The organism is Halalkalibacillus halophilus DSM 18494, from assembly GCF_000423105.1.
Taxonomy (GTDB): domain Bacteria; phylum Bacillota; class Bacilli; order Bacillales; family Alkalibacillaceae; genus Halalkalibacillus; species Halalkalibacillus halophilus.
On record NZ_AUHI01000013.1, the window covers coordinates 1 to 57,671 of the forward strand.

Consider the following 57,671-nt stretch of genomic DNA (forward strand, 5'->3'; position numbering starts at 1 on the left):
GATGCATATACACGCAACTCCTTTTGTTTGTTTTAGTCGTATAAAACAAGGATAACAAATCAGGAGCTTGCGTGCTTTTTTTGTCTTTTTTTCTTTTGATGAGGGTTTCCACTAGCCGTTTCTAGCATTCGAGGCATCGCGTGAGGCGGCGACTCCTGCGGGAACAGCGCGAGCCGAAGATCCACTTTGGCAAACGCTTTTCTTGCCAAAGTTAGCTGAGGCCGTGCCCGCGGAAAGCGTCCGCCGGTAAGCGATGCCTCGAATGCCTCCACCCAAACTTGTCAGAATTTTATCCAAACCCCAACATATATATTAGAGCCTGAATAAATACCTTTCTCAATATAAAAAGAGGCCAAGACAAAAGTTTCCTTAGCTATGATACATCCGAACAATTAATAAGATTGTTCGGATGTTCATGCTTGAACTTCTATTTGTCAGAGCCTCTTATAGGTCTAAATCATCTTCGGATTGTTCATCTAAATTAATTTGTCCATCATCTAAAATCATAGCTGTACCATAAGTTGGAACGATTGGATAGTACTCTAATAACAGTTCGCGTAAATCTCCATCATAAGAGTCAATTTCTTCTTCTTCTAATAACTGGTATACATCTGAACGATAATCTACTACTGCTTCCCCTTCAGTAGTCATTATTATGTCAAGTTCCGTACCATTGTAAGGGCTTTCCACTACTGGTTCTTCTGACATATTCATACGTTCTGTATCAATTGTAAAAAAACCATTTCCTAATGACTGACCATAAGGAGGGTAAGTATTATTTGATCGATATAACTGAATTTCATAATTGATGGTTCGTAGTTTTTGAGTAATACGAGTATCAGAAACCTTTACAATCGCCTCATCTTCCGGTTTGACAATAACATAAGAGTAAATACCTCCTTGTTCGAAAGAGTTTCCAGGTGTTTCCCCAATGAGATTATTATCACGAAGCAAGTTAAAATCAATCGGGTATTTAATTAATAACGGGGTCTCTTGATCTCTCGTTTGTATAGGAAGTAGGCCATTTTGGCTTTCTTGATAATCGTGAACCGCATCTTGGATTCGATCTAATTGTTCCTGGTTCGTAGCTTGGTTTTCTGTCAAACGCTCGTTAGGATATAAACAGCCAGAAAGAAAAATTGAACTTACTAGCAGTACGATTAATAGTTTCTTCATCTTGAACGCTCCTTTATAACGTGGGGCCACTTAACACTATATAAAATATGATTAATCCTCCAACTACTAAACAGATATAAGCAATAACAGTAATAATAACGCTAATTAATCCTGTTAATTTACTTCTAGCAAGCACTATTAAGCCAGTTGCTAGAAAAAGTAATATCATTCCCCCGAAGGATATGTACATTCTCAACATTGCTTCAGACATATATAACGTCCTCTCTTAAAAAATAATGAAGTAAAACACTTCATATTAAATTTAATATATACATACTTAAAAGAGGTGTAGAGCATACACCTCTTTAACTGACCAGTTCCTCGTAAAACAACTCAATCTTCATGCTCAGTCCATTATATGAATCGTAACATAAAAAGGCATGTTTGAACTGCCTAAGATATATCTATTTTTTGAATATTTGTTGCAGCGTAGAATAATTTAGTGATTGATTATTATTGATAATCATATCCACTAACTTATCTTCTTTTTGTTTAGACATCGGACGATTTGCCAATCTACTTAGCTGTTGAACTAAAGATCTCACTGTCCTACGATCTGAAAAATCAGCATTTTGAACAGCTTGTGCTATTTGTATTACTTCATCTGGTTGAATATTAGCTTTTGTTTGCAAATGATCGAAAATTAGTTGTTGAAGTTCACGACTCATCATATATCCTCCTTTAGTATGCTTTCGTAATACTATATACGCAACTAAAGGAAGATGTTCTAAATTTATTTAATAAAACCATCATTTTAAATAGTTCCAATTAGTATGAATAGTTACAGAAAATAAATTTTAGTTATTATTTTTTAACAAGGTTTCTGATAAATCATCTAATTCGTTTGTCCGTCCACGTTTCATTAATTGATCAACTACTTCTTTTGGATCTTTTTCATTTACAATTAATTCATACAAGCCTTTTGTTATAGGCATGTCTACTTCGAGCTTTTGGGCAAACTGATATACAGCTTTCGTTGTTCGTACACCTTCTACAACCATACCCATTTGTTCTAAAACATCTTGTAAAACATAGCCTTTTCCAAGCATATTTCCAGCACGCCAATTACGGCTATGTTGGCTTGTACAGGTTACAATTAAATCTCCTACCCCAGTTAAACCTGCAAAAGTAAGCGGATTTGCGTTTAATTTATGACCTAACCTTGCCATTTCAGCTAATCCGCGTGTAATGAGTGCGGCCTTTGCATTGTCACCATACCCAAGTCCATCTGAAATACCTGCACCCAAAGCAATGATATTTTTAAGTGCACCACCAATTTCTACTCCAATTAAATCATCGTTAGTATAAACTCGAAAATTTTCGTTCATGAACAAATCTTGAGCCTTCTCTGCTTGATCCATATTTAAGGAGGAGACAGTAACAGTGGTCGGAAGTCTTTTTCCTACTTCTTCAGCATGACTAGGTCCTGATAATACAACGATATTATCTCCAAAAGTTTCCCCTAATTCATCCGTCATCATTTCCGAAACTCGCTTATTTGTTTCGGGTTCAATACCTTTAGCAGCATGAATAACTGTTTGTGACTCTTTCAAAAATGGTTTAACCTGTTGACATACTGCACGAATCGCTTTTGTAGGTACAACAAATATAACTGCTTCCGCATCCTGTATAGCTTCCTGAAGATCTGAAGTAGCACACAAATTTGACGGTAGGTTCACTTCTGGCAAGTATTGTTCATTCATTTGATTTTCATTGATATTTAAGGCAAGTTGTTCACGATGAGACCACAAATACACATCATTATTGTTATCTGCCAATACAATTGACAAAGCAGTCCCCCAACTTCCAGCACCTAATACAGCAACTTTGGCCATTTTTTTCACCCCTATTATGCTCTTTTTCTAGCATAGATTTTAATTGGTGTTCCTTCAAAGCCAAAAGCTTCTCTAATACGATTTTCTAAAAAACGTTGATATGTGAAGTGCATTAATTCAGGTTCGTTTACAAAGACGACAAACGTAGGTGGCTGAGTAGCTACCTGCGTCGTATAAAGAATTTTTAATTTCTGCCCTTTAATGGATGGAGTTGGATTAATTGCTAAAGAATCTTCCACAACTTCATTCAACACATTTGTTTTCACTCGTTTAGCGTGGTTTTCACTTGCTTCCACTACTTTTGGTAGTAATGTGTGAATTCTTTTCTTTGTAGTAGCCGATAAGAAAACGACCGGAGCATATGTTAGGAACTGAAATTCTTTCCTAATTTCCATCTCAAAATCTTTCATAGAATCCTGTGTTCTCTCTACTGTATCCCATTTATTTACTACAATAATAATTGCTCTCCCAGCATCATGGGCATACCCTGCAATTTTTTTATCTTGTTCAATGATTCCTGTGTCTGCATCTATTACGACTAAAACTACATCTGATCTTTCAATCGCTTTTAATGCTCTAAGCACACTATATTTTTCAGTCGATTCATAGACCTTTCCTCTTTTTCGCATGCCAGCGGTGTCTATAATTCGGTAATCACGTTCATCTTTTGTGAAATCAGAATCAACTGCATCTTTTGTTGTTCCAGCTATATTGCTCACGATGACTCGTTCCTCACCAAGAATTGCATTAACCAAAGATGATTTTCCAACATTAGGTCTACCGATTAAAGAAAGTTTAATACGGTCTTCATCATCTTCTACCTCTTGATCTTTTGGAAAGTGCTTAATTACTTCATCTAAGGCATCTCCAAGACCCAATCCATGTGTACCTGATACTGGAAATGGCTGCCCGAAACCTAAAGCATAAAATTCATAAAGCAACTCGTGCATTTCGTAATTATCAACTTTATTAACAGCTAAAACCACAGGCTTGTTTGATTTATACAAGATTTTAGCAACTTCTTCATCTGCACCTGTAATCCCTTCTCTACCATTTACAAGAAAGATAATAACATCTGCTTCATTGATTGCTACCTCTGCCTGTTCTCGTATTTGAACGACTAATGGTTCATCACTTAAATCGATGCCACCTGTATCAATTACATTGAAATTATAATTTAACCATTCTGCCTCAGCATATAAACGATCACGTGTGACACCTGGGACATCGTCTACAATAGACATTCTTTCTCCAACTAATCGGTTAAATATAGTTGATTTTCCTACATTTGGTCTACCTACAATTGCTACTACTGATTTTCTCATTTACTTCATTCCTTCTAAATCAAATACTTTATTAAGAGAAGAAAATGAGTGGCATAAAAGCCACCCATTTATTTATTTCGGTAACCTTTTAGTTTGTCACCTATAAGATCTCCTAATTGGAAAGCACTCTCTTCGTGTTCTTTTTGATATTTCTCAACTTCTGCGTTTTCTTCTGCCTTTTCTACTTCTTTGATACTTAATGCTATTCTTCTTTGCTTTTCATTTACTTCTAAGACTTTCACTTTAACCTTTTGACCAACATGTAATGCCTCATTAGGGTTTCCTATATGTTCTGTTGAAATTTGTGATATGTGAACTAGACCTTCAACTTGTGGTAATACTTCTACAAATGCACCAAAATTAACGATTCGCTTAACTGTTCCTTCAATTATTTGGCCATATTGCAATTTAGAATCCACATTTTCCCATGGTCCCGGTATCATTTCCTTTAACGACAATCCAATACGCTCTGTGTCACGATCGACAGTTATAATTTTGACTGTTATCTTTTGGCTAAGCTCTACAACTTCTTCTGCAGAAGCTATATGTTGATGTGATAACTGTGATATATGAATCAATCCATCTATACCACCAATATCAACAAATACACCGAAGGAAGCTATTCTTCGAACTACACCTTCAATTTCCTGGCCAGCTTCTAAATTTTGAAGAAGATTTGCTTTTTGAACAGATTGCTCAGACTCCACCACACTTCTATGTGATAAAATCACTCTATTTCTACGTTCATCCACTTCAATCACTTTTACGGAGATCGTTTTTCCTTTATATTCAGATAAGTCTTCCACGTAATGCGTTTCTACATGGGAAGCTGGAATAAACCCTCGTAATCCCACATCAACAATTAATCCAACTCCAACAACATCTGTAACCTTTGCTTCAAACACCGTTTCATTTTCGAAATATGAAACTAACTGATCCCAAGCAACCTTACGATCCTTAGCTACTTTAGAGAGAACAATTGCATCATCTTCTATCTTCGTAATAATCGCAGAAACCTCTTCACCTTCAGATAAAATTTCGCTTGTATGTTCAATGTGTAGGTGAGAAAGTTCTGATATAGGGATGATTCCATCATATTTGCTGCCTACATCCACAATAGCCTGTTTATCATCTAACTTCATTATTTTGCATGTTACTTCTTCTCCAACTTCTAAAACATGGTCATTTAAATTATCGTCTTTTGACATAACAGTTCCTCCTTAAGAACACAGAAAATACATCCTATGTAAAATACCTAATTAAATAATAACATCATTTTTTGTTTTCATCTAATAAAGACTGAATATTTTCCATTATTTCATCTGTCACCATTCGAGCATTTTGCTTATCGCCCTTTAACGATTGAAAATCAATTGGTTTTCCATATATGACATAAAGCGGCTTAAAGAAATTGTAAGATCCTATAATGGCACAAGGTATTACTTGAGCATTAGAACGCATGGCAAAGAAACCAGCTCCAGCTAAACCTTCTTTTAAATTTCCATCTTTACTTCTAGTGCCTTCTGGGAATAGACCTAAGGTACCTCCACTTTCTAAAAGCTCCAACCCCTTACGCAATGCATTTCTATCTCTCATTCCTCGTTTTACAGGAAAAGCTTGAAGGTTTCTAAGGAGAAGTCCAATCCCTTTCTTCTCAAATAGCTCTTCCTTCGCCATAAAACGAATATCTCTTGGGCATGTAATACCAACTACTGGTGGGTCAAAATTAGAAATATGATTAGAGCAAATAATTGTTGGGCCAGATTTTGGTACATTTTTTTTACCAATAATTTTAATTTGAAAAAGAAATTTAAAAACAATCCAAACTACCAGCTTTGCGAATTTGTAAAACATGATACCCCTTCTTTCTAATTATTACTTTCAATTAATTCTAATATTATATTCTTTACTTCTTCAATTGTTTTAGAAGTGGTATCTATTTCTGTTGCATCATCAGCTTTAACTAAAGGTGCCATTTCTCTTTCCGAGTCTAGTTGGTCTCTTTTATTTATTTCTAACTTCAATTGTTCTAAATCAGAAGGAAAGCCTTTATCAAGATTTTCTTGATGTCTTCTTTCTGCCCTTTCTGATACGGAAGCGATCAAATATACTTTTACATCAGCGTCTGGTAAAACGTAAGTGCCAATGTCTCTACCATCCATAACTACATGTTCGTCTTCAGCTAATTTCCTTTGCATGTTAACCAACTGCTCACGAACTTTTGGGTGTTTAGCAACTATAGACACATTATTAGTCACCTCTGCACTTCTGATGGAGAATGTAACATCTTCTTCATCTACAAACACCTTTTGCTCATTTATATCTTGTTTAAAAGAAATTAATATTTGCTTAGATAATTTTGCTAATGAGTTTTCATTTTCTAAGTTTAAATCTTTTCTCATTGCCTCTAGAGTAAGTGCTCTATACATCGCACCTGTATCTATGTATAAGTAATTTAAATCTTTTGCGATCATTTTAGCTACTGTACTCTTGCCAGCAGCTGCTGGGCCATCAATTGCGACTTTCATGTTAGTAATCTCCCTTACATTTCAACATATGATTTTAACTTTTAATTTTTCTTCTTCTCTCAAGTTGTTGTTCAAAACAATATTTAATAACCTTTTCTCTAGCTATATCTGAAATGCCTGTAAATTTCAACGATAATTTGTATGGAACATCATTTGTTCTACCATCTTGATAACGGATGACTTCCCCTTTCATACTTAAATAGGCATAATCATTCACTTGGAAAGGCAGAACAAGTAATATCTCTATTTGATCACCTGGCTCATATATTATTTCTTTAGCCTTTACGGCGATCCCACCACCACTTAAATCGATTGTTCGAGAAATTAAAGGCGGCTTTACTTCATCTATAGGATAAACAGCAACATCTAAATAGGTATTTACTCGTACATATTCTCTACGCTGAACTTTAACTAATTCATCTTTAGTTGGGTATGGAATCATCAATGTTGGGATCTTTCTTTTTTTCTTCCCTAAAATCTCAGAATCAAAGAGGTAGATAGAACCGTGTTTTCCTACAAACGAAATTCTAAGTTGGAAACCATCTAAAAAGTATCCCGTTTTACCTGTTTGTTGGTGGATAGGATAATCTATAAATATCCTCTTATTATTAAAATCAACTACTTTAGCGATATATACATCTTCCACATCACCATTTTGAATTGCCTCAATGGTTAACTTTGTTCCTACTGAAAGCATGTTTTTTTCCCCTTTAAAAACAATATAGCTTTATTATGACAAAAAACATGAAAAAGGAAAAGACTAACTTTCAGCTTTTCCCTTTTCAGCATATGGAGTTCTATAATTATGAATAGACTTCTTCTGATTGTTTTAGTTGCTCTACACGTTCCTCATAACCATCTTCAGCACTAATATACACTCTGTAGGTGGAATCATTCATCGTACCAATCACTTGATAACATAGAACTTCCTCCCCTAAATCTCCTTCAATCACAGCTAGTGTCACTTCTTCTTTCTTGAGATTAGGATGTAGAAACGAATCAAGTTCTTCTTCTGTAATCTCTACTTCGAATTCTCGGTCTTGATCTTTATTTTTATTAATTAGGTAATCTCTCGCTGTAAGTCCAAGGATTTCTCCATTATCTAAAGCAACTTTAATTTGTAAACGGTCGGGAAAAAAGTGAATTTCGTCTTCTGTTCTTACAAACTCAAAGACACCGACTTTTTCAAATTGTTGACTATTAACTACAGTTACATCATCGAATCCTAGATCAGCTATCATCTTTTCAGCTTCTTCTCTTGATTCATGTAAACTTAGTTGTTGCTCATTTAATTCTCGATTTTTCAAATACGAAAGTACATGGCCACCTTGTTCTGTAACTTCAACGTACCCATGGGAGTTCTCTTGGTCAAACGAAACGTTATAAATCGGTATATCAGAGCCTTCCCCAGTATGGGTTATAGTATATTCTTGTTCTTCATCTAATTCAAAATATTCCATGACAATCTGTTGTATATCATTTTCATCCTGCTTAGATCCAGGTAATTGTACATCACCTTTTTCTTCCGGTTCAATGGTTAAGCCGGATTGTTCATTAAACACATCGTAACCTTCTGCGTTCTTTTCAACTGTTGTTAATCCATCGATTATTGCATGATCTCTAGGCTCATCATTTGCTAAAGCTAATTCGACGTCCATCCACCTAAGTCCATCATTCAGTACTTGATGCTGAACCGTACGAAGATCCCTTTTCACCTCAGATGACTGTTCATATAATGAAGATAACGTTTCTATTTCATCATCTGATAGTGGTTCATCATTTAAATCACGAATGGCAACTCGATAAGCGAAATCACCTATATTTTTCAAAAATGACTCTGTGTTATTGAATGGAAGCAGGGTTAGTGGCAATTGACTAACATCAGCATGTGCTTCCGCTGAAACCTTCCAAATATCAGTTAATTCAGGAGACAATTTTTGTGGGGAGTTCATTGCAATCGCATTATTTATTTTACTGTTGATTAAATCCACTCGATACGTCAAATCATGAAATGCACGTTGGTAATTATTTTCTGCCTGAATTAGTATCGCATTCTTCTCCTGATGCTCTTGGTACCCCCAAATAACAGTACCTAAAATCGAGATTATCAACACTACTATAAGTGCCCATCTAAACATATAAATCCTCCTTTCTATTTACAAAATACATGTTTACCAATTCTTTTAATTTGTGGTCTTGACCATATCCAAGATGATGTTGCAGTATCTGGATTAAAATAGTACAGGGCATCCCCAGAAGGATCCCACCCATTAATTGCATCAATTACGGCTTCTTGAGCTGTTTCGTCTGGAGACATATAAATTTGTCCATCTGCAACGGCAGTAAATGCTAATGGCTCAAATACTATTCCAGAAACAGAGTCGGGAAATGTAGAGCTTTCCATTCTGTTTAAAATAACAGCAGCAACGGCGACTTGTCCGACATACGGTTCACCACGAGCTTCTCCATATACAGCTTGAGCCATAAGTTGGATATCATTTTGAGAAAAGCCGCTAGGAACATTGACAGCTGAAGGTGATGGCGAAGATTCATTTGTATCTTCAGCGTTTTGTGGTGCTCCTTCATTCGTTTGCGTATCTTGATCAGCTGCGGTAGTATCCTGTCTACCTTCCCCGCCGTAATGTGTGAAACTATTTCCTTGTCTAATTTGTTCATAAACATAGGATTGATCATACTGAGTTGCTCTTTCAAGTGCTTGTTTGGTTGTTTCACCTGCTAACCCATCGACTTCTAGGTCGAATTCGTATTGAAAGTTCCTAAGTGCCCAATAAGTTTGCCAGCCGAACACTCCATCAATAGCACCGTTATAATAACCAATGTATTGAAGACGAGACTGTAGTTCGATTACATCATCTCCTGTAGAACCCTGTTGGATCACTTGGTTACTAAACCCTTCTGACTCATAATTCCAACTTGGAACTAATGGAAGAACCAATAACAATACAAGCACTACCTTTAATGATTTATAGTTTGATTTCATACACATTCTCCTTAAGTCTGACTTGTTTACCTATTTTGTGTTTATTGGAACTTAATATTCCTAGAAATACATTTAGTGTGTTTATTATCTAACATGGGAGGAGAAATTATGTAAGAAATTAATCTGATAATATAAAACAAAAAGCAATCTAGTCGTAAGCTTTTACTCTTAAGACTAGATTGCTTTCACTTATTTCGCTATTCACTTGAAAAGATTCTTTTCACGTCATAAATTAAAAAGATATATCTGTTTCTCTATTTGCAAGTAATACTGCCAATCTTACACGGGCTTTTTTGCTATCATAGTCGCTTCCCAAAATAACGCCTTGATTAATTAAATCATAAGCACTACCTTCGTAATCATATGTGGGATAAACCGCACCTTCTTCAGATGCAGTGGTTACAACTACCTTCGTGCCTTTTTCCAATGCTTCCTTAATAGCTGGCATCATATTTGGAGGAACTTGACCACGTCCAACACCTTCAATGACAATACCAGCAGCGCCACTTTCAAAACTTGCTTTTATTAAAGCTCCATCAGCGCCAGTATAACTTTTTACTAGATCTACTCTTGGTAAATTGGATGTAAGGGAAAAGTGCTCTCTTTTTATTGGTTTTTGATAAATATGAACTTCATCATTATCAATAATACCAAGATAGCCAAATCCAAATGCATTAAACCCTTGTATATTACTCGCATGTTCTTTTTTTACATACTTCGCAGCAAATATTCGTTCATTAAAGACTACAACCGTACCTGCATCTAACAAATCTTTACTATGTGCTGCATAAATTGCGTGACGCAGATTAACATACACATCACTTCCAATATCAGAAATAGAACGCTGGGAACCAGTTACCACGACAGGTCTCTTATCAGAAATCGTTAAATCTAAAAAATAGGCAGTTTCTTCTAATGTATCTGTTCCGTGCGTAACAACTACCCCATCGACGTCATCTCTTTGAAAGTACGATTCAATTTTTGTTTTTAGGAAAACCCAATCGTCAAAATTCAAATGAACACTAGGTTTTTGGAAGGAGGAATCAATTGTGACATCAATATCATATGGTAACTCACAAACTGCGGCTAGCTCCTCACCAGTCATGGCCCCTGAAGAAAGTTTACCACTACTCAAATTTGGTTTACTTGCAATCGTTCCACCTGTAGTAATTAATACAACTTTACCCATTAACTTCACCAGCTTCTTGTTTATTAGCAATAGAGTCTGCGATTAACTTTCCATGATATCTGCCGTTTTCAATAAAGATCTCATTATTATTGTATCCGGCTGCGATGACTCCTGAAATATATATGTTATTAGTATTTGTTTCCATGGTATCAGGGTTTACATATGGCCTTCCGCTTTCTTCATCAATAGTGACACCTAAATCCATTAAAAATGTTTTATTCGGATGGTATCCGATCATCGCAAACACAAAGTCCGCGTGAATGTCAGCTTTGACACCATTTTGGTCATAAAATACGTTTTCTGTAGTGATTTTTTCGATAGATACATCAAACAACATAGATATTTTTCCATTTTTCACTAAAGAGTCAAAAACAGGTAAGATCCATGGCTTAACACTTTTTGAATATTCACTACCTCTATACAACACCGTAACATTTGCTCCGGCTTTTTCTAATTCGATTGCTGCATCAACCGCAGAGTTTTTCCCTCCGACAATTACTACGTCCTGATTGAAAAAAGGATGAGCTTCTTTAAAATAATGAGAGACATGTGGTAAATTTTCACCTTCTACATCTAGCTCATTTGGCTGACCATAGTAACCCGTTGCAAAAACAACATATTTGGCTGAATATATGTTTTCTTTTCCTTTGTCTGTTTCAGAGTGGACTAAATATTCTCCATTAACTTCTGATACATTGGTTACAGTTTCATAAGATTGAATACGAACCTTTGAACGTTCTGCAACCATACGGTAATATGTTAAGGCTTCATTTCTTTGAGGTTTCTGCCTTTCAGAAATAAAGGGAAAATCACCCACTTCTAACTTCTCACTTGAACTAAAGAAAGTCTGGTGTGTTGGATAATGAAAAATAGAATTTGCTACATTATTCTTTTCTAATATTAAAGGTTCAAACCCTTTTCTTTGCAATTCAATAGCAGTACTAAGCCCACAAGGACCTGCTCCAATAATTATTACTTCTTCTTTAATCAAATCTTTCACCTCTATATCATTTCAGCGATTAACAAATTTTATACAAGAATTAAAGGTATCTCTGCTAACATTAATAAGCATCAACAAAAAAATTCATTAAAAAATCTCCTATCAGCTTCATGATAGGAGATTTTGGTCCGTTTCGCAACTTGTCTGAATTAAATCCAGCCTCTAAATCTTGCAGCTTCAGTCATTTTTCTCACGCCAACCATATACGCAGCTAATCGCATATCTATTTGACGATTTTGTGAGGTTGTATAAACATTATTAAATGCTTTTACGAGAACTTCTCTTAATTTCTCTTGGACTTCTTCTTCTTTCCAATAGTAACCTTGATTGTTCTGTACCCACTCAAAATAAGACACAGTAACACCACCTGATGAAGCTAAAACATCAGGAACAATAAGAATATCACGTTCGGTTAGAATTTTTGTTGCTTCTAATGTAGTCGGTCCATTTGCCGCTTCAACTACAATTGCTGCATTTATTCTATGTGCATTTTCTTTCGTGATTTGATTCTCTATTGCTGCTGGTACTAAAATATCTGTTTCAAGTTCTAACATTTCTTCATTACTCATCGTATCTTCAAATAAATTTGTAACAGCTCCGAAACTGTCACGGCGATCTAGTAAGTATTCGACGTCTAACCCGTCTGGATCATAGATAGCTCCGTCTGCATCAGAGATTGCAATAACTTTCGCTCCCATATCATACATGAATTTAGCTAAAAAGCTCCCTGCATTACCGAACCCTTGAACTATTACTCTAGCTCCTTTAATGTCAATGCCGCGTTTTTTTGCAGCTTCTTCTATACAAATTGTAACACCTTTTGCTGTAGCAGATTCTCTTCCATGTGAACCACCTAAAACAATTGGTTTCCCTGTTATAAACCCAGGACTGTTAAATTCATCAATCCGGCTATATTCATCCATCATCCAAGCCATAATCTGTGAATTGGTAAATACATCAGGTGCTGGTATGTCTTTAGTAGGTCCTACGATTTGTGAAATAGCGCGAACATATCCACGACTTACACCTTCTAGTTCACGAAAGGACATTTCACGTGGATCACATACGATTCCACCTTTTCCACCCCCGTAAGGCAAGTCCATGATGCCTGATTTTAGTGACATCCAAATAGATAAAGCTCGGACTTCTTTTTCCGTAACATTCGGATGAAATCTTACTCCACCTTTTGTTGGTCCAACCGCATCATTGTGTTGAGCGCGGTAACCAGTAAAGACTTTTATTTTTCCATCATCCATTCTTACCGGAATACGCACTGTCATCATTCGAATAGGTTCTTTCATCAATTCATAAGCTTCTTCAGGATAACCTAATTTGTCTAATGCTGTTCGAATAACTGATTGTGTAGATTTTAACACATCAGTTGATTGTTCATTTTGAGAGTCTGCTGGCTTCTCGGCTACCATTCGTTTACCTCCTATATATATGCAACCATTCTAATAAGTATATCTTTCAATGATAAGTATACATCTAATAAAAGATTATGCAACAGAATCTCGTCGTAAAATGGAAATTCCGTTTTCATAACTTCCCCTACTTCTCAGATGTTAATTCTAAAAATTTCTTTATCATTTCTTGATAATTTATACCAACTGCTGAAGCTGCATCAGGGTATAAACTCGTTGGTGTCATTCCTGGTAACGTATTAACTTCTAGAATCACAGGGCCACGTTCTGGATCAAGAATAAAATCGACACGAGAATATGTCTCACAACCTAGCTCTTGGTGTGCAGTGATGGCATATTGTTGTATTTGCTCTGTTAAGTCGTCATCAATCTTAGCAGGAACAATATGCTCACTTCCTCCTACAGCATATTTTGCTTCATAATCATAAAAATCACTTTTCGGTATAATTTCTATAATCGGAAGAGCTTGTTCATTTCCTTGGTTACCAATGACCGCAACAGTTAATTCTCTACCCTTCACGAAAGTCTCAACAATTATCGAAAAATCATGTTCAAAAGCTAAAGATACAGCTTCCTCTAATTGATCATATTCATTGATAATCGTTAAGCCTAAGGTTGAACCCTCCTGATTCGGCTTAACCACAAATGGCAATTTGAATTGTGACTTAATATTTTCAATTACTGCATCTACATTCATTTTACTTGTATAACTTTGACTATAAGCAGTTGGAATCTCATTCATTTGAAATACTTGCTTTGCTCTCGTTTTGTCCATAGCAAGAGAAGAAGCTAGTACTCCAGAGCCAACATATGGTTTGCCCAGGAGATCTAGTAATCCTTGTACTGTTCCATCTTCTCCTTGCTTTCCGTGTAACCCTATGAATACAATATCTGTGTCAGTTAACTGGTCTATTAATCCTTTGATATTTGTAGGATCGAAGTCAATATCTTTCACGGAATGACCTAATTCTTTTAAAGCATCAATGACACCTTTTCCAGTAGAAAGAGACACTTCTCTTTCCTTTGATGTTCCACCATATAATACGGCTATATTCAAACCGATTCACCTCTAATTTTAGTTAAAATAGTTTGTAATTACTTCGACTGCATTGTTTTCTGCAATAACTGCTCCGTACTCTTTTAATACAGATGAGGTCATTGTGCTTGGAGAGGCATATTCAGAGATAATAGATATTAGGTCCTCTCTCTTCTTTTCGTCCTCTATATGTTCATTTACTAATAAGTAATAAAGATCGTCATAGGAATAAATCGAATTATGTGTGACGTGCTTATTAAATAATAAATGACTTAGTTCAACAACTTCTTCAAATGATTGAAAAACAAACATCATTTCTTTACTTTCGTCCATTGTTACTTTCAGTTCTATATATTCTTCTTCTACGTCTGTTTGGTTTTGGGTGACAACTATTATCATCCCTTGTGCTTGAAGCATATGCACTCGAACCATTAACCTTCCATCTAAGTCCATCTCAAGCTCCTCAGAAGCTTCATACAACATATCCTGGAGCAGTTGATTTGCTCGCGGTAAGTTATTCCACAGGTCTTCTTTCGAGTATCCTCTTTCGTTTAAATCATCATAAGTTAAAAATATTTTAAATTGATTTACACTAATTCTTTCTAATCGCACGTAAACACCCCCGATGTATTCTTTTTATTATATGCGTATCTGTTTCATTAAGTTGCATGTATCCCTGCACATTCATGCAGTTATTTTTATTTTAATACAAACAACCTTCGTAAGAAATAAAAATGATATAATTTATATCATTTTACATACAAAAATTAAGGAAGTACAGAGTTATAATAGATTGGAATACCTATTATGATTAAAATAAATATAATCATAATTAAGTGAATGATAAATTGGTGAATAAAAATTGGGTTTTTCTTTAACTCTTTATTCTCCTTACGCGTTAAACGTTCTCCATTATTTTCGCGAGCCGCTCTTTCTTTACGAGGAGGTAAGCTAAAAACATCTGAATCATTTTGATCAGATTTCATAAATGCTTTATTAGCCTGTACTTCTTTCATAAAATCACCTCATAAAGTGTCTGTAGTATATTCCCAATAGAAAATCAATTAAAAAATGAGCAGTAATTGGAACTAACAAGTTATTAGTAAGCTCATACATATAACCTATTACAAAGGAAAGCAAAAGAACGGATATAAGTAAAACGGTTTTCTTCAAATATCTGAAATGAATAAGTGCAAATAAAAGACTTGCTATTATATACCCTGCAAACGTGTGTATTACACCTCGAAATAAAAGCTCCTCTGCAAAGGCTATTACTAAAGTGATTATAAATATGTGCGGAATTGATAATGATTTAAATAACTTTTCATTAATACCTCCATCATCATATGCTTTTTTGGGCAATAATCGAATAAGAATGATATCAATAAATACAATTATAATTGCAGGTATACCGCCAAAAATCAATATTTCCAGCCAATTAAATTGAAATAAATCAAGAAACACATCAAAAGAATCAAAAAGTAACAAAGATAAAAGGATGGCGATTACTATAAACAGGACTTGAGAAGCATATACATTCATAATAAGTTCCTTATTTGATAGCCGCTCTATTTTTTTCTGATGAGAATTGTTTTGCATTATTCTTCTCCTATTAAAAACATCTCTTTAAGTTTATCTTCCCAATTTATACTCTGATTAACCTTCTGTTTTGGCTTTTTAAATTTCCATTTATGAATATTAAAATCACAGTAATCACAACAATAGAAATGTGCGGGTCTAATATCATTTTGAAAGCCGTTATAAAGAGATCTTCTTTTACATCCATCGATATGAACCCATTCTAATAGATTGAATAAGTTTTGTGATTTTACCTTTTTACGATGATTACTTTGAGCAATAATTAGCTCCTTTTGTTCCCCCTTCGAGATAGGAGACTTCTGTTTTAGTAAAGTTGAGTGATACTCTAAGAAACGAAATTTTGTTTCACTGATTTCACTTTGGAGATCTTTGATCCCTAATTCTTCTTGAAGGTTAACAAACTTGTTAATTTCCTGTTCATCAGGCAATTCACTTTCTATTAATCGAAAAGGTAATGCTTCGTCACCTTCAGCAAATAAAACTACACTTAAAGCATGATCACCATTCCTGCCTGCCCGTCCTGATTCTTGAATATAAGCTTCTATAGTAGATGGTAAGTGGTAGTGAATTACTAAGCGAATATTCGCTTTATCTACCCCCATCCCAAACGCGCTAGTGCAGCAAATGATATCTAATTGATCAAACATAAATTGCTGCTGGATGAGCAACCGTTCCCTAGACTCCATCCCCCCATGATAAAAGGCTACATTTTTATTTGGAAATGTCTCTCCAATGTATCTTGATACAGCCTCACAAACCTTCTTACTAGAGAAATATATCATCGTAGGAACCTCATTATTCTCTATTAAATTTAATAGCCTTTCCTTCTTTTCCAAGTCATCCTCTGTATGCTCAATAGCATAGGTTATGTTCTGACGGTCCATGGGATATATAATCTTCTTCATATCAACATTTAAATATTTAATAATGTCATTTTGAATCGATTCAGTAGCAGTAGCACTTAAGGCTAATATTGGCGGATGTCCAATATCATGATGGAAGTTTGTGATCTTCATATAATCCGGTCTAAACTCATGTCCCCATTGAGAAATACAGTGAGCCTCGTCCACAACTAATAAAGAAATTTCACATGCTCTGAATTTTGTTTTTATCTGTTCTTGTTGTAACATCTCAGGTGAACAATAAATGATCTTATAGTTTTGTAGTTGATCGAGAACCGATTTCTTTTGCTGTGGATTCATTAAACTATTGAGTGCTGTCACTTGTTTTAATCCGTTGGCCTTCAATAATTTTACTTGATCAACCATCAACGAAATCAATGGAGACACCACCACAGTAATTCCCTCACTCAATAAGGCGGGCAACTGATAACAAATTGATTTACCACTTCCAGTAGGTAGAGTTGCTAACGTATGTTTATCGTTCATGACCGACTGAATTATTTCATACTGACCTTCTCGAAACGATTTATATCCAAAGTATTTATATAAATCTATTTCTAGCTCCTCTTTCGTTTTCATCATATTGTAATAGGTCCCTTCTTAATCTAGTGAATTGGTGCAAGTCATTGCTAATCTAATTTGAAAATACGATTCATTATTAGTTAACTGATCTTTTATCTCTTTTAATTTTCTAGTGTTTAACTTTGAAATGACGGCTAAAATATCTTGCTCCATTTCTTCTGTAACAAACGGGCGAATACTAAAATCATCAACACTTGAAGCAATTTCTACTACATGGTCTTCAATAGTGCTTATTTTTAAATTGCGCACTGCCATAATCTGATTTATAGAGTAATTTTTTTGTAGATAATTATACGTCTTACGAGCAGAAGAGGTTAAATTGAATTCGCTAGTAACCGGAATCAACAATGCAAGAAGTGAAAATGTTTGATTAGAATCTTTGATTAAATGGATCATTTTATGCAATGTTTGTTTGTACCAAATGTGAATGTCATGGTAAGAAAGATGGTAGTATTCTGATAACTGTGTGAAACTCCAGCCAATGTGTTTATTCCCGGTTAACTGCATGCTAATAAAATTTGCTTCTTCTTGAGTAAGAAGTTCGAACAAACGATGAAGTTCCGAATACAGTTGTTCTATAATGACCTTCTCATTATTTTTGTACATGTTCCAAATTCTTTTAACACTATGTTGCACTTGAATGTCATCCACTATCGGAATAAATCGTGGTGACTGATGTGCATGTTGTGAAGTTGCTTGGGCAAGCAATAATAGTTGAGAAAAGAACCATTCATCATATGTGTGATATTCATATCCATTTAAGTTTGCATATGGTTTCTCACTTATACTGGTTTTAGAAATCACTTGAAAATTTGTTCCTTCTAAATTGATTAAACCCTGATTACTCATTTCAACTATGATCGAATCAAATACGTCTATATGTAATTTGGGATATATTGCGAAATAATTCTTAACTCCAAACAAATGTGCATCTTGAATCGTCTGTGCCGATTTTTTTCCTTTTAATAAATGATAAACTGACCTATAACTTCTTTGTCCTTCCACTTTTATTAGGAGAGTATAAACAAGTTTTATAAAGTCCATTATTAGATCCCCTCTTATAAATTGAAGTATAGTGATTGCAATCCTTGAAGTGGACTTATACACTATGGTTAAAACAAATTTGGAGCGTGTAGTGAATGTCGAATTTTTCTATAGTTGATCAGGATACATGTATTGCATGTGGTATATGTGGAGGTAGCGCTCCGAATATATTTGATTATGACGAAGAGGGAGTTGCCTTCCAAAAACTAGACGGCAATAAAGGTAATATGGCCATTCCTAAAGAATATGACGAGGAATTAATTGAAGCTTCACACCAATGTCCTACAGGTTCAATTAAAGTTGCAGGTGAACCGTATAACAATCATTCTATTGATAGATAAAATTAACGGTAATTATGTGTCATTAAATTAGCAAAGTATCTTTTGGTATTTTCATAGTTTATAGAACGATAAAATAGTTTTAAATTCTGATCCACAACTCGATATGTTTGATTCAAATGGTTTTGTTCGAGTCGATATCCTTGTTTTTCTTTTATATGATTCCAGTACATAACATTAGGGTTAACTTCTTTATTTTCAAAATTAATTTCATCTCTCGTGATTAATTGAATAAGCTCTATAGGATTAAACTCTCCTAATGCGTGCTGAACAATAGGATGATCATTAAAAAGAGAAACAAAAGTAACAACAATTGACCAATTAGCAACTTGACGCCTTTTTTCTATTTGTATAAGTGTTTTTTTCGATATACCAATCATGTTGGCCATTTCCTCTTGAGTATACTGTAAGTCAACTCTTACTAATTTTATTTTACTAGACACAGCCACTGATACTGTCTTTTCGTTCATATGAGTTTCTCCTTCAAATGAATTTCTGACAAGATTACTGTTATTTTAACATGAAACTTTCTTTTCTTACTAGATAAACATTGGTATAATGAGTAACCGTACAGACGTTAAGGAGGAATGAACATGTCAGACCAAAAAATTATCGACGTTTTTGTAGAAATTCCAACGGGTAGTCAAAACAAATATGAGTATGACAAAGAAAAAGGTGTTTTTAAACTAGACCGCGTTTTATTCTCTTCCATGTTTTATCCTGCAGAGTATGGTTATATCGATGAGACTCTTGCATTAGATGGTGATCCATTAGATGCTTTAGTTTTAGTAACTAACCCTACATTTGCTGGTTGTGTTATTGAATCACGAGTTATCGGATTCTTAAACATGATTGATGATGGAGAAGAAGATCAGAAACTTCTAGCAGTTCCAACAGAAGATCCGCGTTTTAAAAATGTAAATTCGCTCGATGATATTCCGTCTCACAAACTAGACGAAATCGTCCACTTTTTCCAAACTTATAAAGACCTTCAAGGCAAAAAGACTGAAATTGGCGAGTGGGAAGATGCAGCATCAGCTGCTAAACTAATCGAAGAATGCATTTCTAGATACCAGGGATAATAAAAATTCTAATTATAAGTCTCGAATCGGCATGTTCCGATTCGAGACTTTTTCATATTTTGAAACTTCTAAATCCACAAAAAATTAAAACCAACTATATACTTTTAATAGTTGGTTTTAAAGATGGGTTAAAGAATGTTTAAGCGCGCAACTAAAGCTAGTAAAACTTGTAATAAGATTTGTGCATTAATCGCAAGGTCTGTGTCTGTAGTCGTCACTGTGACCCCTCGTGAGTTTTCAATATAAGTGTGTTGTTTATTAATCTGCGTATTCTTAATCTTTTCATATAAATCTTGAGTAAATTCTTCCGCCCGATCACTATCAGCCACAGATATACTAATAATAAGCGCTATTGCTGCTTGTAATCCGATTTGAACATTAACCGCAGCTTGTGTATTAGTGGTTGTCACTTCAATATCACATGAATCCTTAACTACAATAGATTCATAGGATTGTTGAACTGTCTTGATTGATTGAGTAGCTTCTTGGGTGTCATCTGAAGAATCAAAAGGATGGCACGAATGTGGATCTAAGGCATTCCATTTTTTTGGCTTGCTACATTTTTTATTAGTGTTATAAACCACCGGCGCTTTGCGATCTGAGTATTGCGTTATTTTTCTTGGCATTTGTTTTCCCTCCTCTTTCGTTTCATACACTATTACATATGAAAGATTAGTTAAAAGAGGAAAGGCAATTCAATCAATTATATACAGATATAGGCTTTCTATAAATCTATTTGTTTTTATTTCTTAATGAGTGGACTGATTTTTCTAATTCGTCGACCAAACTTTTTAATTGTTTTTTTGTATCTTCATCAAGTGCCGTGCTTTCAAGCTTTACATCATATTTTTTTAAAGTGGTATCGACCAATAAATCTATAAGTTGATTTGAGACAGCCCCAAACTCAGCATCGGCATCAATATTTTGGTTCGTCTGGTCTTGACTCGTTCCCTCTTCATTTAAATGTTCATTCTGTGAATTATCTTGCTGATCCATTATCTTCACCTCCACTAACGTGATTAATAAGATGTTATCGGGTGGATTTTTGTAGAAACTCTGCTTGGCAATTTACTTGTTTTTAAATTAATTAAACTTTACACCCATAATATTTACTTTATGTATGGTTTTAAAAAATGTGGAGGGCTGTAATCTTACATAACTTAAAAAAAAGCTCTGAACTATACCCAAATTTGGGATAGTTCAGAGCATTTCCATGGAGTATTTTATTAATATATCAAATTTAAGATCAGCCATAATTTAAGCCTTTGGTAAATAGATTGAAAAAGTCGTACCTTCTCCTGTTCTACTTTTCACATATATTTGCCCATCATGTGCTTCTACGATATGTTTTGCAATAGATAAGCCAAGGCCTGTACCTTTTTTCGTAGATTCTCTCGTACGTGCTTTATCACTCTTATAAAATCGTTCAAACACAAATGGCAGATCCTCATCTGGAATTCCAGTACCACTATCGTTCACATCAATAACCAACTGTTCTTGGTCACTAGTTGCTTCAATTTTAACCCTTCCGCTGTCATGTGTATGACGTAAAGCATTGTCAATAAGGTTTGTTAGAACCTGCTCTATGCGATCAGGGTCGAATACGTGAAAGTCCAAAGATGGATTAATGAACGTTTCAAAAGAAATATTTTGTTCCGTTGCAATAAATGAAAACTTTCTAGCTATTCGATGGATAAAGGCGTGTATATCTATTTCTTCTTTATTCAATTGAATATGCCCTGCTTCCATTCTAGCTAAATCAAGTAATTCATTAACTAATCTACCCATTCTTAACGATTCATCATAAATAATTTGAGCTAGTTCTTGTTTATCTTCTTTCGTTTCAGCAATATCATCGACAATCGCTTCAGAATACCCTTGCATCATAGAAATCGGAGTTCGAAGTTCATGAGAAACATTTGCTAAGAAATCTTTTCTCAATTTATCTAATTGACGTTCATCAGTCATATCTCTAATAATTGCGACTACTCCTCGCACAACATTTTGATCATAAAGAGGGGTCATCGCAACGACATAAGAACGCCCTTGAACAACTATTTCAGTTTGTCTTTCCTGCTCTAAATCTAATACAGTTTTAAAATATTCTTGAAGTTGAGTTGGTAAAAGCTCCACGGTATCTTCAATTTCAAAAGAATATTGTTCCAAAAAGTGTTCTGCTGGAGGATTGATCAACATGACTTCTTGTTTTTTATTGACCGAAATAACTCCATCAGCCATTGACTTCAAGATGCTTGATAACTGAGATTTTTCATGGTTCAACTCGGTAATGTGATAATTTAATTGCCTTCGCATTCTATTGAAAGAATTAGCAAGTTCACCAACCTCATCATAAGTTAAAACCGGCACTGTCGTATGAAATTCTCCTCGAGATAATTCCGCAGCTGCCTTTCTCATTTTTATAAGCGGAGCGGTGATTCTTGAAGATAAAAAGAATGCAAATACAGTTGTCAGTATAACAGCAATAGAGGCTGCCAATAGAATAATTCTTGTCGTTTGTGCAGTTGTTTCCTCTACTACGCCAAGAGATTGGTAAACGTAAATCGCCCCACCTTGGTCGGGAGTAGGAATTCCAACTATAATAACTTCCTCATTTGATGAAGGAATGGTTGAAGTTTTTCTTATCGGACTGTCCTCTTCAAACACTTCATTAATTTGGTCGTTAGCAACAAACCAACTTGGATCAATTGGTGGCAATTCTGATTGTGTTGCTTCACTTTCCCAGTATTGGTGCTCATCAAAAAATACTGTCACTCTTGTAGACGGATCCGTTAGTTGATTTACTGTTTCCATTTGTATATCATCGTCATGACCTTCCATCACTGCATACACATTCTCAGCTTGATTCATTAAATTTGACTCTGTATCTTCCACAAAGTAATTCTCAAAAAACTCTAGTAATAAAACGGTTAAGATCATTAAAACAAATACAACTAAAACAATAATTGTAAGCCAAAGTTTGAAGACAACACTTTTCCAAAACATTATCCTTCGACTACCTCAAACTTGTAACCAACTCCCCAGACTGTAACGATCATACGAGCGGAATTTTCAGATACCTTATTCAACTTTTCTCTTAAACGTTTAACATGTGTGTCTACCGTTCTTAGATCTCCGAAAAATTCATACTCCCATACTTCTTTTAACAATTCTTCCCGGTCAAATACTTTATCCGGTGTTTTTGCTAGGTAATAAAGTAGTTCATACTCTTTAGGAGTCAAGTTTACTTCCACATCATCTGCTAATACTCGATGAGCATCTTTATCAATCGTTAGATGAGGGAATACCAAGACATTTTGAGAGTCAGGTTTTGTTTCTAAATATTTTGTAGCAGAAGCTCTTCTTAATAATGCCTTGACCCTTAGTACAACTTCTCTAGGGCTAAATGGCTTAACAATATAGTCATCTGCCCCAACCTCAAATCCTTGCACACGGTTAGATTCTTCACCTTTTGCAGTGAGCATAATGACAGGTGTAGCTTTTCGTTCTCGAAGTTGTTCACAAACTTCAATTCCATCTTTATAAGGTAGCATTAAGTCTAAAAGGATCACATCAAAGTCTTGCTCAAGCGCTTTCTCAAGAGCTTCTTCACCGTCTGCAGCTTCTTCAATTTCGTATCCTTCTCTCGATAAATAAAGTTTTAATAATCGACGAATACGTTCTTCATCGTCCACCACAAGTACTTTTGCTTCTTCAGACATGTGTAACAGCTCCTTCGTTTACTATTTATGCGTACGAATGTAGTCCGGCAATAACCAAGTTAATAACAATTAGGTTGAACATGATTAAAGAAAAACCGATAACAGCCAACCATGCAGATTTTTTCCCGTGCCAACCTCTTGTAAGTCTAAGATGTAGGAAAACAGCATAGAATAACCATGTAACTAAAGCCCACACTTCTTTTGGATCCCATCCCCAGAAGCGTCCCCATGCTTGCTGGGCCCAAATCGCTGCAAATATTAGACCTCCAAGTGTGAAAAGTGGGAAACCAATTGCAATTGCACGGTACATAATATCGTCAACGACATCTGGGTTTATTTTACCAAACTTGTCCTGTAATGTTGCACCAATACGCTTACGAAGCAATAATCTTATTATTCCATATAACAGTAATCCTACTAGTAAAGACCATGTTAATGTATTTAATTTCATCCCAGCGTCCACACCTTGCATCCAACCAGGAGCCTCAATTCCACTTTCAAAAGCACCTTCCGATTGAAGTTCAGAATTATGTGGGGCAAACAATGCAGGTAATTCATAATTCGCTTCTTGCTCATAACCATCTTCTGTAGTTTTAACAAAAGTAGCCTCATAATCCGCAAGTCCAAAACTAGTTGTTATTGTAATGAACCCAATAGTAGCTAATACACCATAAATAATTAATTCTAGAAAAGTAGTTTCTTTGCTTCTTTTTTCTTGATTAACTTTTACGATTAAATATAGTAAACCTGCAATAAAACTAATAGATAGAATAGCCTGAGCTAAACCAACCGTAGTAACATGAATATAAAGCCAATTCGACTGTAGTGATGGCACTAATGGTTGCACCTCTGTTGGAAACACACTACCATACCCAATAATTACAATTGCAACTGGGAGTGCAATTAATCCTAAGGTCGAAATACCGTATACAAAGTGAATTACGATGAATGAAAGAATTAGCATCATTCCGAAGAAGTAAATATATTCAAATAAATTACTTACTGGGATATGCCCTGCTTCTAACCACCTGAATATATATGATGTTAATTGGGATAAGAAGCCGATAATAGTAAATGAAATAGCCAATTTGGTTGATTTAGATTTATTGTTTTCACTTCTTTTATTACCTAACGTCATGCCGAAAAATGCAATCGCGATTAAATAAATAAAGAAGGTCGCATATAAAAACCAGCTACTAATAGTATAAAAATCCATCTTTTACCCTCCTTATGAAAAGGTTTAATTATTTTAACTCTTGTTGATCATGAAACGATTGTACATTAGTATCTTTCGTAATCTCTTCTAGTTCTTTTTTCATTCCGAACCAATTTTTGTTCGTATGAACACCAATATGGTAACTGCTTTCTGTTGGATGAATCCAAATTCTACGATGGTACCAGTACAGCCCTTGCACCACACCAATCATAAATATCGCAGCACCTAATCCGAATATTGGTAACGTGTAGTCTCTTGTTATAGAAATTCCTGATGCAGAACGTCGATCAATGTCAGAAACGCTTAAGTTTAATTCATTATCATCTGATAAAGAAATTACATCTTCTTGTAAATAGAAAAATCTCTCAACATTTGTTGTTTCTGGATTTTCAATTGAAAATATAATCCCAGGATTTCTAGGGAACTTCGAAAATGATGAAGGTCCATTGTCGGTAAATTCTAATTCAGGAAAATAGTTATCAACCTCTACTTCTAAACCATCTTCTAGTTCAAAAGAATACGGTGCTTCATCCGTATCAAATTCAAAAGAACCTAGAGTTTCTTCATCGTTTTCTAAATCAAAACCTATCGTTCGATACTCACTTTCTAGTTGAGTACCTGCTTGATACAAGGCAAATCCATCAAAGGTTAAAGGTTGATTTAATCGAATTTGTCCTCGAGTCACTTCTTCCATATCAGGTAATTGGCCAGTAATTGTGTCTTCTGTTGAACGATAAATGATGGCATTTGTTTGAAAATTCTTAGGAACAGGGTTTTCGACATTTTCTAATGCAACACGGAACTGTTCTTCTTCATTAGAGTCATACTCTTCATAAATAAACTCCGTATTTTCAATGTAATACTCTTGATTAGTATTAGGAAGAACTCTTGTTTCTCCTTCTCTTACCCACACATATTCTTCTGTATGCATCAGATCGAACATGCGAAAAATAGCTGCTAATAAAATAATAATTAAGCCAATATGGTTCACATAAGGTCCCCAACGGGAGAAACGATTTTTTTCTGCCATGATATGACCGTCTTCTTCTGACACTTTATATCTTTTCTTTTTTAAATTTTCTTTTAGACTTGTTAAATCTTCATCGTTCAATGTGTTGTTTTCACTAACCAACCGTTGCCTTTTCACAAAGATTTCGTTTCGTTTCACACTTTGATTTTTTAAGGCTCTTCTTAACGGAACAAATCGATCGATACTTGCAATTATTATCGAGATTCCAATTAAGGCAACTAATACTATGTACCACCAGGAATCGTACATATTATGAAAGCCAAGTTGATAAAAGATTTTACCCGTTAACCCATACTCCTCTTCGTAAAATTGTGAAGAAGGTAATGGAGAATTCTTAAATTGTTCTTGAGGATAAATCGTTCCTAAAGAAGAAGCAATTAAGGTTATAACGATTAACCAAACTCCCACCTTTACAGAAGAGAAAAATCCCCAAGTCTTATCAACTATGGTTCGTTTGTAAGTCTTTGATCTCCTGGCACTTCCTTCATAACGCATTTCAAGAACGTCATTCTGGTCATTACCATCAATATGTTGGTTACCAGAGATTGGTTTTCCACAGGCTTCACACAGCACTGTACCTTCATGATTCACATGGCCACATTCACATTTCACAGTTTTATTACTCACTACAATCCCTCACGATACTTTAGCAATTAGGCTTCCGGTAATATTTCTTGGAAATATTCATCTAATCTTTCTAGTGTTAGTGGACCTTTAACTATTCTTTCAATGGTACCATCAGGGTTAATGAAGTATGAGGTAGGAAGCGGTACAATCTCATAGCTTTCCATTACTGTTTCATTTCGGTCGTGTACACTAGGAAACGTAAGACCTAAACTATTGTAAAAATTGTTAATAACAAATTCATTTTTATCTACACTGACAGCGATAATCTCAATTCCTTGGTCTTCATATTCTTCATATAATTCTTGCATATGGGGCATTTCTTCTTTACATGGTTCACAATAAGTGGCCCAGAAATTGATCATAACCCCTTGTCCCTCTAAATCATTTAACTCAATCGCCCCATTTTCATCCAAACGATCCAATTTAAAGTTTGGAGCTTCTGCACCCTCTGCTAGGCTTGGCCGATCTTGATTTAGATTTATAATTAATACGAATACTAACGTTCCGACTAAAATCGCTAACACTGCAGAACGGAAGATGAGACGCTTTTTCTTTCTTTCCATTCTAGGATCACTCCTTTGATGCCATTATATCATTTAGGAAAAAACGAGCATGTTACATGTTTGAACATTATTTAACATTTCGGGCGGCTAGATCATATAATTCCTTTACTTCATGTGGCGTTAAAGCTCTATACTCACCCGATTGTAAATTCCCCAAAGTAAGTCCACCGAATCGCTCTCTTTTTAGTTTTTCTACTTGGTAACCAAGCGATTCAAACATTCTTCTTACTTGTCGGTTTTTTCCTTGATGCAAGGTTAATTCGACCATTGAGATTCCTTTTTTCTTATCGACTTCTAATAATTTGCTTCTTACACATTTCAAACGTTCGCCATCATGCGTTACACCTTTTTTTAATTTCAAAAGCTCTTCTTTTGTAGGGATCCCTTTAACTTTTGCAACATACACTTTATCAATAGAATATTTAGGGTGAATGAGTTGGTTTGTTAATTCACCATCGTTGGTCAATAGCAATAAACCTGAAGTATCATAATCTAGTCTTCCTACCGGGTAAACTCGTTGATCTAATTCTGGTGATAATAACTCCGTAACGGCTTTTCTTCCTTTATCGTCCTCTACTGTAGAAATTACTCTACGAGGCTTGTTCATTAACAAATAAACTTTATCTTCCTTTTCTAAAGGAATGCCATCCACTTCGACATTTTGCTGACTAGTAACTTTCGTACCTAACTCTGTAACTATACTACCGTTTACTTTCACTCTGCCCTCAGTAATTAATTGTTCTGCTTTTCTTCTGGATGTTACCCCACTATTAGCAATTACTTTCTGAAGTCTTTCTTCTTTCATTGACATTTGTATACACCTGCTTTTTATTAGTAATAAGACAAAAAGCGCTACCTTTAAGGTTAACGCCATCACAATTAAATATTATTTTTACCCAAAGATTAAATAACATATGATTAACGAAGCCATTATACCAATTAAATCAGCTATTAGTCCAACTTTAAGTGCATCTCCCATTCTTTTAATCCCTACAGCTCCAAAATATACGGTCAGAACGTATAGTGTCGTATCAGTACTGCCTTGCATGGTCGATGCTAGTCTACCTATATAAGAATCAGGTCCTTCGGTTTGTATTAAGTCTGTTGCCATACTCAAGGATGCAGTTCCTGATATAGGTCTAGTCAATGCCAAAGGAACAATTTCTGCAGGAACATTCAAGAAACTTAACACTGGCGAGAGAAGTCCTACAAAAGCATCCATCGCTCCTGATGCTCTAAAGATACTTATAGAAACAATCATACCTAATAAAAAAGGTAGTAAAGATATGGCCATTGATACACCCTCTTTACCACCTTCAACAAATGTTTCGTATGTAGGTACTCGCTTATAAGTTCCATACAATAGTACGATAACGATTATACTAGGGATAATCCAGTTACTTATATGTAGAATATAGTGCATGGCTATCGAACCCTCCTATAGTAAAAATAACGATCAACTAGTAATGCCCCAATGGAAGATACGATTGTAGCCAAAATAGTTGTCATTACTATTTCTGTAGGGGCATTAGAGTCATATTGCATACGAATAGCAATAATGGTTGAAGGTACAATTGTCACACTGGAAGTATTTAAAGCAAGAAAGGTAATCATCGAGCGAGAAGCTTCCTCTTGATTATTATTAAGTTTTTTCATCTCGTGCATCGCTTTAATTCCAAATGGTGTAGCTGCATTACCTAATCCAAATAAGTTAGCGGAAAAATTGGATAAGATGTAGCCCATCGCTGTAGAATTTGGAGGTATTTCTGGAAAGATTCTTGTGAATATTGGCTTAAACAATGCAGTTAGCTTCAAGAGTAAGCCAGCTTTTTCTGCTATTTTCATTAAACCTAGCCAAAATACGAGAACACTGATTAATGTAATTGTAAGAGCTACTGCCTCCTCAGCACTTGTGAAAATCACTTTATTTACTTCTTCAATAGTCCCATTAAATAAAGCATAGATAATTCCTATTACTGCTAATGCTACCCAAATAATGTTTACCATTTACCTCCCCCATTTAACTCAAGAAACACTTCTTCCCATATAGGCCGGTTTGATTCTTCTAATTTCAGGTTAGGGTGAAACGGTATTTCTGGTCGACTTTCTAGCTGATTAAAACCATATTCATATAATGTTCTGTGGTCATTCCAATCATTAGGGGCATTGATTGTTACAACAACTATTTCTTTATCATCTCTTTTAGCAGTAGTGACTAACGTTCTACCAGCGACAGAAGTATATCCAGTCTTTCCACCTGTACAAACCTGATCATTTGATAAGAGGAGTTTATTTTTGTTCATCCAATAATAATCAGATTGGGGATTAAGGTATTTCTTCGTACCAAACATCTCCCTAAATGTACTACTAGTGTTCATAGCATAGCTAGTTAATAGCGCTATATCATAAGCAGAGGAATAGTGACCTTCTTCATCAAGGCCATGCGGATTTTGAAATGAACTGTTTTCCATACCGATCCACGATGCCTTCTCATTCATCAAATGAGCAAACCCTTTACCGCTTCCACCTACATGTTCTGCAATTGCTAATGCGGCATCATTTCCAGACCTAAGTAGTAATCCATATATTAAGTCCTCTAATGTATATGTATCTCCTGGTTTCGTGTAAATGGATGATCCGACTGTACGGGAAGCTTCTGGTGAAATGTTTACCTTTTCGTCTAAATCGTTCTGCTCAATAGCAATAATCGCAGTTAAGATTTTTGTTATACTTGCGACTGGCAAGCTTTCATTTTCATTTGTTCCATATAGAATGTCGTTAGTTGCAAGGTCGATCACAACTGCACTCTGAGCAGACACATTAGGTTTTGCAACAATAGGACTTGTCCAATAAGTAAAACAAAATGTGAATATAATTAGATTTATAATAACTATTCGCAATTTTAAACCCCTCTTTTTTTTGAATTGTTTACATGATTGTATTTAACAATATGAATAATGTTTTTGGATTAGAAGGATTTTATAAATTTTCAATGAGGGGGTCTTCTTTTTGTGCAAATAAAAAAAGCTAGAATAATCTCTAGCTTTTTGAGTCACTTCTTCATTTAATTTTCTGCTTCTAAATACTCTAATTCTTCTCGTAATTCTTGAAAATGCGGCTCCAAATCTTCCATTAGTATAATTACTTCTCTTCCAGGGTTCACTTGAAAATCAATGGAGCTCTTACTAGCATAAGCTGCACGACTATCCTCAAACCATAAATCATTGTTCGGGTAATAATATTCTGCTATACACTTACGATTGACACCAATTAATATTTTTTCTGCACTCAAATTGCTTAACTGATTTTGATTAAGAGCTTTACTTATTGCAGTAACTCCTTCATAACTATAAACCTCTATATATCTTAACTGTTTGAATACAGACTCTACATAAGCTTTGTCGAGATCAGGTTGAGACAATAATATCGTTTGTGTACATTCCTTATTTAAAAAATCATTTAACCGATCCTCAATTGATTTCAAATTAATCAGTACGGACTCAAGTTGTTTGGAATAAGGTGTGTTCATGGACACACGTGACCTCCTTTAGGTTGGTGTTTCTGAGTTATTCGTTTATATCTTGAAAAAACAAATCCGCTTCTTGAATGGCATCATCCATATCGCCAGTAGGTAACGGTGGTAATTGATCTAATGATTTCAACCCAAAGAATGTTAAAAATTCTTTAGTAGTTTGAAATAAAATCGGGCGACCACTTGTATCTTTTCTTCCGGCTTCTTCTATTAATAATCTACTTACCAATGTTTGAATAGGACCATCACTTTTTACACCTCTTACGTGTTCAATTTCCACACGTGTAATTGGCTGTTGGTAGGCAATAATTGCTAATGTCTCAAGTGCTGCTTGGGATAACTTAGTCTTCGAAGAAGTCTCTTGCATTTTCTCATAAAATAAACTATGTTCTGCTTTTGTTGTTAAATAATATATCTCTTTTTGAGCTAAAATAGACAAACCGCGTTGCTCATCTTCATAGTCGTAAGACAACTCCTCTAGAATTAAATGTGCTGTATCCGATTCTATCGATAAAACACTAGCTATTTGCTGAACTGTGATTCCTTCATCCCCAGAGACAAATAACAATCCTTCTGCGATCCCTTTCATTTGTTTCATGTTCATTATACTTCCTCCGATAAGGCAACAGTGATTTCCATAAAGTTAGATGGTTGATAACAAGTAATACGATATGTTTTCATCAATTCTAATATAGCCAAGAAGGTAGCTACGATTTCCCACCTTGTCTCATATGGAAACAATTGCTGAAAAGATGTAGAGCCACTGTGTTTATTTAAAAGGGATACAACATCGTCCATTCGCTCTTCTATAGAAATTTCTTGCCTTTGAATAGTTGTTTCCATTGGTTCTAACCATTTTTTTCTTCGCAACATCTTTTGAAATGCCAACGTAAGGTCTGTTACAGAGACAGTATCACTTCTAGTTACAACTACATCCCCTTTAAATTCCGTTAAATCTTCTGGGTGCTTCAAATATACTTGATTGCCTTCATGTTCTCTTTCTTTTAAGGAGTCAGCTGCTTCTTTATATTTTCTATATTCCACTAACCTTTGAATTAGTTCTTCTCGAGGGTCTTCTTCATAAAAACTTTCCTCATCCAACTCTTGTTTTGGTAACAACATCTTACTCTTTATTTCTAGTAACGTTGCAGCCATAACTAAATATTCACTAGCTACGTCCAATTTTAATTCCTGCATGGTATGGACATACTCTAGGTATTGATTTGTGATCAACTTAAGTGGAATATCGTATATGTCAATCTCATACTGATTCACTAAATGCAAAAGCAAATCAAGTGGACCTTCAAAACTTTCCAACTTTACTTTATAAATATCTTCAGACATGTACGCCACTCTCTCAAGTAAATTTAGTTATCTCTATTCAAATAGTATCAAATAATTCAATTAAAAGAAATATACCACTTTTATTGTGTATAGCCGTTTAATTAAAAAAATAAAACGGATTCCAAATGAATGGAAACCGTTTATTCTTTAGCTAAACTATATTGAAAGAAATCTTCCGTATTTTCATTAGGGCAAACAAAATACTGATCACCGAATTGATCCTTTAATTGAAGAACCATTTGTTTACCAATTCCTTGATTGCGATGAGAAGGTGTCACACTAATATGTTGAACGATAATTTTATCATCTTCAAACCTCGTGCCAATAGCACCTAACACATCTTCTTCCTTCCACAAAAACAACTTCCAATTATCATCGTTTTCATAGGAATGAATAATTGATTGCAATGTCTTAACTTCTTTAGCATCTGGCATAAAAGATAGCAGACCCATCGCAATCTTTTCAAAACTCTTTTTATATTTTACTAACATACATACCCCTCTAATTCAAAACGTAATATCGTCCAAGTCTAACCATTTATAACATGTATCTATAGACAGTACAATATATACTTTACTTGTTTTGAGTCATTTGTCAACAAACCGTAGCTTAGCCTCACTGTATTATAAGCAACTTAACCTTGTATGGTTACTTTTTGCATTACATCCCCTTGACGCACGCGGTCGATTACATCTAATCCCTCTGTTACTTGACCAAATACTGTGTGACGGCCGTCTAAATGTGGTTGTGCATCATGACAAACAAAAAACTGGCTTCCACCTGTATCTTTTCCAGCATGAGCCATGGAAAGCGTTCCGCGCTGGTGCTTATGTGGATTTCCTTCTGTTTCACACGGGATCGTATAACCAGGTCCACCATTTCCTATTCCATTAGGACAGCCACCTTGGATAACAAAACCTGGGATAACACGGTGAAAAGTTAATCCATCATAAAAATTTTCATTTGCTAATTTTGTAAAGTTAGCTACCGTTTTCGGTGCCGCTTCTTCAAATAATTCAATCTCTAATTTTTCTCCATTTTCAAATGCTATCGTTGCTTGTGTCATAGTATCTCCTACTTTCTATTTTTCATAAGATAAATCAAATCTGGTGAGATCTTCAAAAGACTCTCGTTGAACTACTAATTGATCCTTTCCATCCTCAATAAATACAATAGCAGCTTTTGGAAAACGATTGTAGTTACTAGACATGGCATAATTATACGCACCTGTTGAAAATACGGCCAGGACGTCCCCACTTTCTATAGAAGGAACATCTAAGTCCCAAATCAACATATCTCCTGTCTCGCAACATTTACCTGCTATTGATACTTCCTCTTCCTTTGCCAAGTCATATTTATTCGCAACAACTGCTTCATATTCTGCCTGATATAATGCAGGTCTAATATTATCAGTCATCCCCCCATCTACACTAACATATTTTCTTACTCCAGGGATGTCTTTAATAGATCCAACTTCATAAAGCGTTATACCCGCTTCTCCAACTAGTGATCTACCAGGTTCTATCCAAATCTCTGGCATTTCTAAATTGTGCTGTTGAACATGCGAACGTATTGCTTGTGTTACCTCTGTTACATAGTTACTTAGAGGTAAGGGATCATCATTTCCTGTATATTTAATACCAAACCCACCACCAACATTGACTACTTGGGCATGAAAGTTAAATTTCTCTTTCCAATTTGCAAGTGATTGGTAGATTGTATCAATAGCCATTTTAAATCCAGTTGTTTCAAATATTTGTGAACCTATGTGTGAGTGAATACCTTTCAATTGAATATGCTTACTTGTTTGTAACAATTCAATCGCGTGATCAGCTTGTCCACTAGCCAAATCAAATCCGAATTTTGAATCTTCTTGACCAGTAAGGATATAATCATGGGTGTGGGCTTCAATACCAGGTGTAATACGAATTAACACGTCAACTTGTTGATTTCGCTCTTTTAATAAATGCTCAAGCAGCTTAATCTCATGAAAATTGTCTATTACAATACAACCAACTTCATATTCAAGAGCCATTTCCAGTTCTTTCACACTCTTATTATTACCATGTAAATGGATTTTCTGGGCTGGATAATCTGCTTGAATTGCTGTATGTAATTCTCCTTCTGAAACAACGTCCAAACTAAGTCCTTCTTGTTTCATCACCTGTAATATTGCTATAGAAGAAAAGGCTTTGCTGGCATAAGCGACTTGGTATTTCACTTTCTCTTTCTCAAATGCATTAACAAAAGTGCGTGCCTGTTCACGTACTTTAGTAATATCGTATATAAAAAGTGGTGAGCCGTACTTTTTAAATAATTGTACTGTATCTAATCCACCGAAGTGAAGGTGACTTGATGTCATACTCTCTCCATCCCTCTCTATCTCTCGTCTGAATTTCTCAATAAGATTAACTTACCATATGGCTATTGGACAAGCAATATTTTTAAATGCTAGTTAATCCAATCATTTGTACAAATTTGTTATCTAAACCACATGACAAAAACGGTGGCTATTTAATAAGCGCACCGCTTTTTTATTTTTTAGTTTTTTGATCAGGTTGTCTATGGTTATTTTGCGGATGTACAATACTAGGCCTTGTGCGTTGAAGAGGTACAGATATACGTAATAGAATATGTTTCATTGCCTGTGGGTTAAATGGAATGAACGGCCAAAAATATGGTGTATTCAAAGAAACGGTATTTACCATCCATAAAATATACATCGTCATTCCGATTACTAGTCCTGGGAGACCAAATAATGCGGTGCCGATCACTAAAAATATTCTACATATTTTATTTGCAACAGATAACTCATAACTTGGGGTTGCATAAGAACCAATCGCACTTATTGCTACATACAATATTATTTCTGGTGAAAATAAACCAACTTCAATTGCTATTTCACCAATCAACACTGCAGCAATTAAACCCATCGCTGTAGATACTGCGGTTGGTGTATGAATGGCAGCAATCCTTAAGAACTCAATTCCTAGGTCAGCTAATACAATTTGAATGGCAATAGGAACATTGCCTTCTTCTTGAGGACCAATAAACGATAGTTCCGGTGGCAAATACTCTGGTTGTAAAACAAATAAGAGCCACAATGGAAGTAATAAGATAGACGATAAGATTCCAAGAAATCTAACCCAACGTACGAATGTTCCAACAATCGGAACCTGCCTATATTCTTCTGCATGTTGAATATGATGAAAAAAAGTAGTAGGTGTAATCATTACACTTGGTGACGTGTCTACCATGATCAAAACATGACCTTCAAATAAATGTGCAGCAGCAACATCAGGCCTCTCTGTATACCTAACTAACGGAAATGGACTAGATGCTTGCCTGACTAGAAATTCTTCCAAGCTTTTATCTGCCATTGCGATTCCATCTATATCTACTTTTTCAATTTTATCTTTAATGGTTTGAACCAAACTTGGGTCAGCTATGTCGTCTATATATACGACAGATACATCCGTTTTCGACCTTTCACCAACTTGTATTAATTCGAATCGTAAATTTTCATCGCGTACTCTTCTTCTAGTTAACCCGGTATTTTCAATTATATTTTCAGTAAATCCGTCCCGAGCCCCCCGCACTACTCGCTCTGTATCTGGTTCTTCAGGACCCCGACCTGGATAGTGCCTAACATCTACAATAAAAGCCTGGTCATATCCATCAATAAATACAACTAATAAACCGGAAAGCAATTGCGTAATTGCTTCCTCATACGTTGCCTTTTCTTCCACTTGATGATTTACAAGTCTGTTTTGAACGATTTCAACCAGTTTTCGTTGATTTTGTTCAAAATCATTAATTTCAACCACTTTTTTTAAGATCTCAATGACAAACTCTGTATCCGCTAAGCCATTCACAAAATAAAAGTCGACATCTTTTTTTAGCACATTAATAGTACGATAATCGACATCAAAAGAAATCCCAATCCCCAATTTATCTTTCATATATTCACGATTTTTTTTGATCGATGACTGAATTACATCTTTTGATGAACTCATGTAAAAACCCCTTTAACCTTTTGGTCTAAATAAAATCGCGACAATAAATCCGAAGAGTATGGCAGATGCAATCCCTGCAGAAGTCAATTGGAAAATACCAATGGCGATGCCTAAAAAACCATGTTCCTCAGATTGAGCCATTGCACCATGTAATAAGGAGTGACCAAAACTTGTAATTGGTACAGTAGCTCCAGCACCCGCAAATTCGATTAGTTTGTCATAAAGATTAAATCCATCTAATACCGCCCCCGCAACAACAAAAGAAGACATAACGTGGGCTGGTGTTAACTTAAAAACATCTAGCAAAATCTGACCTATGACACAAATGAGCCCTCCGACAACAAATGCCCAAAAGAAATCCATTATCATTGTTCCACCCGCTTTAAACTAATTGCATGTGCAATACATGGAATTGTTTCTTTTTGTTGAATCACTGTCGGGCTTAACAAGGCGCCCGTGGCAACAATTAATACGTTATTTAATCGTTTCTCTTTCATCTCTTTTAAAATATAACTATAAGTAACTACTGCAGAAGCGGCACATCCACTGCCTCCAGCAAATACATTTTGACTTGCATAGTAAATCATAGACCCACAATCCTTATACTTATCACCAAGATCATATCCGCTTTGTACCATCAGCTTATCCAAAATAGGAGTACCAACACTCGATAAGTCACCCGTCAAAATCAAATCATAATCATCAGCAGTTCGGTTAAAATCTTTAAAGTGAGAAGTGATGGTTTCTGCAGCTGCTGGAGCCATTGCAGAACCCATATCAAAAGGGTCATTCATTCCAAAATCAATCACTTTTCCAATCGTCGCACCTTCCACTTGAATGGCATCTTTGCTTTTCTGAATTAAGATAGAAGCTGCACCAGTTACTGTAGAGGTCGATGTATCTGGTTTTTGCCCTCCATATTCGGTTGGGTAACGAAACTGTTTTTCAGCAGTAGCATAATGACTACATGTGCCAGTTACAGCTCGATTTACTTGATGCCCATCTACTAAAGAAGCTGCGATTGCTAAAGCTTCCATAGAAGTGGAGCAAGCTCCGAACACACCAAGAAATGGTATATCATAGTCTCTAGCTACATAATTGGCAGCTGTATTTTGATTCATTAAATCTCCACTTATCAAAATATCGATACTATCTTGTCGATATCCACTCTTTGCAATAGTTTCTTCAATCGTTTTTTTAAGCATTTTTCTTTCTGCTTGTTCCCATGTTTTTTCTTCAAAATGTAAATCATCAAAACTCATATCATAATAAGAAGCCAAGGGGCCTTCGCTTTCTTTCGGCCCAACAATAACGGAATGGCTATTGATATAGACACCGTTTGTAAAATCCCAAGAATATTTACCTTTTTTCATTTATACCGCATCCTTTATAAAAATTGTTGGACTATATAGCGGACTACACCCACTACATACGCTGCAACTGTACCAAATACAATTACAGAACCAGCCAATTTAAACATGTTACTAGCTACACCTAACACAATTCCTTCACTTCTATGTTCCATTGCGGCACTAGTGATTGAATTTGCAAAACCCGTCACAGGAACTGCCGAACCTGCCCCGGCAAATTGCCCTAATTTGTCATAGACTCCGAAACCAGTTAATATAGCCGCAATTAATATCAAAGTCGTTACCGTAGGATTTCCTGCTTGTTTTTGAGTAAATCCAAACACTTCCATATAAAAGATCATTAACCCTTGTCCGATTACGCAAATGAGTCCTCCGATTACAAACGCCTTCACACAGTTTAGGATTAACGGAGGCTTTGGTTGATATGGTTTTATAGATTTTTTATAATTATCTTTTGTAATCATCACGACAACTCCATTCATTTATTAACAAATATGATCCACTGAAAAAGTGAGCCACTTATCTTACCTAATACAATCGCTAATACAAATGCATATAAATATTTTTCCATTCTTAAACGACGCGTCAAAATAGGAAATACATTTAACACTTCTGTTAATGCAGCTGCTAGCATTCCAACAAAAATTCCATGTAGTAGCCCAATATATATTTCGATTAAATAAGGGGTAGGAATCAGAAAGTCGTTGAAAGAAAAAAACACTCCTGCCCACGCACCCAAAATTATTGCCCATTCATAGAAACGCAAATAGCTTTTTGTCTTACTTAATTGCATTAGTCTCGGAATAATCCCAAGTACCGTTAAAAAAGCCACAAACCCTGAACCAACCGCTAATCCTGCAGCAAGACCAACGATGATTTCAATGAAACTAATTATCACTAGTAGGACGATTTAAATCATTTTCATGAAATGCTAAATATTGCTGCAAATTTTGCTCGTAATTAAACATTTCTACTTCTAAAGGGCTTGGCTCTTCATTTAATCTTTTATTAAATACATGATTAAAAAATATAATCATCCCGACACCAAGGCCTAAAGAATAAGGGATTTGAAGCCATAACACGCTTCGATTTTCTTCTGATCCACTTAACATGATGTGCAAAGATTCCTGGACTTCTTGCATGCTTACGTCATAATGAAAATTCATAATAGCCATAGCAGCACCTATAAATAACAAGGTCCAAATAAATAAGATAAATATTGGTTGAATAGAACTTCGTTTTTTACTCAACTGCAAAATAGCTTGATTCGGCCCAACCGTTTCAATTTCGAGTTCGGGGTATAAGTGATTTATTTTCTTTGTCACATGAAAAATATCAATAACGATATACCTTTGATGCTTTTTTTGAATTTCCAATAAGAAGAGTGAATGTAATTGCTTTTTTATCGTTTCACCTGCATCTACCCAAGCTATGTCCTTCAAGCAGATTTTTTCGTGTAAATTTACTTCCACTCTATTTTTCAAACGGAGATATATTGTTTGGTTCATCTCCATCATTCCTTTTAGTAAGATAATATTATTATGTACATTCCATTCTTTCCTATGTAAATAATGTGAGAAAAGCTGAGAAATTGTAAAAACATAAAAAATAGTGAGCATAATCATCTTTTGATGATAATGACTCACTATTTTCATTCCATTTATTCTACATCTAAATACTGATGTAATTGGGCTAATATTTGTTTTTCTAGTCTAGAAACCTGTACTTGAGAAATGTTTAATCGATTGGCAACATCTGATTGTGTCTGATCTTTATAATACCGTAAATAAATAATCAGCTTCTCTCGCTTCGTTAATCCATCAATGGCATCATTTAGCATGATGTGCTCAAACCAATTGGAATCTTTTTCAGCAATTTGATCCATTAAAGTAATTGGATCGCCTTCACTTTCATAAACTGTCTCATGAATGGAGTGGGTTGCCTGATTTGCCTCCATTGCCATTACAACTTCCTCAGCAGGGATTTCAAGAGCTTCACTCAACTCATTAATAGTAGGAGATCTACCTAGGCTTTTGGTTAAGTCTTCCTTATACTTTCTAATTTTATGGTTCATTTCTTTAAGGGACCTACTTACTTTTACGGTTCCATCATCTCTAATAAATCTTTGGATTTCCCCTATGATCATTGGTACCGCATAAGTAGAGAATTTAACTTCAAAACTTAGATCAAATTTATCGATTGATTTAATAAGACCTATGCATCCTATTTGGAACAAATCGTCTGGCTCATACCCACGATTTAAAAAGCGTTGCACTACTGACCAAACTAATCGGGTGTTTGTTTCCACTAACTCATTTCTTGCTTCTTGATCACCCAATTGGCTTTTTTCAATTAATTTGCGAACCTCTTCTGGACTTTTATTTTGTTTCTTACTTTTATTCATACCTATCACCTAATGACAGGCTGCTTGTTTTTGGAATTTTTTTCTGAGGATAACTGTTGTACCTTGTCCAATAGATGAATTAACTTGTATGTCATCCATGAAATTTTCCATAATAGTAAAGCCCATTCCCGACCGCTCCAGCTCAGGTCGAGATGTATACATAGGTTCTAACGCTTCTTCTAAACTGCCAATGCCTTCTCCTTCATCACGAATGGTTAAAACAACTTCCCCATCCTCTATTTGACATTCAACATATACAAGGGAACTCTCATCTTCTTTATACCCATGAATAATTGCGTTGGTTACTGCTTCAGAAACAACTGTTTTAACCTCTGTCAACTCTTCAACAAGTGGGTCTAATTGAGAAATAAATGAAGCGACTACAATACGTGCAAACTGCTCATTTTCACTTTTGGCAGAGAACTCCATACTCATATAATTTTTCATGAAGCCACCCCCAAGTGTTTGAATGCACTTGGTTCATCTGGTGCTCTACCGACTAATTTATAAAGTCCAGACAATTCAAATAGTCTTTCTACAGTAGGACGAACACCACATACAATCATTTCTCCACGTTTTTCTTTTATTTGTTTATACCTACCTAAAAACACTCCCAAACCAGAAGAGTCCATAAATACAAGTTTCTCTAAATTAATTACTACATGTTTAACATCGTCTAATTTAAGCTGTTTTTCCCATTCTTTTCTTAACGCAATTGCATGGTGATGATCTAATTCACCATTTAAGCGAATGAGCAACACATCTTGCTTTTTTTCGAAATGATAATTGAGACTCAATGCTAATTCCTCCTTCAAATACTTACTAATTAGCAATTTCGTCTTTCAACTATCTATTTCCTGCTTACTTACAAAAATAGAATTAATTCGACAATTATTTTACTGCATGAAAATCTGACATGATTCTTTTAAACTTCTGATACATAGAAGCTTCTTTTTGTTCATCTCGAACAACCAAATCTTTTGAAGACATTAATTCTTCTCCATTATATACATGTATCGTACCTATCCGATCTCCTTGACTAACAGGCCAGCTTTGATCTGAGTCAATTTCGATCTCCGTACGTAAATTTACCTCTTCCCCTTTTTTATAAACAGATGAAATGGGATCTTCCGTAGTTAATATTATTTCTCCCGCTTCACTTCTCATTTCTTCCCACTTATAAAGTTCTTCTCCTGCAGCATGCAAGCGTTCAAATTCAAATTGATTAAATGAAAAATCGAGTAAAGAACTTATGTCTGAGTTTCTATGTTGTACGGTATCTGCTCCCATTACTACTGCAATAACACGCAGGTCACCACGTTTGGCAGTTGCGGTTAAACAGTATTTTGCTTCATTGGTATAGCCAGTTTTTAATCCATCTACCCCTTGATAAAACTTAACTAACTTATTTGTATTTACTAACCAAAATTCCTCATCTGTACCTTTGCGAAGATAATCTTCGTAAATACTCGTATATTCGGTAATCTCTTCATGTTTTAACAACTCTTTTGCAATCATGCCCATATCATAGGCAGAACTATAATGATTGTCAGCAGGTAAACCAGTTACATTTTGAAAATTAGAGTCTGTTAACCCTAACTCACTCACTTTTTCATTCATTTTCTCTACAAAAGCCTCTTCTGAACCAGCAATTCTCTCTGCTAAAGCAACGGAAGCATCATTTGCAGAGCCTACAGCAATTGCTTTTAACAGATCATTTACAATCATCGTTTCATTTTCTTCTAAAAATATTTGAGAACCACCCATAGAAGCTGCGTATGCGCTAATTCTTACTTCTTCCTCTAGATCAACTTCTCCTTGATCTAATGCTTCCATTATCATTAATAAAGTCATTAGTTTTGTCATACTAGCAGGTGGAAGACGCATATCTTTTTCTTGTTCAAACAACAACTCTCCCGTTTCAGCTTCTAATAACACAGCACTGTTTGAATGATTTATTAATGCTGTCTCTTCTGCAGCTATAGCCCCAGGATAGGATGCAAAGAAAAATATCATCACTAAAAATACAATTAAAACTTTTTTCATCATAAACCCTCCATTCGTATTTCATATTTTTTCCTTAAAGCTTGAAAAATATTACGAATTGGTGAGGAAAGTTATATTTAGACATAAAAAAGAAGCTGAGACAAATCAAAGTGCTAGCATAAAAATCCGAACAAAGCCTATAAAAAGCGGATGAAATAGACGGAGACTCCTGTGGGAAATAGAGCTCAGGTGAGACCCCGGAATGCGTAGCATGAGGAGGCTCACCAGCTCCCCACGGAAAGCGCAGTCTATTTCAGGAGCGAGTTAGTCGCACCACTTTTTATTGCTCGGATTATTCATGACTACAGACACTTTTGTCCCAGCTTCGAATTGAGCGTTATTCAGTAATTGTAGATCTAATTAAACTAGGTGCTTCTACTTCATGTTCAACAATTTGTATATTATCTAATAATTTTGCCTCAATCGAAGAGACATCTTCTTGATTAGCATAAATTGTTAACAAGGATTCACCTGTTTTTACATAATCACCAATTTTCTTATGCAGTTTCAAACCAACAGCTAAATCAATTTCTGAATCTTTCGTTTGTCTTCCAGCACCTAATAACATCGCTGCATTTCCAATCTCATCTGCCACAATCTCTTCTACATAACCACTACTTTTAGAAGCTAATTCAATTTTGAATTTTGCTTGTGGTAGTTTATCAGGAGAATCTACGACCGTAGGATCTCCACCTTGGGAAGATAAAAATACTTTTAATGTTTCTAATGCTGAACCATCTTCAATTGCTTTTTCAAGAAGTTTACGTGCTTCTTCAATCGAATCTGCTTTGCCACCAACGACCACCATTTGGCTTGCGAGTGTTAAGGATAACTCCGTAAGATCTTCTGGACCATGCCCCTTTAACGTTTCAATAGCTTCTTCTACTTCTAGAGCATTACCTATAGCATGACCTAATGGTTGACTCATATCACTAATAACTGCCATTGTATTTCGACCAACATTGTTACCAATCGACACCATAGCTTTAGCTAACTCAACCGATTCTGATTCCTCTTTCATAAATGCTCCTGCACCAGTTTTAACATCTAATACAATTGCATCAGCTCCGGCTGCGATTTTCTTACTCATGATAGAGCTTGCAATTAACGGAATGGAATTCACCGTTGCAGTTACATCTCTTAAACCGTATAGTTTTTTATCTGCAGGGGTTAGGTTTCCGGATTGACCTATTACTGAAATTTTATTTTCATTTACAAGCTTAATAAATTCTTCATTAGTAATCTCAACATGAAATCCAGGTACTGCTTCAAGTTTGTCAATCGTTCCACCAGTGTGACCGAGACCTCTACCACTCATTTTAGCTACTGGAACACCAACAGAAGCTACAAGCGGAGCTAATACTAACGTTGTCGTATCACCAACTCCACCTGTTGAATGCTTATCTACTTTAATTCCTTCAATTGCTGAAAGGTCAATAGTGTCACCAGATTCTGCCATGGCAACTGTTAAGGTAGCACGTTCGTCTTCAGTCATGCCGTTAAAATAAATAGCCATTGATAATGCACTTGCTTGGTAATCTGGAATAGATCCATCAGTATATCCGGTAACAAAGAAATTAATCTCTTCTGTTGTTAATTCGTGTCCGTCTCTTTTCTTCGCAATAATGTCATACATTCGCATGGTTTATTCCTCCACTTATACATTCTTAATTATTTCTTTAACTAACTCGATAAACTCTTCTCTTACTTTTTCTGTTGTTTCAATTACCTCATCATGAGACAGGGGTTGATCTAAAATGCCAGCTGCCATATTAGAAATGCAGGAAATTCCTAACACACGTACACCTGCATGATTAGCTACTATCACTTCTGGAACGGTAGACATACCAACAGCATCCCCACCTAGAGTTCGCAACATCTTTATTTCACTTCCTGTTTCATATGTTGGTCCGCTATTTCCGACATACACACCTTCTTGTACTTTGTATCCTAACTGATCTGCTGCCTTCTTTGCTATTTCGATCAATGCTGGATCATATGCTTGAGACATATCCGGAAAACGAGGTCCTATTTCATCTTGATTCTCTCCAATTAATGGATTGTCCCCGATCATATTAAGATGATCGTTAATAAGCATAAGGTCGCCAGGGTTAAAACTCTCATTTATTCCGCCAGCAGCATTTGTTACAACTAACTTTTCGATACCAAGAAGTTTCATCACTCGTACTGGAAAGGTTACTTGTTGCAACGAATAACCTTCATAATAATGAAAACGACCTTGCATCGCAATCACTTTTTTCCCTTGTAGTGTACCAAACACTAACTGTCCTTTGTGGCCTTCCACAGTAGAAGTTGGAAAATGAGGAATATCACTATAGGATATAGCAACTGCATCTTCTATTTCATTTGCCAAGACACCTAGTCCAGAACCTAAAATCATACCTATTTCCGGCGTCTCACCATTTAGTTTATTGGAAACAAATTGTTTTGAATCTTGTAGTTTTTCCATTATATCGCTAACTCCTTTTCTACTTAATATCTTTTAAAAAGCTTGTACCAAATTTCGGCATTTGAGTCTTGAAATTCTCTGCAACTGTAGCACCAATATCTGCAAATGTTTTGCGAATAGGTAATTCCTTACCCTCTTGAATACCATTGTGGAATGCTAAAAGTGGAACATACTCTCTTGTATGGTCTGTCCCATGATGTATCGGATCATTTCCATGGTCAGCTGTTAATATTAATAAATCGTCATCTTTTAATTTGTTTAAAACTTCCGGTAGACGTTCATCAAAATCTTCCAAAGCTTTTCCGTAACCTTCTGGATCTCTACGATGGCCAAACTTTGCATCAAAGTCGACTAAATTCAAGAAGTTTAAACCATTAAAATCCTCATCCATAGAAGCTACTAACTTCTCCATGCCATCTGTATTATCATCTGTACGTATTGATTTGGTAACACCTTCATTATCGTAAATGTCAGAGATCTTCCCTAAAGCGATTACATCGAAGCCATCATCTTCTAAATCATTCATCACTGTTCTTCCAAATGGTTTTAATGCATAGTCATGACGATTGGTTGTACGTTCGAATTCACCATTTTCACCCTTAAACGGACGGGCGATGATTCTACCAATCATATATGGTTCATCCTTTGTGATTTCCCTAACAAATTCACAAATCTCATGCAATTCTTTTACAGGAACTACATCCTCATGAGCAGCAATTTGAAGGACGGAATCAGCACTTGTATACACGATTAAATCGCCTGTATTTATATGATGTTCTCCAAGTTCCTTAATAATTTCAGTACCAGAAGCGGGTTTATTTCCAACGATGTTTCTTCCCGTATGCTCTTCAATTTGTTTCACTAAACCATCTGGAAAGCCATCTGGAAAAGTTCGAAATGGTTGATCAATATTCAAACCCATAATCTCCCAGTGACCAGTCATCGTATCTTTACCGACTGAAGCTTCTTCCATCTTCGTATAATGAGCTAATGGTGAATCAGCTTTTACAATACCATCCACTTCACGTATATTACTTAATCCTAATTTGCCCATGTTAGGCATAGTCAGACCATTCATATGAGCAGCGATATGCCCTAATGTATCTGCCCCTTCATCGTTAAAATCTTTTGCGTCAGGTGCTTCACCAATCCCAACTGAATCCATAACGATTAAAAACACTCTTTTAAAAGTCATCTTTTTTCAACCTCCATTTAAATACTACATGCACCAAATTTAGTGCCTATAAAATATAACACAGATGAATTAATTTATGCACGTGGATGAAAATCTTTATATATATCCTTTAATCTTGCTTTAGAAACATGCGTGTAAATTTGTGTCGTCGAAATGTCTACATGACCTAACATCTCTTGCACTGCTCTTAAATCAGCCCCATTTTCTAACAAGTGTGTAGCAAAAGAATGTCTTAGCATATGAGGTGTTATTTCCTTATGAATCTCTTGTTTGATCGCAAGTCCTTTTAAAACCTTCCAAAATCCTTGTCTTCCCATTGGTCTACCATGATGATTGAGAAATAGTTGATCATATGATTGATGTTTTAATAGCATTGGCCGTGCATGTTCTACGTAATCTTCAATAGCTTTTTGAGCATGTTTTCCTAAAGGGACAATACGCTCTTTCCCCCCTTTACCTGTGATTCGTACAAACCCCATTAATAAATGAAGATCCTCCGTTTTCAGTGACAAGAGTTCAGAAATTCTAAGTCCCGTTGCGTAGAGTGTTTCAAGCATTGCCTTATTTCTTACATCAATAGGTTTGTCCCCTTGTACATCCAAAAGTAATTCTACCTCTTGGTTTGTTAAGACTTTTGGCAGCTTTCTTTCTTGTTTGGGGCTTTCAACGTGCATCGTAGCATCCGTTTTCAACCCATATTCTCTGATTAAGAATTGGTGAAAGGAACGTAGAGAGCTTAGAATCCTTGCCCGGCTAGCTGGTGATTTTCCTTCATGGTGAAGCGCATTAAGATATGATCTTATATGAGATCGATCTACCATCTCCCATTTATCTATTTTCGATTGATCCACGGTATATTGATAATATTTTTTCAAATCTCTTTCATATGCTTGAATGGAATTATTAGCTAATCCTCTTTCAATTTTTAAGAAGTGTATATAATCCTGAATTTCTTCTTTCATTTTACCTACCTCCTCCACAAGAAATTTAGATGAAAAAGACCTTTTCTTCTTTTAGAAAAGGTCTTATGTATATACTTATTTATTGTTTTCATTCTGACATTTATCACAAATACCGTGAAATGTAAGGCGGTGATCCTTCACATGAAAATTCCAACGGCTTTCAATAATTTTCTCAACATCGCCAAGTAAATCTTCTTCTATTTCAGTTACTGAACCACATTCAACACATACGAGGTGGTGATGAAAATGTTCAGCGCCCTCTTTTCTTAAGTCGTAACGTGACACTCCATCTCCGAAATTTATTTTATCAACTACTTTTAACTCTGATAATAATTCTAATGTACGATATACAGTAGCTAAACCAATTTCTGGAGCCTTATCTTTAACGAGGAGGTAAACATCTTCAGCACTTAAATGATCTTCTTCATGCTCTAATAAAACTCTAACAGTTGCTTCTCTTTGTGGTGTCAATTTATAACTTTGAGAGTGCAGTTGTTTTTTTATAGCTTCCATTCGATTCTCCACCAAAATTCTCTCCCCTCGTAACTTACTACTTCATTATAAAAAAGGGAAAGAACGGTGTCAAATTATAATGATTATAATTTATTATTTAATAATTATTATCAAATAATATTAATTATTATTGAAGGTACATCATGAGCGAGCTAGAAATGAAGGCTTCAATAAACGACCCAATGATAATCAGTATAAATGCTATTAAATATGTTTTAGCATACATAAGCAGGTATGGAGAAATAGTTTGTTTTTTGGAATTGTTTATAAACAGAGCCTGGACTACTTGGATAGAAAAGATCATACTACTCGCAGCAATAAATATATAAGCTGGAATAATCACTAAATTCTGAGGAGCAATACTAACTGTGGATAATAAGAACCCGTTCCACGCTAATTGCTGAACTAGAAATCCAACCGTAAATCCAATTACACAACCTTTTAAAAATATAAGAAACCAAACTACTGGTAAACCAATGAAAGACAAACCAAATAAAAATAAAAACAAACTATACTTACCGTGAGTCATTAAAGCAGAATAGAATAAATCAAGCTTGTTTTGTTCCGATTCGCCCATTACATTAAAATATTGTTCAATAAAAAAATAAAGGTCCTGTGATTGTATAAAGGTCAAACTACTAACTAATAGGGATCCAAAAATTATACCGATAATTAGTAAAGTAAATAAAAATACAAACATAGGTTCATTTAACCGAATTGGTAGCTTTATGTTTTTTAATAATTGCTTCATCAATAGTAGACCTCCTGATTATCGTAATCTATTAAAGATTATGAAACAGGAGATTAGAGTAGAACATAATGTTCTGATTAAAATCTACTTTGTTTTCCAATCGTGTAATAAAAGATAATAAATTGCTTGAATTGTCTTTGCGTCATGAATTCTTTCTTCAGTAATTAATTGCATAGCTTCCTTTTGATCTACTTCCACAACGTCAACAAATTCATCCTCATCTCCCACATCAGCTCCTACTACAAGCTGGATTTGATTAGCTTTATAAATATAAATGATTTCGTCAGCAAACCCTGGGGAAGTGTAATAAGAAATCAAATAATCCACTGAATCAGCTTTGTACGCCGTTTCCTCTTCTAATTCTCTCAATGCAGTGGTTGCAGGAGTCTCGTTTTTCTCAATTTTTCCTGCGGGAATCTCTAGTATACTCTTTTCCAGCGGTTTTCTGTACTGCTCTACTAGAACAAGTTTACCCTCTTCTGTAAGAGCAATAACAGCAACTGCTCCAGGGTGGGTAACCAATTCCCTCTTAGATGTTTTACCATTTGGCAATTGAACTTCATCGACTTGGAGGTCTATTACCTTTCCTTTATATATCTCGTTTGTACTCATTGTTTTTTCTTCATATCTTTTCATTTTAGCACCTACTTTCTAGTGATATAAAACTCGTGTTCTAGCTTATTAGTTGTATTCCAAATTTTTAATTTTTACAATATCATTTAAGGAGGCATTTAACTATGAAAAAAAGAACACTAGGTCATTCCGAATTAAAAGTATCAGAGATTGGACTTGGATGCATGAACCTTGGAGATTCTCAATCAAATGCAAATGAGGTCATTTCTACCGCAATAGAACATGGAATTAACTATATTGATACGGCAGATTTATACGGTTTCGGAAATAATGAGAAGATTGTTGGGAAAGCACTTCAAGGTAAAAGAGACCAAGTCATTTTAGCCACAAAAGGTGGTAACAACTTTGATGCTTCTAGCCAAGATTGGACTTGGGACCCTTCAAAAACCCATATCAAAAACGCTATTAAAGACAGTTTATCACGACTTGGCGTTGATTATGTAGATGTATATCAACTACATGGGGGAACAATAGAAGATCCGACAGAGGAAACAATTGAAGCCTTTGAAGAAATTCAACAAGAAGGTCTAATTAAATACTATGGAATCTCCTCTATCCGCCCAAATGTAATAAACAAGTTCATAGAAAAATCAAATATAACTAGTATCATGATGCAATACAGTTTACTAGACCAACGACCAGAAGAGTTTTTCTCACAAATTAGCCAAGCAGGAATATCAGTAGTCGCTCGAGGAGCACTTGGAAAAGGCATGTTAACGTCCAATGCAATCAAACAATTAGAACGGAAAGGCAAAGACGGATTTTTAGATTATGATTATGACAAATTAAGAGAAAATATTAACCAATTACTTTCGGTAGCAGAAAAAGAGGGAGTCTCCGCTCAATCACTTGCTATTCACTATACACTGCATAATCAAGTAGTAGGAAGTTTAGTATTAGGAGCGAGTGGTCGAGATCAAGTTCTGGAAAATATAAAAGCATATAAGGAGCAACCATCCGAATCCTCCATTGAACAACTAGAATCTATTTTTAAACCGAATTATTATGAGAATCATCGTGAGTAAATGAAACTTTCCAACAAACTAAAGAACACCGAACTATCCCTAAGTTACTTGGAAAAAGTTCGGTGTTTTATTTTCGTTCACGTTAAGTTACTTAATTCTCTAACTGCCTCATAATAAATCTTACCTTCAAAAGTAACTTTATTCACAAAACCTTGATCCTCTAAGAAATCGAGTTGACCAACTGTTTCAGACATCGTTAAACCAAATTGTTTTTCGTAATGCTTAGGAAATAAGAATTTACATATGGTAAATGGAGTTGCTTGATTTTTCTTTAAAAACTGATGCACATGGCGCGCTCGCTCAGACTGTTTTTGAAGCCGCTTCTTAATTAACACACTATGACCATTAAATGTTTCACCATGACCAGGCAATATTTCACTAATTTCATACGGTAATAACTTTTTCATAGAATCAATATACGAGATTAATGGTTTAGGTCGCTCTTCTCCCAGAGTTTCAGGAGCTTCTAAAATCGGATTAGAAGATATATGAGCTAGTAAATGATCACCGGCAATTAATTGTTGGGATTTTTCGTTATAAAAAGATAAGTGGCTTTGGGCATGACCAGGTGTCTCTAGTACTTTCCAGTTATTTAAGCCAGGAATATAAGCCCCTTCTTGCAATGTGCCCGTCAGCTCCCCTTCCCCACTGAACCTAAGCACGTTTTCTTGTGATTTTTCTATCTTACGAAAAGATTCAGGTACATCGAATTGGTCGTATAAGGTATGAAAAAAAGTTATATATGAATCTAGAAAAGTTTTGTCTCTACTAATCCATTTATTAACTAGAGGATGACCATATATATGCTGCACATTATAAAAGTTCTGAATTAATCCAGTGTGATCAGGATGATGGTGAGATAAGACGACTTGGTCTATATCTCTATGATCAATGTCTGCAGCTTTTAATTGTGAAGTTAAGGCATCCCATGCATCAGCTGTTCTTACACCAGCATCAAATAGAGTGAGCGCCTCCCCTTTTACCAAATATGCATGTACATCTCCGACTGCATATGGAGTTGGAATCGTTATTTTTAGAATCTCTTCCTGTTGCATTGTATATCCTCCATTTTGCTACGTATTCTATAATTATTATACTACAAAATCATTTGAATGATAATGTTATCTTTCTTGCTGAAATGCTTGTTTGATCGCATATGTCAAAATATGAGGTAATTCATTAAATGAGTAGTTCACTTCTAATCGTTCCGTCCATTGATGGGCATCTTTTCCAAGCGGACCAATGTTTGCTGTAGGGATCGAGTATTCTACTTCTTGAAGATATGATAATTCTATTTTCTCCAGAGGCATGTTCTCTTTCAGGAAATAATAATCTTTATCCCCTTGGGCGTCTTCTCCAATGAAACTCAGGTCTGATATTCCATTAAAATAAGCTGCAATGGATGCTTTTCGATTAAATTGCTTATTCATATGCTCTTCTGTTTCGTCTAATAAGGATTGTACTTTTTTATTTTGGCTACTTGTAACAGCAGGGTAAAATGGCGGGCTATAAAATAAAACAATCATAGGTGCTAAATCTTTACACATATAAGCTAAATCTTGTACTAGCAATGTACTGAAATCTCGATCACCATGATTCCTTTCTTTCACTAGTAAATTATGTCTTCTTTCTACTTCATGTTTGCCATAGCGTTCTTCTGCAATCTTATATAAATCGTGGAAATCAAACACACTAATATCTGTTTGAAGAAGCATATTTTTAGTTGATGAATCACCAAAATATTGAGTAGCGCTCTGATTCATGTGTTGCTTTACCTCTTTGGCAGTCTTTGTCATTACATCTCTTAGTTTCTTAGTTATATCTTCAACTGATTGCTTCATGAATAATACATTATACATAGATACAGCTGTCAAAGGAGTCTGTACAGAATATTGCTCCTTCAAATCACGGTTCATTAAACTTATAGGTGGTGGCGTCACTTCTGAATTTATTTTTTCCACAAATGTTTGATTTAGTTCTAGGTTTTTATTTAAATAACTAGACATTAGATTCGCATTAAGACCATGATATGGCTCTCCAACATGGGTTTCTTTTCCGTAGCAAAGAAACCCTGGCAAAATTTTTCCGAGCGAACCAGAATACAAGTACATTTTGTCATCTTCAGGGAATTGTCTAAACATTGGTTCGCTATTTAAACACAAAATATATTCTAAGTCTTCCTCTTTCTCAAGCTCTTTTAAAACTTTTGTTGCTTCTAACATTCCAAGTGAATTCGCTTCTTCATCCGGGACGACAAGCAATAAAATATTTCCATCAAATTCCTCTTCCATTGCTTGTTCTAGCATCGACATGTGTAAAGAAGTACCAGCTTTCATATCCATTGTTCCTCTTCCAAACAACCACGATTCCTTCGAATTTAATAAATCACGTCTCGCTTCATCAGGTAACTCTGTTTCTTCTTCTTTTAGTTTTTTTGTAAGCTCATTAGGGCGAAACGCTAAATCTTTATAAGAACCATAGTCATCAACATCTACTACGTCGATATGACTTAACAAAATAATAGTCTTTTTCTTCGTACCTCTTTTCACAAGCGCAGTTAATAATTCTCTACCATCCTCTAAAGGGGAAATCTTTATATGGTTTGAATGTGTCTTAAAATACTCTTCTTGATGCAGTAAATTATATATATATTCAATTATTGCGATTTCTTCACGAGAACCTGTGATACTTTGATATTGGACAAGATTACAAAGTAGTTCTTTAAGCTCGTACTTGGATTGCCATTTTCCCATTTTCAGACCGCCTCCTATATTGACTTTTCAAGGTATATACACCACAATCATAACAGATAATTGAAAGAGGTGTTTCCAATTAATATGGAAGTTTTTGCTCATAGAGGAGCAAGTAAGCAAGCTCCAGAGAACACACTAGTGGCATTCGAGTTAGCCAATCAATACGGAGCTAACGGGATCGAACTAGATGTTCACTTGACAAAAGACCACGTCCCCGTGATTATACATGATGAAAACATTAGAAGAACGACAAATGGCGTTGGGTTTGTGCAATCCTATACATTTGAAGAACTTGCTTCATTTGATGCAGGGTCTTGGTACAACCCAAAATTTAATCAATCAAAGATTATGTCCTTAGAACAATTTATGGAATGGTTTGTTAAAAAAGAGATGAAAGTTAATATGGAGTTAAAAACAAAAGTAATCGAGTACCCAAATATTGAACAAATTGTTTCTGATTATATTAATCAATATCAGGTGAATGATCGCACAATCATATCTAGTTTTAACCCAGAAACAATCCAGCGCTTTCGTGAGGTAAATAAACGTATTGAACTTGCGTGGCTTACTAAAATCAGAGTAAGACGTGTAGATCTTTTGTTAGAAGAAATTGGAGCAAACTCTATTCACATAAATCAAAGGTTGCTTTCATCAAGAATGTTAAAGCTAATCATTGAACGAAACATTCCTTTTAGAGTTTATACAGTTAATAAAACGTCAACAATGAAAAAATGTGAAATTATGGGTGCTAAGAGCATCATAACAGATGTTCCTGACCGCGCGTTACAAGTATTACAACACACATGATACGGAGGAATTTAATAATGGAACGAAAGCTCTTTGAACCTATATCAATTAATCAGGTGACACTTAAAAACCGCATTGCCATGTCCCCAATGTGTATGTATGCTTGCGAACAAGAAGATGGAAAAGTAACCCCTTTCCATATTACACATTATGAAAGTCGAGCAGTTGGTCAAACAGGTTTGGTCATGTTAGAAGCTACCTCCATCCAACCAGAAGGTCGAATATCTCCACAAGATCTTGGTATTTGGGAGGATAGTCAAATTAAAGATCTAAAGCACCTAACAAGTAGAATCCATGCTCACGGGGCAAAATCCGGAATTCAACTAGCCCATGCCGGAAGGAAAGCAAGGAATAGTGGACCAATTCTAGCACCTAGTCCTATAGCATTTAATGAAAACTTAGAATCTCCAAATGAAATGACCACAGGAGATATCGATGAAACTATAAAAGCATTTAAAAACGCTGCAAGGCGAGCAAAAGAAGCTAACTTTGATATAATTGAAATACATGCCGCACACGGTTATTTAATCAACCAATTTTTATCCCCTTTAACAAACCACAGAAATGATGAATATGGTGGAACAAAAGAAAACCGTTATACATTTTTACAAAAAGCAATTGAAGCAGTCCAAAGTGAAAATGATTCCCCAATCTTTGTCCGTATATCTGCATCTGAATATCATAAGGATGGTAATAGTTATGAGGACTTTGTCTACTTCTCTAACCAAATGAAAAATCAAGGTGTCGCATTGGTTGATTGTAGTTCTGGAGGAGTGGTACCAGCCCAAATAACGCCTTATCCCGGCTATCAGGTCCCGTTTGCGGAAAAACTTAAACACGATGTTGGAATCAAAACTGGAGCTGTTGGTTTAATTACAAATGGTGCTCAAGCAGAAGAGATTTTAAGAAACAACCGGGCTGATCTTGTTTTTATTGGAAGACCTATGTTATTAAATCCCTATTGGACAAAACAGGTTTCAGATGAATTAGATGTAAAAATTGAAGCCCCATCTTCTTATCAAAAAATCTGGTAATCAGCGGATTAAAGGAGTTTAGCTTATGGAACTTACCTTTCTCGGTACTGGTTCTGGTGTGCCTTCCAAACAACGAAATGTGTCTAGCATAGCCTTAAGTATGCTACAAGACCGAAATGAAGTTTGGTTATTTGATTGTGGAGAAGCAACCCAACACCAGATATTAAAGACGAATATAAAACCTAGAAAAATTAACAAAGTCTTAATTACTCATTTACATGGGGATCACATTTTTGGTTTGCCAGGCTTTCTTAGCAGTAGGGGATTTCAAGACGGAACTTCCCCTGTTCAAATAATTGGTCCAAAAGCGATAAAGGATTTTATGGAAATCGCTTTGAAAGTAAGTGAAACCTCCCTTCGTTACCCGATTTCCTACAAACAAGTCTCAGAAGATAAACTTTTAGAAGACAATCATTTAATCCTCTATGGAAAATCCTTAAAACATGGGGTGGATTCATTTGGGTATTTAATTGAAGAAAAGGATAGTCCAGGTCATTTGATTCCTGAAAAACTGAAAAACCTTGGGATAAAACCAGGTCCAAGCTATCAGAGGATTAAAGACGATGGTTTTCTTCAACTAGAAAATGGCGAAACAATTTTTCGTGAGGATGTTAGTGGACCACCTATTAAGGGAAAACGAATAGCAATACTAGGTGACACGAGACCGACCCAAGAAATTATTAACTTTGTAGAGAATGTCGATGTTCTTGTACATGAAGCAACTTTTACGAAAGCAGATGAAGAACTCGCTATAGCATATAATCATTCGACTACTGCTGATGCTGCTCGGATTGCCAAACAGGCAAATGTGAAGCAACTATTACTTACCCACATTTCTTCGCGTTATCAATGGGAAGATCTTATGCGTGAGCAGAAAATGATAAGTGAAATATTTGAATCGGTAGCGTTCATGAATGACCTAGATACTTATACTATTAAATAAAGGAATGATGACATGACTGATTTAACGAAGTTAGTTAATAACCAAAAAGAATTATATTATGCAGGGAAAACCATGACCCATACATTCCGAAAACATCAATTACAAAAACTCAAAAGTATGTTAAAAAGATACGAACCTAGAATTTATGAAGCACTAAATAAAGATTTAAACAAATCATCTTATGAGGTACTGATGACAGAGCTCGGTTTTTTATTTCAAGAGATTGATGAAACCAGTAAGTATCTTAAAGATTGGATGGCAGTTGAAAAAGTAAAAACGCCAACTACCCATAAAGGTGCTAAAAGCTATATTTATAAGCAACCATACGGGGTTAGTTTAATTATTAGCCCATGGAATTATCCCTTGCATCTGGCGCTAGCACCGTTAATTGGAGCAATTGCAGGAGGAAACACGGCAGTAATAAAACCTTCAGAATTCACACCGTATACAAGTGCCCTTCTAAAAGAGATGATTGAAGAAACATTTGAACCAAAATTTGTTTCCGTTGTCGAAGGTGAAAAAGAAACTACCCAGGAGTTATTAAACCTTCCATTCGATTACATCTTCTTCACAGGAAGTACTAAAGTCGGAAAAATAATTATGGAAAAGGCAAGTCAACAACTTACACCCATAACATTAGAACTTGGCGGAAAAAGTCCATGTATCATAGATGAAGATGCTAAAATCGAGCTTGCAGCGCGAAGAGTTGCATGGGGGAAATTTATGAACGCAGGTCAAACATGTGTAGCTCCTGATTATGTGTTGGTTCATGAATCAATTAAACAAGATTTTATAAAACAACTTAAAATAGAAATCGAAAAGATGTATACAGCTAACCCTATTGAAAATGACGACTTCACAAAAATTGTTAATGCTCAACACTTTGATCGCTTGCTTAACCATTTGGATGATTCCAAAGTTATATTTGGTGGTGCCTCTGATCGTAACTTAGAGAAAATTAATCCTACAATTATGGATAACGTTACTTGGGAAGATCCTGTGATGCAAGAGGAGATTTTCGGCCCTATTTTACCAATAAGAACCTTTGAAAATGTATCCGAATTGCGTGAGGAAATCGATCATGCCAGAAATCCATTAGCTCTATATTACTTCTCGGAAAACAGTCAGAAACAAGAATGGGTAATGAAAAATTTATCCTTTGGCGGAGGGTGTATAAATGATACTATTATGCATCTTGCCAATAGCAACTTACCATTTGGAGGAATTGGAGCAAGTGGTATAGGTAATTATCATGGAAAATCTAGTTTTGAGGCATTTACTCATCGTAAAAGTATTTTAAAACAAACAACTTCTTTCGACCTTTCATTTAGATATCCTAATTCAAATATAGGAAGAAAAGTATTGAAGAAATTGTTTAAGTAACTTGTACTTTCCTAACAATTTTAAAATATAAAAAAATAATCATGGTAAGAGTTTCACTTTCTTTCCATGATTATTTTTTCTTTTTATAATCCATTAAAAAATCCTTTTGAAAGCTTGTAGACATTTTTGGCTCCGATTGGTCCAATTTCTTAAATATACGATCTCCATACTTCTCTTTCATTTTCTCTACTGCCTGATACAATGTTTCTTTTTCAGCTTCCGCTTCATAATTAAACAAATCCAGTTGTTTGGATGCATCTTCTAATGTGGTTAATTGTTGTGCAGTAACCCCAAGAAGTCTAATTGGTTCTTGGTTCCAGTGGGTCTGAAATAGGTCAAAGGCAATTTGATAGATCGCTTCTGCAGAATCTATATAATCGCGTAATTGCTTGCCACGAGTAATTGTTTTCCTATTGTGGTATCTAATCATAATTTGAATATTTTCGGAAACTACTTTCTTCGTTTTCATTCTTTCATGAACTTTTTCAGAAAGGGTTTTAAACATTCTCATGATTTCGGCCTCATCTGTTGTATCGAATGGGAGTGTTTTTGAATTACCGATGCTTTTAAAGTCGTACACGGCATCTGGGTCTACTTCGCGGTCATCTTCTCCATTTGACCTAATATGCAACCTCTCTCCGTTTACACCGAGGAGCTGTTTCAAAGTCATCACATTCGCTTTTGCTAAATCACCTATAGTAAATAGGTTAAGCTGCTTTAGTTTTTCTTCCGTTTTAGCACCAACCCCGTACATTTCTCCAATTGGTAAGGGCCATAACTTTTCATGTAACTCTCGTTTTCGAAGAACGGTTATTCCTTGCGGCTTTTTCATGTCTGAAGCCATTTTTGCTAGAAATTTATTCGGGGCAATCCCAATACTACATGGCAAATCAAGTTCATCCAAAATTCTGTTCTGAATAGTTTGAGCAAGCTCTCTTGCGTCTACATTCTTACTAACTTCTGTTACATCCATAAATCCTTCATCAATGGAAACTGGTTGTACAATAGGTGTTATTTCAGATAGGATTGTAAATATTAGGCGTGATGCTTCTTTATATCTTTCAAAATTAGGTCGCATTACGATTAAATTGGGACATAAATCGTAAGCTTGCCATAGAGGCATTGTTGTTTTTACCCCTTTTGCTCTTGCTTCATAGCTACTTGTAACGACTATTCCTTTTCTTTCTTCAGGGTTACCTGCAATCGCGAGTGGTTTTCCCTTCAAGTCAGGATTATATGCCATTTCAACAGAAGCATAGAAGCTATTCATATCC

The 57,671-nt window shown here is 35.4% G+C and carries 65 protein-coding genes (1 of these 65 running past the window's edge); 7 read left to right on the forward strand and 58 right to left on the reverse strand.

The window, feature by feature from the left end:
* Nucleotides 1-444: 444 nt before the first annotated feature.
* From G532_RS0108775 to G532_RS0108870, 20 genes are all read right to left on the reverse strand, one after another.
* Nucleotides 445-1,176: a hypothetical protein gene (locus tag G532_RS0108775; RefSeq protein ID WP_027964471.1), complete on the reverse strand. Its 732-nt coding sequence runs from the start codon at nt 1,174-1,176 to the stop codon at nt 445-447.
* Between the two features lie 13 nt (nt 1,177-1,189).
* Nucleotides 1,190-1,387: a DUF2768 domain-containing protein gene (locus tag G532_RS0108780; protein WP_027964472.1), complete on the reverse strand. Its 198-nt coding sequence runs from the start codon at nt 1,385-1,387 to the stop codon at nt 1,190-1,192.
* Between the two features lie 193 nt (nt 1,388-1,580).
* On the reverse strand, nt 1,581-1,844 hold the full coding sequence (locus G532_RS0108785) for a stage VI sporulation protein F (RefSeq protein ID WP_027964473.1): 264 nt from the start codon (nt 1,842-1,844) through the stop codon (nt 1,581-1,583).
* A gap of 129 nt (nt 1,845-1,973) precedes the next feature.
* A complete protein-coding gene (locus tag G532_RS0108790) occupies nt 1,974-3,011 on the reverse strand; it encodes an NAD(P)H-dependent glycerol-3-phosphate dehydrogenase (RefSeq protein ID WP_027964474.1) in 1,038 nt (345 codons plus the stop codon).
* A 14-nt stretch (nt 3,012-3,025) separates the two neighbouring features.
* Nucleotides 3,026-4,336, reverse strand: a complete 1,311-nt coding sequence (der, locus tag G532_RS0108795; protein ID WP_027964475.1) for a ribosome biogenesis GTPase Der — start codon at nt 4,334-4,336, stop codon at nt 3,026-3,028.
* Nucleotides 4,337-4,404: 68 nt separating this feature from the next.
* Entirely contained in the window at nt 4,405-5,544 is a 1,140-nt protein-coding gene (gene rpsA / locus G532_RS0108800; RefSeq protein WP_027964476.1) for a 30S ribosomal protein S1, read from the reverse strand.
* Nucleotides 5,545-5,608: 64 nt separating this feature from the next.
* Entirely contained in the window at nt 5,609-6,190 is a 582-nt protein-coding gene (locus tag G532_RS0108805) for a lysophospholipid acyltransferase family protein (RefSeq protein WP_027964477.1), read from the reverse strand.
* 14 nt (nt 6,191-6,204) lie between these two features.
* On the reverse strand, nt 6,205-6,864 hold the full coding sequence (gene cmk, locus G532_RS0108810; RefSeq protein WP_035512829.1) for a (d)CMP kinase: 660 nt from the start codon (nt 6,862-6,864) through the stop codon (nt 6,205-6,207).
* A 34-nt stretch (nt 6,865-6,898) separates the two neighbouring features.
* On the reverse strand, nt 6,899-7,561 hold the full coding sequence (locus G532_RS0108815) for a flagellar brake protein (protein WP_027964479.1): 663 nt from the start codon (nt 7,559-7,561) through the stop codon (nt 6,899-6,901).
* 106 nt (nt 7,562-7,667) lie between these two features.
* The gene (gene ypeB / locus G532_RS0108820; RefSeq protein WP_027964480.1) at nt 7,668-9,002 is read right to left on the reverse strand and encodes a germination protein YpeB; all 1,335 of its coding nucleotides are present in this window, start codon (nt 9,000-9,002) and stop codon (nt 7,668-7,670) included.
* A 14-nt stretch (nt 9,003-9,016) separates the two neighbouring features.
* Nucleotides 9,017-9,865: a spore cortex-lytic enzyme gene (sleB, locus tag G532_RS0108825; protein ID WP_027964481.1), complete on the reverse strand. Its 849-nt coding sequence runs from the start codon at nt 9,863-9,865 to the stop codon at nt 9,017-9,019.
* A 232-nt stretch (nt 9,866-10,097) separates the two neighbouring features.
* Nucleotides 10,098-11,054 carry an asparaginase gene (locus G532_RS0108830; protein WP_027964482.1) on the reverse strand — a complete coding sequence of 319 codons (957 nt, stop codon included), beginning with the start codon at nt 11,052-11,054 and terminating at the stop codon, nt 10,098-10,100.
* Nucleotides 11,047-12,045, reverse strand: coding sequence for a YpdA family putative bacillithiol disulfide reductase (locus G532_RS0108835; protein WP_027964483.1), 999 nt, complete (start codon nt 12,043-12,045; stop codon nt 11,047-11,049). The genes G532_RS0108830 and G532_RS0108835 overlap by 8 nt, the downstream gene beginning before the upstream one ends.
* Before the next feature lie 158 nt (nt 12,046-12,203).
* The gene (locus G532_RS0108840) at nt 12,204-13,478 is read right to left on the reverse strand and encodes a Glu/Leu/Phe/Val family dehydrogenase (RefSeq protein WP_027964484.1); all 1,275 of its coding nucleotides are present in this window, start codon (nt 13,476-13,478) and stop codon (nt 12,204-12,206) included.
* A 127-nt stretch (nt 13,479-13,605) separates the two neighbouring features.
* Nucleotides 13,606-14,535, reverse strand: a complete 930-nt coding sequence (locus G532_RS0108845; RefSeq protein ID WP_027964485.1) for a D-alanine--D-alanine ligase family protein — start codon at nt 14,533-14,535, stop codon at nt 13,606-13,608.
* 18 nt (nt 14,536-14,553) lie between these two features.
* The gene (locus tag G532_RS0108850) at nt 14,554-15,126 is read right to left on the reverse strand and encodes an adaptor protein MecA (RefSeq protein ID WP_027964486.1); all 573 of its coding nucleotides are present in this window, start codon (nt 15,124-15,126) and stop codon (nt 14,554-14,556) included.
* A gap of 155 nt (nt 15,127-15,281) precedes the next feature.
* On the reverse strand, nt 15,282-15,530 hold the full coding sequence (locus G532_RS0108855) for a hypothetical protein (protein ID WP_027964487.1): 249 nt from the start codon (nt 15,528-15,530) through the stop codon (nt 15,282-15,284).
* A gap of 4 nt (nt 15,531-15,534) precedes the next feature.
* A complete protein-coding gene (locus G532_RS0108860) occupies nt 15,535-16,113 on the reverse strand; it encodes a CPBP family intramembrane glutamic endopeptidase (protein ID WP_027964488.1) in 579 nt (192 codons plus the stop codon).
* The gene (locus G532_RS0108865; RefSeq protein ID WP_027964489.1) at nt 16,113-17,597 is read right to left on the reverse strand and encodes a RecQ family ATP-dependent DNA helicase; all 1,485 of its coding nucleotides are present in this window, start codon (nt 17,595-17,597) and stop codon (nt 16,113-16,115) included. Before G532_RS0108865 ends, G532_RS0108860 begins: the two co-directional genes overlap by 1 nt.
* Nucleotides 17,598-17,615: 18 nt before the next feature.
* Nucleotides 17,616-18,641, reverse strand: a complete 1,026-nt coding sequence (locus tag G532_RS0108870) for a YpbB family protein (protein ID WP_027964490.1) — start codon at nt 18,639-18,641, stop codon at nt 17,616-17,618.
* Between the two features lie 95 nt (nt 18,642-18,736).
* Here G532_RS0108870 and G532_RS0108875 point away from each other — a divergent pair, with 95 nt between their 5' ends.
* Nucleotides 18,737-18,982, forward strand: a complete 246-nt coding sequence (locus G532_RS0108875) for a ferredoxin (RefSeq protein WP_027964491.1) — start codon at nt 18,737-18,739, stop codon at nt 18,980-18,982.
* Between the two features lie 2 nt (nt 18,983-18,984).
* Here G532_RS0108875 and G532_RS15065 read toward each other — a convergent pair whose 3' ends face one another.
* Nucleotides 18,985-19,449 carry a helix-turn-helix transcriptional regulator gene (locus tag G532_RS15065; protein WP_051189121.1) on the reverse strand — a complete coding sequence of 155 codons (465 nt, stop codon included), beginning with the start codon at nt 19,447-19,449 and terminating at the stop codon, nt 18,985-18,987.
* A 123-nt stretch (nt 19,450-19,572) separates the two neighbouring features.
* On the opposite strand from G532_RS15065, the gene G532_RS0108885 reads away from it, so the two are divergent.
* Nucleotides 19,573-20,061, forward strand: a complete 489-nt coding sequence (locus tag G532_RS0108885; protein ID WP_027964492.1) for an inorganic diphosphatase — start codon at nt 19,573-19,575, stop codon at nt 20,059-20,061.
* 128 nt (nt 20,062-20,189) lie between these two features.
* On the opposite strand, the gene G532_RS0108890 is transcribed toward G532_RS0108885, so the two are convergent.
* The 34 genes from G532_RS0108890 to G532_RS0109055 all read right to left on the reverse strand — a co-directional run bounded on the left by G532_RS0108890 (nt 20,190) and on the right by G532_RS0109055 (nt 48,455).
* Entirely contained in the window at nt 20,190-20,687 is a 498-nt protein-coding gene (locus tag G532_RS0108890; protein WP_051189122.1) for a spore coat protein, read from the reverse strand.
* A 106-nt stretch (nt 20,688-20,793) separates the two neighbouring features.
* Nucleotides 20,794-21,057, reverse strand: a complete 264-nt coding sequence (locus tag G532_RS0108895) for a hypothetical protein (RefSeq protein ID WP_027964494.1) — start codon at nt 21,055-21,057, stop codon at nt 20,794-20,796.
* A gap of 261 nt (nt 21,058-21,318) precedes the next feature.
* Nucleotides 21,319-23,064 carry an ATP-binding protein gene (locus G532_RS0108900; protein ID WP_027964495.1) on the reverse strand — a complete coding sequence of 582 codons (1,746 nt, stop codon included), beginning with the start codon at nt 23,062-23,064 and terminating at the stop codon, nt 21,319-21,321.
* Nucleotides 23,064-23,780, reverse strand: a complete 717-nt coding sequence (locus G532_RS0108905) for a response regulator transcription factor (RefSeq protein WP_027964496.1) — start codon at nt 23,778-23,780, stop codon at nt 23,064-23,066. Before G532_RS0108905 ends, G532_RS0108900 begins: the two co-directional genes overlap by 1 nt.
* A gap of 25 nt (nt 23,781-23,805) precedes the next feature.
* Nucleotides 23,806-24,996 (reverse strand): c-type cytochrome biogenesis protein CcsB, encoded by a 1,191-nt coding sequence (gene ccsB, locus G532_RS0108910; RefSeq protein ID WP_027964497.1) that lies wholly within the window; start codon nt 24,994-24,996, stop codon nt 23,806-23,808.
* Between the two features lie 28 nt (nt 24,997-25,024).
* Entirely contained in the window at nt 25,025-26,653 is a 1,629-nt protein-coding gene (gene resB / locus G532_RS0108915; protein WP_027964498.1) for a cytochrome c biogenesis protein ResB, read from the reverse strand.
* A gap of 26 nt (nt 26,654-26,679) precedes the next feature.
* The gene (gene resA / locus G532_RS0108920; RefSeq protein ID WP_027964499.1) at nt 26,680-27,216 is read right to left on the reverse strand and encodes a thiol-disulfide oxidoreductase ResA; all 537 of its coding nucleotides are present in this window, start codon (nt 27,214-27,216) and stop codon (nt 26,680-26,682) included.
* A 67-nt stretch (nt 27,217-27,283) separates the two neighbouring features.
* Nucleotides 27,284-28,027, reverse strand: a complete 744-nt coding sequence (locus G532_RS0108925; RefSeq protein WP_027964500.1) for a pseudouridine synthase — start codon at nt 28,025-28,027, stop codon at nt 27,284-27,286.
* An 81-nt stretch (nt 28,028-28,108) separates the two neighbouring features.
* A complete protein-coding gene (locus G532_RS0108930; protein ID WP_027964501.1) occupies nt 28,109-28,639 on the reverse strand; it encodes a spore maturation protein in 531 nt (176 codons plus the stop codon).
* Nucleotides 28,640-28,641: 2 nt separating this feature from the next.
* Nucleotides 28,642-29,223: a nucleoside recognition domain-containing protein gene (locus G532_RS0108935; RefSeq protein WP_027964502.1), complete on the reverse strand. Its 582-nt coding sequence runs from the start codon at nt 29,221-29,223 to the stop codon at nt 28,642-28,644.
* Entirely contained in the window at nt 29,217-30,116 is a 900-nt protein-coding gene (locus G532_RS15070) for a D-alanyl-D-alanine carboxypeptidase family protein (protein ID WP_051189123.1), read from the reverse strand. The genes G532_RS0108935 and G532_RS15070 overlap by 7 nt, the downstream gene beginning before the upstream one ends.
* A gap of 164 nt (nt 30,117-30,280) precedes the next feature.
* On the reverse strand, nt 30,281-30,745 hold the full coding sequence (locus G532_RS0108945; protein ID WP_245570127.1) for a DUF3907 family protein: 465 nt from the start codon (nt 30,743-30,745) through the stop codon (nt 30,281-30,283).
* 37 nt (nt 30,746-30,782) lie between these two features.
* The gene (gene scpB / locus G532_RS0108950; RefSeq protein WP_027964504.1) at nt 30,783-31,352 is read right to left on the reverse strand and encodes an SMC-Scp complex subunit ScpB; all 570 of its coding nucleotides are present in this window, start codon (nt 31,350-31,352) and stop codon (nt 30,783-30,785) included.
* Nucleotides 31,352-32,092, reverse strand: coding sequence for a segregation/condensation protein A (locus tag G532_RS0108955; RefSeq protein ID WP_027964505.1), 741 nt, complete (start codon nt 32,090-32,092; stop codon nt 31,352-31,354). The genes scpB and G532_RS0108955 overlap by 1 nt, the downstream gene beginning before the upstream one ends.
* Before the next feature lie 140 nt (nt 32,093-32,232).
* Nucleotides 32,233-32,583, reverse strand: coding sequence for a GNAT family N-acetyltransferase (locus G532_RS0108960; RefSeq protein ID WP_027964506.1), 351 nt, complete (start codon nt 32,581-32,583; stop codon nt 32,233-32,235).
* Nucleotides 32,584-32,726: 143 nt separating this feature from the next.
* Nucleotides 32,727-33,158: a peptidylprolyl isomerase gene (locus G532_RS0108965; RefSeq protein ID WP_027964507.1), complete on the reverse strand. Its 432-nt coding sequence runs from the start codon at nt 33,156-33,158 to the stop codon at nt 32,727-32,729.
* A gap of 15 nt (nt 33,159-33,173) precedes the next feature.
* Nucleotides 33,174-34,454 (reverse strand): diaminopimelate decarboxylase, encoded by a 1,281-nt coding sequence (gene lysA / locus G532_RS0108970; RefSeq protein ID WP_027964508.1) that lies wholly within the window; start codon nt 34,452-34,454, stop codon nt 33,174-33,176.
* A gap of 172 nt (nt 34,455-34,626) precedes the next feature.
* The gene (locus tag G532_RS0108975; RefSeq protein ID WP_027964509.1) at nt 34,627-36,108 is read right to left on the reverse strand and encodes a spore germination protein; all 1,482 of its coding nucleotides are present in this window, start codon (nt 36,106-36,108) and stop codon (nt 34,627-34,629) included.
* Between the two features lie 12 nt (nt 36,109-36,120).
* A complete protein-coding gene (gene spoVAE, locus G532_RS0108980) occupies nt 36,121-36,471 on the reverse strand; it encodes a stage V sporulation protein AE (protein WP_027964510.1) in 351 nt (116 codons plus the stop codon).
* 2 nt (nt 36,472-36,473) lie between these two features.
* A complete protein-coding gene (spoVAD, locus tag G532_RS0108985) occupies nt 36,474-37,481 on the reverse strand; it encodes a stage V sporulation protein AD (protein WP_027964511.1) in 1,008 nt (335 codons plus the stop codon).
* 14 nt (nt 37,482-37,495) lie between these two features.
* Entirely contained in the window at nt 37,496-37,942 is a 447-nt protein-coding gene (gene spoVAC / locus G532_RS0108990; protein WP_027964512.1) for a stage V sporulation protein AC, read from the reverse strand.
* A 14-nt stretch (nt 37,943-37,956) separates the two neighbouring features.
* Nucleotides 37,957-38,373 carry a stage V sporulation protein AB gene (locus G532_RS0108995; protein ID WP_027964513.1) on the reverse strand — a complete coding sequence of 139 codons (417 nt, stop codon included), beginning with the start codon at nt 38,371-38,373 and terminating at the stop codon, nt 37,957-37,959.
* Nucleotides 38,366-38,986 (reverse strand): stage V sporulation protein AA, encoded by a 621-nt coding sequence (locus tag G532_RS0109000; RefSeq protein ID WP_027964514.1) that lies wholly within the window; start codon nt 38,984-38,986, stop codon nt 38,366-38,368. The genes G532_RS0108995 and G532_RS0109000 overlap by 8 nt, the downstream gene beginning before the upstream one ends.
* Nucleotides 38,987-39,138: 152 nt before the next feature.
* A complete protein-coding gene (sigF, locus tag G532_RS0109005) occupies nt 39,139-39,882 on the reverse strand; it encodes an RNA polymerase sporulation sigma factor SigF (RefSeq protein ID WP_027964515.1) in 744 nt (247 codons plus the stop codon).
* A 9-nt stretch (nt 39,883-39,891) separates the two neighbouring features.
* Complete coding sequence (gene spoIIAB, locus G532_RS0109010; RefSeq protein ID WP_027964516.1) at nt 39,892-40,329, reverse strand: anti-sigma F factor; 438 nt, start codon at nt 40,327-40,329, stop codon at nt 39,892-39,894.
* Nucleotides 40,326-40,679 carry an anti-sigma F factor antagonist gene (gene spoIIAA, locus G532_RS0109015; RefSeq protein WP_027964517.1) on the reverse strand — a complete coding sequence of 118 codons (354 nt, stop codon included), beginning with the start codon at nt 40,677-40,679 and terminating at the stop codon, nt 40,326-40,328. The genes spoIIAB and spoIIAA overlap by 4 nt, the downstream gene beginning before the upstream one ends.
* A gap of 94 nt (nt 40,680-40,773) precedes the next feature.
* Nucleotides 40,774-41,928: a D-alanyl-D-alanine carboxypeptidase family protein gene (locus G532_RS0109020; protein ID WP_027964518.1), complete on the reverse strand. Its 1,155-nt coding sequence runs from the start codon at nt 41,926-41,928 to the stop codon at nt 40,774-40,776.
* Nucleotides 41,929-42,265: 337 nt separating this feature from the next.
* Nucleotides 42,266-43,570: a pyrimidine-nucleoside phosphorylase gene (locus G532_RS0109025; protein ID WP_027964519.1), complete on the reverse strand. Its 1,305-nt coding sequence runs from the start codon at nt 43,568-43,570 to the stop codon at nt 42,266-42,268.
* 15 nt (nt 43,571-43,585) lie between these two features.
* Complete coding sequence (locus tag G532_RS0109030) at nt 43,586-44,398, reverse strand: purine-nucleoside phosphorylase (RefSeq protein ID WP_027964520.1); 813 nt, start codon at nt 44,396-44,398, stop codon at nt 43,586-43,588.
* A 19-nt stretch (nt 44,399-44,417) separates the two neighbouring features.
* Nucleotides 44,418-45,593: a phosphopentomutase gene (gene deoB / locus G532_RS0109035; protein WP_027964521.1), complete on the reverse strand. Its 1,176-nt coding sequence runs from the start codon at nt 45,591-45,593 to the stop codon at nt 44,418-44,420.
* A gap of 74 nt (nt 45,594-45,667) precedes the next feature.
* Complete coding sequence (gene xerD / locus G532_RS0109040; protein ID WP_027964522.1) at nt 45,668-46,555, reverse strand: site-specific tyrosine recombinase XerD; 888 nt, start codon at nt 46,553-46,555, stop codon at nt 45,668-45,670.
* A 75-nt stretch (nt 46,556-46,630) separates the two neighbouring features.
* Nucleotides 46,631-47,080: a ferric iron uptake transcriptional regulator gene (gene fur, locus G532_RS0109045; RefSeq protein ID WP_027964523.1), complete on the reverse strand. Its 450-nt coding sequence runs from the start codon at nt 47,078-47,080 to the stop codon at nt 46,631-46,633.
* A 115-nt stretch (nt 47,081-47,195) separates the two neighbouring features.
* On the reverse strand, nt 47,196-47,819 hold the full coding sequence (gene spoIIM, locus G532_RS0109050; protein WP_027964524.1) for a stage II sporulation protein M: 624 nt from the start codon (nt 47,817-47,819) through the stop codon (nt 47,196-47,198).
* Between the two features lie 84 nt (nt 47,820-47,903).
* On the reverse strand, nt 47,904-48,455 hold the full coding sequence (locus tag G532_RS0109055) for an NUDIX hydrolase (protein WP_027964525.1): 552 nt from the start codon (nt 48,453-48,455) through the stop codon (nt 47,904-47,906).
* A 101-nt stretch (nt 48,456-48,556) separates the two neighbouring features.
* On the opposite strand from G532_RS0109055, the gene G532_RS0109060 reads away from it, so the two are divergent.
* A complete protein-coding gene (locus G532_RS0109060) occupies nt 48,557-49,477 on the forward strand; it encodes an aldo/keto reductase (RefSeq protein ID WP_027964526.1) in 921 nt (306 codons plus the stop codon).
* Between the two features lie 77 nt (nt 49,478-49,554).
* Here the strand turns inward: G532_RS0109060 and G532_RS0109065 are convergent, their stop codons facing one another.
* Nucleotides 49,555-50,532, reverse strand: coding sequence for an MBL fold metallo-hydrolase (locus tag G532_RS0109065; protein WP_027964527.1), 978 nt, complete (start codon nt 50,530-50,532; stop codon nt 49,555-49,557).
* A 66-nt stretch (nt 50,533-50,598) separates the two neighbouring features.
* A complete protein-coding gene (locus G532_RS0109070; protein ID WP_027964528.1) occupies nt 50,599-52,230 on the reverse strand; it encodes a M20/M25/M40 family metallo-hydrolase in 1,632 nt (543 codons plus the stop codon).
* Nucleotides 52,231-52,314: 84 nt separating this feature from the next.
* Between G532_RS0109070 and G532_RS0109075 the strand changes: the two genes are divergently transcribed.
* Genes G532_RS0109075 through G532_RS0109090 form a run of 4 tightly spaced genes read left to right on the forward strand, consistent with a single transcriptional unit; the run spans nt 52,315 to nt 56,397 of the window.
* Nucleotides 52,315-53,037 carry a glycerophosphodiester phosphodiesterase gene (locus G532_RS0109075; protein WP_035512835.1) on the forward strand — a complete coding sequence of 241 codons (723 nt, stop codon included), beginning with the start codon at nt 52,315-52,317 and terminating at the stop codon, nt 53,035-53,037.
* A 17-nt stretch (nt 53,038-53,054) separates the two neighbouring features.
* On the forward strand, nt 53,055-54,071 hold the full coding sequence (namA, locus tag G532_RS0109080; protein WP_027964530.1) for an NADPH dehydrogenase NamA: 1,017 nt from the start codon (nt 53,055-53,057) through the stop codon (nt 54,069-54,071).
* Nucleotides 54,072-54,096: 25 nt separating this feature from the next.
* Entirely contained in the window at nt 54,097-55,014 is a 918-nt protein-coding gene (rnz, locus tag G532_RS0109085) for a ribonuclease Z (RefSeq protein WP_027964531.1), read from the forward strand.
* Nucleotides 55,015-55,026: 12 nt separating this feature from the next.
* Complete coding sequence (locus G532_RS0109090) at nt 55,027-56,397, forward strand: aldehyde dehydrogenase (RefSeq protein ID WP_027964532.1); 1,371 nt, start codon at nt 55,027-55,029, stop codon at nt 56,395-56,397.
* A 70-nt stretch (nt 56,398-56,467) separates the two neighbouring features.
* Here the strand turns inward: G532_RS0109090 and G532_RS0109095 are convergent, their stop codons facing one another.
* A protein-coding gene (locus G532_RS0109095) for a DNA polymerase IV (RefSeq protein WP_027964533.1) crosses the window boundary here: on the reverse strand, nt 56,468-57,671 show its 3' portion. 32 nt of this gene lie beyond the right edge of the window; only the last 1,204 of its 1,236 coding nucleotides appear in the window; its start codon lies off the right edge, out of view — the gene reads right to left on this strand; it ends in the stop codon at nt 56,468-56,470.

What these genes read in the sequence shown, in the direction of transcription:
- G532_RS15065 (WP_051189121.1), bottom strand. Translation starts at nt 19,449, where the DNA reads ATGAACGAAAAGACAGTATCAGTGGCTGTGTCTAGTAAAATAAAATTA.
- ypeB (WP_027964480.1), bottom strand. Translation starts at nt 9,002, where the DNA reads ATGTTTAGATGGGCACTTATAGTAGTGTTGATAATCTCGATTTTAGGT.
- G532_RS0109090 (WP_027964532.1), top strand. Translation starts at nt 55,027, where the DNA reads ATGACTGATTTAACGAAGTTAGTTAATAACCAAAAAGAATTATATTAT.
- rnz (WP_027964531.1), top strand. Translation starts at nt 54,097, where the DNA reads ATGGAACTTACCTTTCTCGGTACTGGTTCTGGTGTGCCTTCCAAACAA.
- G532_RS0108975 (WP_027964509.1), bottom strand. Translation starts at nt 36,108, where the DNA reads ATGAGTTCATCAAAAGATGTAATTCAGTCATCGATCAAAAAAAATCGT.
- spoVAE (WP_027964510.1), bottom strand. Translation starts at nt 36,471, where the DNA reads ATGGATTTCTTTTGGGCATTTGTTGTCGGAGGGCTCATTTGTGTCATA.
- G532_RS0108860 (WP_027964488.1), bottom strand. Translation starts at nt 16,113, where the DNA reads ATGCAAAACAATTCTCATCAGAAAAAAATAGAGCGGCTATCAAATAAG.
- G532_RS0108960 (WP_027964506.1), bottom strand. Translation starts at nt 32,583, where the DNA reads ATGTTAGTAAAATATAAAAAGAGTTTTGAAAAGATTGCGATGGGTCTG.
- G532_RS0109075 (WP_035512835.1), top strand. Translation starts at nt 52,315, where the DNA reads ATGGAAGTTTTTGCTCATAGAGGAGCAAGTAAGCAAGCTCCAGAGAAC.
- G532_RS0108955 (WP_027964505.1), bottom strand. Translation starts at nt 32,092, where the DNA reads ATGTCTGAAGATATTTATAAAGTAAAGTTGGAAAGTTTTGAAGGTCCA.
- G532_RS0108905 (WP_027964496.1), bottom strand. Translation starts at nt 23,780, where the DNA reads ATGTCTGAAGAAGCAAAAGTACTTGTGGTGGACGATGAAGAACGTATT.
- G532_RS0109070 (WP_027964528.1), bottom strand. Translation starts at nt 52,230, where the DNA reads ATGGGAAAATGGCAATCCAAGTACGAGCTTAAAGAACTACTTTGTAAT.
- G532_RS0108830 (WP_027964482.1), bottom strand. Translation starts at nt 11,054, where the DNA reads ATGGGTAAAGTTGTATTAATTACTACAGGTGGAACGATTGCAAGTAAA.
- G532_RS0109065 (WP_027964527.1), bottom strand. Translation starts at nt 50,532, where the DNA reads ATGCAACAGGAAGAGATTCTAAAAATAACGATTCCAACTCCATATGCA.
- cmk (WP_035512829.1), bottom strand. Translation starts at nt 6,864, where the DNA reads ATGAAAGTCGCAATTGATGGCCCAGCAGCTGCTGGCAAGAGTACAGTA.
- G532_RS0108870 (WP_027964490.1), bottom strand. Translation starts at nt 18,641, where the DNA reads ATGGACTTTATAAAACTTGTTTATACTCTCCTAATAAAAGTGGAAGGA.
- namA (WP_027964530.1), top strand. Translation starts at nt 53,055, where the DNA reads ATGGAACGAAAGCTCTTTGAACCTATATCAATTAATCAGGTGACACTT.
- G532_RS0108925 (WP_027964500.1), bottom strand. Translation starts at nt 28,027, where the DNA reads ATGTCAATGAAAGAAGAAAGACTTCAGAAAGTAATTGCTAATAGTGGG.
- G532_RS0109020 (WP_027964518.1), bottom strand. Translation starts at nt 41,928, where the DNA reads ATGAAAAAAGTTTTAATTGTATTTTTAGTGATGATATTTTTCTTTGCA.
- G532_RS0108855 (WP_027964487.1), bottom strand. Translation starts at nt 15,530, where the DNA reads ATGAAAGAAGTACAGGCTAATAAAGCATTTATGAAATCTGATCAAAAT.
- G532_RS0108890 (WP_051189122.1), bottom strand. Translation starts at nt 20,687, where the DNA reads ATGCCAAGAAAAATAACGCAATACTCAGATCGCAAAGCGCCGGTGGTT.
- ccsB (WP_027964497.1), bottom strand. Translation starts at nt 24,996, where the DNA reads ATGGATTTTTATACTATTAGTAGCTGGTTTTTATATGCGACCTTCTTT.
- G532_RS0108930 (WP_027964501.1), bottom strand. Translation starts at nt 28,639, where the DNA reads ATGCACTATATTCTACATATAAGTAACTGGATTATCCCTAGTATAATC.
- der (WP_027964475.1), bottom strand. Translation starts at nt 4,336, where the DNA reads ATGAGAAAATCAGTAGTAGCAATTGTAGGTAGACCAAATGTAGGAAAA.
- G532_RS0108900 (WP_027964495.1), bottom strand. Translation starts at nt 23,064, where the DNA reads ATGTTTTGGAAAAGTGTTGTCTTCAAACTTTGGCTTACAATTATTGTT.
- G532_RS0108840 (WP_027964484.1), bottom strand. Translation starts at nt 13,478, where the DNA reads ATGGTAGCCGAGAAGCCAGCAGACTCTCAAAATGAACAATCAACTGAT.
- xerD (WP_027964522.1), bottom strand. Translation starts at nt 46,555, where the DNA reads ATGAAAGAAGAAATTCAGGATTATATACACTTCTTAAAAATTGAAAGA.
- spoVAC (WP_027964512.1), bottom strand. Translation starts at nt 37,942, where the DNA reads ATGATTACAAAAGATAATTATAAAAAATCTATAAAACCATATCAACCA.
- scpB (WP_027964504.1), bottom strand. Translation starts at nt 31,352, where the DNA reads ATGAACATGAAACAAATGAAAGGGATCGCAGAAGGATTGTTATTTGTC.
- G532_RS0109030 (WP_027964520.1), bottom strand. Translation starts at nt 44,398, where the DNA reads ATGGAAAAACTACAAGATTCAAAACAATTTGTTTCCAATAAACTAAAT.
- rpsA (WP_027964476.1), bottom strand. Translation starts at nt 5,544, where the DNA reads ATGTCAAAAGACGATAATTTAAATGACCATGTTTTAGAAGTTGGAGAA.
- G532_RS0108945 (WP_245570127.1), bottom strand. Translation starts at nt 30,745, where the DNA reads ATGAACACACCTTATTCCAAACAACTTGAGTCCGTACTGATTAATTTG.
- G532_RS0109055 (WP_027964525.1), bottom strand. Translation starts at nt 48,455, where the DNA reads ATGAAAAGATATGAAGAAAAAACAATGAGTACAAACGAGATATATAAA.
- G532_RS0108780 (WP_027964472.1), bottom strand. Translation starts at nt 1,387, where the DNA reads ATGTCTGAAGCAATGTTGAGAATGTACATATCCTTCGGGGGAATGATA.
- G532_RS0108875 (WP_027964491.1), top strand. Translation starts at nt 18,737, where the DNA reads ATGTCGAATTTTTCTATAGTTGATCAGGATACATGTATTGCATGTGGT.
- G532_RS0108805 (WP_027964477.1), bottom strand. Translation starts at nt 6,190, where the DNA reads ATGTTTTACAAATTCGCAAAGCTGGTAGTTTGGATTGTTTTTAAATTT.
- spoIIAB (WP_027964516.1), bottom strand. Translation starts at nt 40,329, where the DNA reads ATGAAAAATTATATGAGTATGGAGTTCTCTGCCAAAAGTGAAAATGAG.
- G532_RS0108865 (WP_027964489.1), bottom strand. Translation starts at nt 17,597, where the DNA reads ATGATGAAAACGAAAGAGGAGCTAGAAATAGATTTATATAAATACTTT.
- deoB (WP_027964521.1), bottom strand. Translation starts at nt 45,593, where the DNA reads ATGACTTTTAAAAGAGTGTTTTTAATCGTTATGGATTCAGTTGGGATT.
- G532_RS0108790 (WP_027964474.1), bottom strand. Translation starts at nt 3,011, where the DNA reads ATGGCCAAAGTTGCTGTATTAGGTGCTGGAAGTTGGGGGACTGCTTTG.
- G532_RS0108775 (WP_027964471.1), bottom strand. Translation starts at nt 1,176, where the DNA reads ATGAAGAAACTATTAATCGTACTGCTAGTAAGTTCAATTTTTCTTTCT.
- G532_RS0108785 (WP_027964473.1), bottom strand. Translation starts at nt 1,844, where the DNA reads ATGAGTCGTGAACTTCAACAACTAATTTTCGATCATTTGCAAACAAAA.
- sleB (WP_027964481.1), bottom strand. Translation starts at nt 9,865, where the DNA reads ATGAAATCAAACTATAAATCATTAAAGGTAGTGCTTGTATTGTTATTG.
- sigF (WP_027964515.1), bottom strand. Translation starts at nt 39,882, where the DNA reads ATGAATAAAAGTAAGAAACAAAATAAAAGTCCAGAAGAGGTTCGCAAA.
- G532_RS0109000 (WP_027964514.1), bottom strand. Translation starts at nt 38,986, where the DNA reads ATGAACCAAACAATATATCTCCGTTTGAAAAATAGAGTGGAAGTAAAT.
- lysA (WP_027964508.1), bottom strand. Translation starts at nt 34,454, where the DNA reads ATGACATCAAGTCACCTTCACTTCGGTGGATTAGATACAGTACAATTA.
- G532_RS0108935 (WP_027964502.1), bottom strand. Translation starts at nt 29,223, where the DNA reads ATGGTAAACATTATTTGGGTAGCATTAGCAGTAATAGGAATTATCTAT.
- G532_RS0108815 (WP_027964479.1), bottom strand. Translation starts at nt 7,561, where the DNA reads ATGCTTTCAGTAGGAACAAAGTTAACCATTGAGGCAATTCAAAATGGT.
- G532_RS0108965 (WP_027964507.1), bottom strand. Translation starts at nt 33,158, where the DNA reads ATGACACAAGCAACGATAGCATTTGAAAATGGAGAAAAATTAGAGATT.
- G532_RS0108895 (WP_027964494.1), bottom strand. Translation starts at nt 21,057, where the DNA reads ATGGATCAGCAAGATAATTCACAGAATGAACATTTAAATGAAGAGGGA.
- resA (WP_027964499.1), bottom strand. Translation starts at nt 27,216, where the DNA reads ATGGAAAGAAAGAAAAAGCGTCTCATCTTCCGTTCTGCAGTGTTAGCG.
- G532_RS0109025 (WP_027964519.1), bottom strand. Translation starts at nt 43,570, where the DNA reads ATGCGAATGTATGACATTATTGCGAAGAAAAGAGACGGACACGAATTA.
- G532_RS0109060 (WP_027964526.1), top strand. Translation starts at nt 48,557, where the DNA reads ATGAAAAAAAGAACACTAGGTCATTCCGAATTAAAAGTATCAGAGATT.
- spoVAD (WP_027964511.1), bottom strand. Translation starts at nt 37,481, where the DNA reads ATGAAAAAAGGTAAATATTCTTGGGATTTTACAAACGGTGTCTATATC.
- G532_RS0108885 (WP_027964492.1), top strand. Translation starts at nt 19,573, where the DNA reads ATGTCAGACCAAAAAATTATCGACGTTTTTGTAGAAATTCCAACGGGT.
- spoIIM (WP_027964524.1), bottom strand. Translation starts at nt 47,819, where the DNA reads ATGAAGCAATTATTAAAAAACATAAAGCTACCAATTCGGTTAAATGAA.